The organism is Lysinibacillus sp. TE18511 (assembly GCF_054062295.1).
The window spans coordinates 115344-163506 of record NZ_JBSSFD010000007.1 but is presented as its reverse complement, the minus strand read 5'-3'; the positions used below and the strand labels follow the sequence as shown (position 1 = coordinate 163506).

Below are 48163 nucleotides of genomic sequence, written 5' to 3'. Positions count from 1 at the left end.
AGTGAAAAACCAGTGGATCCAAGTGAAAAACCAGTGGATCCAAGTGAAAAACCAGTGGATCCAAGTGAAAAACCAGTGGATCCAAGTGAAAAACCGGTAGAGCCGGGTGAAAAGCCAGTGGACCCAAGTGAAAAACCAGTGGACCCAAGTGAAAAACCAGTGGACCCAAGTGAAAAACCAGTGGACCCAAGTGAAAAACCAGTGGACCCAAGTGAAAAACCAGTAGTTCCAAGTGAAAAACCGGTGAATCCAAGTGAAAAACCAGTGGATCCAAGTGAAAAACCAGTGGATCCAAGTGAAAAACCAGTGGACCCAAGTGAAAAACCAGTGGACCCAAGTGAAAAACCAGTGGATCCAAGTGAAAAACCAGTGGACCCAAGTGAAAAACCAGTGGATCCAAGTGAAAAACCAGTGGATCCAAGTGAAAAACCGGTGGACCCAAGTGAAAAACCGGTGGACCCAAGTGAAAAACCAGTGGATCCAAGTGAAAAACCGGTAGAGCCGGGTGAAAAGCCAGTGGACCCAAGTGAAAAACCGGTAGAGCCGAGTGAAAAACCAGTAGTTCCAAGTGAAAAACCAGTGGAGCCGAGTGAAAAACCAGTAGCTCCAAGTGAAAAACCAGTGGATCCGAGTGAAAAACCAGTAGCTCCAAGTGAAAAACCAGTGGAACCGAGTGAAAAACCAGTAGTTCCAAGTGAAAAACCAGTAGTTCCAAGTGAAAAACCGGTAGTTCCAAGTGAAAAACCAGTGGAACCGAGTGAAAAACCAGTAGTTCCAAGTGAAAAACCAGTAGTTCCAAGTGAAAAACCGGTAGTTCCAAGTGAAAAACCAGTAGTTCCAAGTGAAAAACCAGTGGAACCGAGTGAAAAACCAGTAGTTCCAAGTGAAAAACCAGTGGCTCCAAGTGAAAAACCGGTAGTTCCAAGTGAAAAACCAGTGGCTCCAAGTGAAAAAGTGGTAGAGCCAAGTGAAAAACCAATGGCTCCAAGTGAAAAACCGGTAGAGCCGAGTGAAAAACCAGTGGAACAAAGTGAAAAAACGAAAGACTCTGAAGATGCAGGTAAGGTAGAAGAGGAACAAAAAATTCCAGAGAAACCAGAACAATCGGTGGAACAGAGTGAAAAACCGAAAGACTCAGGAAATGCGTCTAAGGAAGTAGAAAAGCCATCAGTAGAAAAGCATGTCAACAATGCTGTTCAAAATCAAAAAGTTGACCAAGAGGAGCAACAAACTCCAAATAAAGCTGAACGCTTACCTCAAACAGGGGAAAGTAACACAACTTTATATCAAGTACTTGGTTTAATCTTAGTAGCTTTAGCATGCTTGTTATTACGACGTAGCAGAAAAGAAATTTAAAATATAAACCCCCTGTTTTGAACGAACAGGGGGTTTGTTATGTGGAAAAAGTTCTTATTTGTGAATACTGTTTCGGGGCCAGTTTAATATGAACGGACACTAGTGAGCAGATTTAGGGCAGCGATCATCAGAGCAACCCGATTTAAATGATGTGAGGAATCGAACGATAATCCTTCAATTGTTTCCATAAATTTCTGAATTTTGAGTTAGGTAATTTAAGTAAATACTATTGGGAATACAATAAAAAAGTAGCAGAAGAGGCGTATTGATTAGCTTTTCTTTGAAAAAGTAATATAGTAGTAAAACAATTTTTACGAATATTACAAGTGAAAGGATTTAAGCTTACACGATTGTAATGTAATTGAAAGCCAATACGATAGAGTGTAATACATTATTTTGCGAGAATGTGTATAGAAGCAAGAACAAGAAGCGGAGGAATACACAATGAATGAAAAATTAGAAGGCGTATATGAGGAATATAATCGTTATATATATCATTTATGTTTAAAACTTACTCGCAATAATATTGAAGCTGAAGATTTAATGCAAGAAGTATGGGTAAAAGTTGTGCGCTATGAGGATAGCGTTGCCGAGGTGGAGCATATTAAAGCTTGGCTTACAACAATTACAATGAATACATTTAGAGATCGCTATCGTAAAAAAGTACGACGTAGTAAATACATGATGAACCAACCTGAAACATTAGACGTACCGATTTTAGATTTGGTTCCCAATAATGATATTTCGACTGAAGAAAAAATTGAAAAAGATGTTGTTACTAAATTAGTACAGGATAAAATGGAGCAATTAGATGGGATCTATCGTAAAACATTATGGTATTTTTACATAGACCAATACTCACTTGCTGAAATCTCATCTATTATGAAAGTTTCAATTGGTACTGTGAAATCTCGTTTATTCCGTGCTAAAGCTCGTTTGAAAGAAATGCTTATGGCTGATGTTTCAATCGTAGAGTCTGTGCTACCAGCATGATAACATGTATTGGTCGCACTAAACTAATTACTTAGACGGAAGTATACGTTCGACCAATCCGATAAAAGATGCATTGCAAAATTATATTGCGATGCATCTTTTTTTGAATTGTATTACCGGTAAAACGGGGAACATCGCCGGTGAAAGTGCCAGAAACGCCGGTAACCCGGAGAACATCGCCGGTAAAAGTGCCAGAAACGCCGGTAACCCGGAGAACATCGCCGGTGAAAGTGCCAGAAACGCTGATAAACCACCGAACATCGCTGATAAAAGTGCCAAAATCGCTGATAAACTACCGAACATCGCTGATAAAAGTGCCAAAATCGCTGATAAACTACCGAACATCGCTGATAAAAGTGTCAAAATCGCTGATAAACCATCGAACATCGACGGTGGAACCTCAAACTTTCACTCACTTAAATGCAGGGCTAAATGAATCTCTAAATAATGTGCTGGATTGTGTAAATCACGATTTAACAATTGTTTAATTTTCTCAAGTCGGTGGTATAGCGTATTTTGATGAATGTGTAAGGTAGAAGCTGTTTTTGAAATAGAACGATTTTGATGAATATAACAACGAAGTGTTTTAAGTAAAGTTTCATCCTTTTGCTTGTATAACGGAGCTAATATATCATGAACGAATTGTCCAAGCTCTTCTTCGCTTTGCTTGTTGAACAATCGATTAATACCTAGCTCTTCATAACAAATAATGGTTACCTCATCTTCTTTGTTTGCTTGGCGCGTAGCTTGTTGAAGTGCTTGCTGACTTTCTTCGGCGCTCTGAGCAACATTTAATAAATGATCCTGTATAGCTCCTATGCCTATTGCCACCTGTTGATGATAAAACTGAACCCAACTAATAATAGCCTGCGTTAATTGTTGTTTTATTTTGTGACGAAATGCTGTATCTCCTTGTAATACCCAAACGATCGTTTCGCGTAGTGTAAATATAAAATGCTGCCCTTTAAAATATTGCTGTACATGTTGAATAAATTGCATACTATTTTTATGAGAAAATTGTTTCAGCCTAAATTTTACGACGAATGTTGGTTTCTTAATATCGAGTCCTAATTCATCATAACGAGAATCAACTAGAGGGGCGCGTCCAGAGATAAGCTGTTGAAAAAGCTCAAAACGTTCTTTAAAATTCGTTTGTCCTGTCGCTTGTATTTGTAGTGATTTTAAAGTTAAGCTCATCGCTGCGTTTTCGATAATCATACGTTGTTGGCTCGTCAATTTCTCCAACTGCTGAATAATTAAGTAACCGAAAATTTCTCTTTCATTTCGGATTGGGAAAATATAGCCTATATCTATTAATTGTTCCTCTTGAATTGTTGCTAGCTTGTTCATTGTTTCTAACTGTAAAAATGTTTTACGATCGGCTAAATTTACAAATTGTATGTCTAATTGTAATAATTCCTTCGTCGTTTGAATGATTTTCATTTCTTGTACATTTTGCAAAGATAGTTTAATAAAGATTTGGTGAATTTCATGTTGCTTTATAAAATAAGCATTTAACCGTTCTATTTCTTCATATGCCTCCGCATTTCTTATAGCAACTGCCGCCTGCGATGCGAAGCTTTCTAGAAGTCTTAGATCACTTTGTTGAAAAGCACGTTTATTTGTATATTGATGGACAATCATCACACCGAGTTTTCTTTCGTTAAAGGTAATAGGAACAGCCATCGATGTATTACTCTCGAATCTTCCTAAATGTATGGCTTCCATTAATGCGTCTAGATTGAATTTTGTAACATTGCTCATAATCTCTAAAGTTTCTTGATAGTTATAAATGGCTGATACGCCTGTTTGGAATGTATAACCTGCCATTCCCTCGCCTAATTGGGGAGCATAATCAAAGATGCGCTCTGTCACACCCGCACTAGCTACTGTATATAAACGCTCCATTTCAGGGTTGAATAACATTAAAAATCCACGGTCAATTACTGGAATAGCTAGAATGGCAAAATCCATGATGGTCTGCAACAGCGTTTTTATTTTCAAAGTTGAATTCATTACTCCTATAAGCTGCATAATGGCTAATTTCTGCTCACGCTGCTGTATGAGGAATTTTTGATAAAAGGTCTTTTCTAGCTGCCAAACTAAAAATTGCTCATCATAACCAGTAAAGTCCCCAAAGATGATACCTTGTACAATGTACTCATTTGGCTCTGGTATGTATATCGTTGCACTAAAGCGTTGCTGTTGTTTATCCCAATGTACTCCTTTTAGATCGGGGTTAATATCACAAGGTCGACCATAAAATAAAGACCATTCCTTTGTTGCGCTATAAATATAAAAACTACAATTTTCATCGTTCAATACAATTTCTTCATGTTCCCCTAGAGACATCGTTATTTCGACTCCTTTCACTAAATTTCGGAATATATTCTAATGATCTTTTATAAACATTGTAAGATATTCTAATGATATCGTCCTTTATTTATCTTAATATTTAAATAATTTAATGAAAGGAGTGGAGTTATGAATGTCGAACTAAAAAACCGCAGTAATTTAATTTTAGGCGTTTTATTCTTTGGATGGATGGTTTCATATATTGACAGAACTGCTATCAGCTTAGCTTTAATTAATATTGGTAATGACCTATCCTTAACAGCCACTGAACTAGGATTTGTTTTAAGTGCGTTCTTCTTTGGATATGCTGTGATGCAAATTCCTGGTGGATGGCTAACGGATAAGTACGGAGCGATTAAATTATTAATTGGTGCCGTTATTTTTTGGTCAGTTTTCACTGCATTTACGGGATTGGCTTGGTCACTCACTTCACTACTCTTAATTCGGTTTTTATTTGGTATTGGAGAAGGCGGATATCCTGCTGCAAGTACAAAAGCAATCTCTATATATTTTCAGAAAGAACAACGTACAAAGGCTCAAGCGACAATGATGTCATCCAATATGATAGGTAGTGCTATCGCTCCTATTATTTGTGCTCCTCTATTATTGGTAATGGATTGGCGCAATGTATTTTTCTTAATTTCTGGTTTAGGACTTCTTTTTGTAATCGCTCTTTTGTGGAGTACGAAAAATGCACAAACATCTATATCAGAGGAGCGAAAGGAGAGCGAAGAGAAGGGCTCTTTTAGCAAAATATTAAAAAATACTTATTTAATGCGTGTACTTCTTATTTTCTTCTTTATTAATATAGCAAACTGGGGATTGAGCTCATGGATGCCAACATATTTAATGAAAGTGCATGGTCTTGATTTAAAAAATGTCGGATTCATCGCCGCTATACCAGCCATTTTCGCAGCTATTGGAATGATTATAAGTGGGCGTATCATCTCAAAGATAGGAGGGCGCTCGAAATATGGCGTGATTTTCGGAGCGGTTGTACTAGCTGCTTGTTTGTATCTCATGTCTACAGCCGCTTCTGCAGCACTAGCTATTACGTATCAATCAATCGCCTTTATATTCGTATCTTTTATGTCCTCGTTTATATTTACAACACCACACCGTGTTGTCAATCAACAAAATGTTGGGACAGCTTTTGGCGTAGTAAATTTTGGTGGTCAAGCAGCCGGGATAATTTCGCCAACAATTATGGGTTATTTAATTAATGTATCAGGTGGTTCTTTTAAAACATCATTTATATTTTTAGCCATTATGTGTGTAATCGCTGCTGTAATTGCTGTTACTCTACCAGTTAATCATCAGCAACAGACAAATATAAAATCTGTGGAGGGATACTAATTATGAAGAAGCAATTATTTGATTGGATGCAACTACATGAAGAAACATTCAGTCATATGGCGAAGCAAATTTGGGACAATCCTCAACTAGGCTATGAAGAAACATTTGCATCTGCACTGCAACAAGATTTTTTGAAAAAAGAAGGGTTTGATATTGTTACGCCGATTGGTGATGTACAAACTGCCTTTTATGCACAGTGGGGATCTGGCAGTCCAATTATTGGATTTTTAGGAGAGTTTGATGCGCTTCCAGGATTATCGCAGCAAGTCAGTTCATTATATTCGCCTGTGGAGGAAGCCGCACCAGGGCATGGCTGTGGTCACAATTTATTAGGAACGGCTGGAGTAGAAGCTGTAGTTGCCTTAAAAGAAGTGATGAAGCTTAACAATTTACAAGGAACGATTCGCTATTATGGATGCCCAGCAGAGGAATTATTATCTGGAAAATCGTATATGGCACGGGCAGGTGTTTTTGATGATTTAGATGTAGTCTATACGTGGCATCCATTCACGTTTAACATGACAGCGAACTTCTCTATGCAAGCACTCACTGCCATTGAATTTTATTTTTCAGGTCGGACAGCACATGCTGCTGGTGCGCCACATCTAGGGAGAAGCGCACTTGATGCTGTTGAATTGACGAATGTCGGAGCCAATTATTTACGGGAGCACGTGCCAGACGGTTCACGTATTCATTATCAAATTACAAATGGAGGCTTAGCACCGAATATTGTTCCAGATAAAGCAAGCGTCTATTATTTCCTACGCGGAGCAAACCGTGATGCTGTCAAAGATTTAGAACGCAGACTGATTAAAGTGGCAAAAGGGGCAGCGATGATGACAGAAACAGAAGTGCATTGGGGGATTAAGGCAGGGTGTTATGATACTTTACCGAATCTCACATTAAATGAGCAAATGTTGGCACAGTGGAATGAACTACCGCCATTATCTTTTACAGAGGATGAGCTTGCTTTTGCAAAGTCGTTACAGGCTTCATTAGATCCTTCTGTTCTTGCAGGTGCTGCCCAACAATCTTTTGTACCAAATGAAATAAGTAAGGAGGTATTGGTGGAGCAGGTATTTCATATGCCACAAACTTTTCGCCAATCCATGCAAGGTTCTAGCGATTTAGGGGACGTTTCGTGGATTGCGCCCCTTGGTCAGGTATTTACAACTTGTGCTCCATATGGGGTCCAAGTGCATACTTGGCAAGCGACTGCTGCTTTTGGATCTTCACTTGGCATGAAGGGGATGCATTATGCTGCAAAAGCAATGGCAGGAGCTGCGTTTGATTCCTTACTAAATCCTGCTGTTATTCAAAAAGCGAAAGAAGAATTTATGAATTTAAGAGCTGGGAAACAGTATGAATGTGGTATTCCGGAATAAGTAAAAGCACCAAATCTGGTTTAAAACTAAGCGTCTAGAAATAGTTGGGGTGGAGGGCAGTCACCCATAATTTGGCCAAATGAAAAACACCTTTAAAAGTTAGATGTATGTCTAACTTTTAAAGGTGTGAAAATCGGACTGTTACTCTTACCGAGTAGATTCACTGTTAAGTAATTTTGCAAAAATTTCACGTAATGTTTGTATTTCCTCAGCTGAGAGCATACCAAACATATTGTTGAGAATTTCGCTAACTTGTTGACGAGATTTTTCTAAAATGTCTTTGCCATCAGGTGTAATGATCAATTGAAATGCTCTTCGATCTGTGGCATGTTGTGTTTTTTCAATAAAGCCAGCATTAATGAGCTTACTTGTTAAAACAGTGACACCACCTGTTGTTACCTTTAACCGATCAGCTATGGCAGAAGGGCGCTTTGGTCCCTCCTGCGATAAGTAGTCTAAAATTAAAATATGGGATTTTGAAAAGCCGAGTACATTTTGATTATTCCACTCGTTTGCCCACTTACGCTCAATAGAGGAAACTACTTCAAACAACGAGGTAAGGGTTATTTGTTTTTCTTGATCCATATAAGGTCATCTCCAAAACTGTTTTAACTTTCTTGTGCCAATCTTGTCATAGCATTTAATTCAAAAGCACGAACTTTACGTGGAATAAAACGACGAATGTCCATCTCATTGTACCCAACTTGGATACGTTTTTCATCAATTAAGATAGGGCTACGTAGCATTCGTGGATGAGCTTGGATTATTGCAAACAACTCTTGAATAGAGAGCTGATCAATATCAACATTTAAATTTTTAAAATCATTTGAGTTTGTCGCAATAATTTCATCTGTTCCATCTTCTGTCATGCTTAATATTTCTTTAAATTCTGCAAGTGTAAGTGGGTGTGAAGTAATACGTTTTTCTTTATATTCGATGTTGTGATCTTTTAACCATTTTAATGCTTTTCTGGATGAAGAACAGCTCGCTTGTGAATAAATAATAACTGTCATTCTTCATTCCCCGCTTTCTTTTTTAGGATTATATTTTATAGATATCTTATTAGTAAGTTAAGTAGGTTATACATATATCTTACTAGTAAGTTATATATAAATCAATAGCTATTTGAAAAAAAATCAAATAGAAATAATATATTTTTCTATACTAAAATATACGTTCAAAAGAGCAAAAAGTTTCGTAAATTCAGCTTACAATGATGTAAGTTTATTCAATATTAATAATAGATGCTTAAAGAATTTGAGAGTTGTCCTAAAATAGGGAGAAATAGTTTGATTTAACAGCGGTAGATATAGTTGTTAATCCACTGATTATTATTATGATTAAATGTTGGGTTTTATGCATAGATAAAAAATTTTTTATTTGAGGCTAAGGAGAGAAGTGGTTTTCAAAAGCTCGGGTAGGTTGGAGAACTGCTCAGGTCCCACGATCCCCACACTCAATTCCCAGCTACTAAAAAGAGGGCAGCACCGAGTGATCCAAGAATCACATCGGTAACTGCCCACCATTAATAATATTCCTAGCTTTGTTGCCCTGAAGTAAACCAGTCTTGGACATTCCAGACCTTTGTTGCTAAACCTTCATAGAAATCAGGTTCATGGCTTACTAACACGATTGTGCCTTTAAATTCTTTCATGGCACGCTTTAGCTCATCTTTTGCATCGACATCTAAGTGATTTGTCGGTTCGTCAAATATGAGCCAGTTTGCCTCTTCCATCATTAACTTACATAAACGAACCTTTGCTTGCTCACCACCAGATAAAGAATTAAGTGGGCGAGTAATATGCTCCGTTTTTAGTCCCGCACGTGCTAATGCTGCACGTACTTGTGCTTGCTCCATAGAAGGAAAGGCATTCCATACATCATCGATTGGTGTAATTTTGTCTGCCTTTACTTCTTGTTCGAAGTAAGATGGGTAAAGATAGTCCCCACGAATAACTTTCCCATCCAGTGGGTTTATTTTGCCTAGCATCGTTTTTAATAATGTTGATTTACCGACACCATTCATACCAACTAGAGCAATTTTTTCCCCGCGTTCAATCTCAAAGGTAAGTGGGGGAAGTAACGGCTTGTCCTTATCATATCCAATGACTAAGTTTTCAGCCTCTACTACATAACGGCTTGAAGAACGTGCCTCTTTAAAGCCAAATTCAGGTTTTACAGCTGTTTCAGGACGATCGATACGCTCTAAACGGTCAAGCTGCTTGGCGCGAGATTTTGCACGACCAGTAGTAGAGTAGCGAGCTTTATTTTTCGCGATAAAATCCTCTTGTTTTTTTATGAATTCCTGTTGTTTTTCATAGGCATCAATATGCTGACGTTTATTGATTTCAGCAAGCTCTAAAAACTTTTCATATGTTGCTGTATAGCGAGTTAATTTTGAAAACTCTAGTTGGAAAATAACGTCCACCGTTTCATTCATAAACTCCGTATCATGCGAAATTAATAAGAAAGCATGTGGATAGTTCTTTAAATAGTTTTTCAACCATGTAATATGCTCTTCATCCAGATAGTTCGTTGGCTCATCCAGTAATAGTACTTTTGGTTTTTCAAGTAATAGCTTTGCTAGTAAAACTTTTGTACGTTGACCACCGGAAAGAGCAGCGACATCACGTTCCAAGCCGATTGCATCAAGACCAAGACCTCGTGCAACCTCTTCAATTTTCATATCAAGAGAATAGAAATCCCCAGCATCCAGAGCATCTTGCACCTCAGCCATTTGATCTAGTAAAACTTCTAATTCTTCAGGTGTTGCTTCAGCCATTTTGCCTGTAATTTCATTGAGCTCTTCTTCTTTTTTATATAAAGGAAGAAATGCGTCACGTAATGCATCTCGCATCGTTCGGCCAGCTGTTAATACAGTATGCTGATCTAAATAGCCGTAATGTGTTCCTGGAAGCCATTCAACCTTTCCAGCATCGTGGATTGCTTGGCCTGTAATAATGCTCATTAATGTGGACTTACCAACACCGTTTGCACCTACAAGACCAATATGATCACCTTCAACTAAACGAAAGGATACATCTTTAAAAAGTGTGCGGTCTCCGAATGAATGACCTAAATTTTCAACTGTTAATACTGCCATATATGTTCCTCCAAATTCAATCCATACATTTATGTGAAATAGTAGCCGTCTTCCTAAAGAGACAACTGTTTGTGAAGTGTTTTAATTTCGCTAAGCTTTTTCATTATTATAGTTCTGCTAATTGTTTATTTAACTCCGCTAGCGTTGCTTCCATATTTGCCAGGCGTTGCTCTGCTTTTGCTACTTGATCATTATGACCTGTAGATTCAAGCTTCTCAATGTCGCCTTGTAAATTCATATAATCCATTTTTAGCTCTCTAATTTGATATTCAATATCACTTTTTGATGGCACGGTGATTGCTCCTTTTTGTGTATATTTTGTATAACGAATGCGTATATCAATTATGCCTCGGCATAATTACGTCCAGAATCGGCTTTGTGTTTACACAAAGAACTCCTTTTCGATTCCGTGACATCCGCCGGAGGCTTTGCCTTCTTTTAGCAGATGTCCAAACACCTGCTGAAAGAAGGTAAAAGCGATGGAGGTTTTTTTCCCCCACCGCTTATTAGTTAATATCAATCGGGTACTTATGTTGCTTGAATTCACTTCTTATAATGAAAGATAAGTGAAAGTGAAAAATTCTTCTATATTGTATCATATCCACCTTCAAAGAATCACTAAGTAGAAGCGATATTGTGTCGATCGTAAGCGAAATCTAAAAGCAATGACTGTAGTGCTTCATTGTTGCTTACTAAATTGAGCTGTCGTTGTTTTTTTACAGCTCGTTCGCTTCGGGCCTCATGTAATAAAAATTCCATGACAGCGTTTTGAATTTGTGATTGCTTCATTTTGCGACCTAATCCAAGGTGAATAAAGCCGTTCTGTTCACGAGGGAAGGCATGTAATAGCTCTGCCTCAGTTTGTGCAAGAGTAATACAAGGTACACCGTAAGAGGCAATTTTATAAGGTGTATAGTTAGCATTACAAATAATAACATCTGCTTTTGGTAATAGTTTTAGGAGTGCGTTTTTATCACGAAGAATGGCAGTGTTACGACGACTAAGCACCATCATTTGCAAATCATCTGTTGCATGTCGATAGCTATCATCAATCATAACTGTAATTTGTAGTGGGATTTGTAGCTGCGTTAAGTGTCGAAGAGTACGGTAGGTTAAGTTATGCTCGTCCCCATCTTCAAAGGCAACAACAATATGAGGTGGGTTTTCAGGTATCTTACTGTCTGGTCTATCATCAAAATTTTGAAAAGCTTGTGGTAATGCGAAGTTGAAACTACCACCAATATAATGAGATGGTAAATAATCTTTAACTTCTTGATAGAGTGCTAGCAAAACACAGTCACAGGCTTGACCACCCTCACCAAAGTCATCAAAATGAATGATTGTTTTGCAGAATGGTCGTAAATTTTGTACTTGCCAACTTTCAGAGTTACGGCCATCTCTTACAATTAAATCAGGTTGAATACTTCTCATATGCTTCGGTAGCTCATCGAAATGTTCAAATAAGATTGGGGCGAGATTTTCATTCATTAAAATTTGAATCTCATCATTTGAAGGGGTTTTTACAAATATGAAAACTTGTTCATTAGCAAGTAGCTTTGCCAGCGTTGCAACCCGTTCAAAAGGATACAGCCCTTTATCAATACAGCTTTCAATAATGAAAACAATCTTTTTTTTCGGTTCCATTTGAGTTTCGTTTTGCAAATGTATCCCATCCTTTCATCTGTCTATTTAAACTATGGTGAAAAATGGTCAAGTATGTGTAAAAAATTAGGATTAGATAAATTGTGACATATTGTATACCAGATTCGTTAAACTGTATTGCTTTTAAATAGTTTTTCAAAACTCCTAAAATTAAAAGAGTAAGAGTTCCTTCATTGTCCGATAAATAAAGTAGAGCTATCGGGAATATACATACGATTGTTTTAGTTCATTACCAAAAATAAAATGTTACGTTCTTCCAGTAATGCGACTTCTGGAGCGAACAGAGTACAGAAAGGGGTACAACCAATGGGAATGCGCGCAGCGATTGTTGTAGGGGCTACTGGATTAACAGGTACCTCTCTTGTCAAACAATTATGTGAGAATGATGAATATGTTTCGGTTACAGTAATTGCACGAAGAGAACCAGCATTTACGCATCCAAAGCTAGAAGTAAAAATTTGTAATTTTGATACTTTAGAAGAAAAAGATATCGAATTGGCGCATGAGCTCTATTGTTGTTTAGGAACAACAATTAAAAAAGCTGGATCGCGTGAGGAATTTGAGAAAGTTGATTTTGAATATCCGCTAACGATAGCTTCGTTAGCAAAAAAACGAGGAATTCCACATATGCTTGTCATCACAGCGATGGGGGCGAATGAAAATTCTCCATTTTACTATAATCGAGTAAAAGGAAAGCTAGAGCATGATTTATTGGAGCTAGGTTTACAGAGACTTTCTATTATTCGCCCATCGTTATTAGTTGGGGAGAGAGAGGAATTTCGCTTAGGTGAAAAAGCAGGAGAGCAAGTTTTAAAGTTTGTAAAGCCGCTATTAGTGGGGCCACTAAAACGCTCGAGGTCTATAGAAGCCTCCCAGGTTGCAAAGGCGATGATCGTAATTGCTCTGCAGAACGGTACTAAACAGCCTGTTACTGTTTATCAATCTCAGGAATTGGCTAAGTTAGATTTTCCTGAAACGCAGGATGAGGATGTTTCGAAGGAGAAATTATTTAATTGGGATAAGCACAAATTACCAGGCTCTAACGATGAAGGAGATAAAGTAAATCGAGAAGTCGTTATAAATCGAGATAAATATAAGATAGAAGAAACTGTTGTAGATAAAGAAGTAAATTTTCATCATCGTGAGGATAAATAAAGATCCATCACCATAACGTGGGGTCGATTTCCGTTCCGACTTCTTGTGTAGACTACGTTCCGACTAAAGACTGAATTTACATGTTTAACTACTGCATTTCTTTCCGTGCCTCTTTTCATTTGTTACAATATTCTTGTAGAAGATGAAAGTGGAGGCAAAGTGAAAATGAAAATTTTACTCGTTGATGGCACAATGTTTGGTCGTAAAACTGGTGCTATTTTAGAGCAAGTGGAGCAATACATTAAAGAATTAGATGCAAGTTTCGAGTTAGAAATTATGCATTTTAGTCAATATAAGCATCAAATTGTAGACGGTTCACCGTTAAATGATGACATGAAGGAAATGATTCAAAAGTTCGAGGAAGCGGATGCGTATATTATCGCTACACCGATTTTCCAAGCATCGATTCCGGGTGTTTTAAAAAATGCATTTGACTTCTTGCATCCGAAAACAATGCGCTATAAGCCAGTATCTATCGTTGCCAATGGTGGCACATACCAGCACCATTTAGTAGTAGAAAATCAACTGAAACCAATTTTAGACTACTTCCGTGCACTTGTAACGCCGAACTATGTATATACACACACATCTCACTTCGATGCAGATAATAATATTGTCGACGAAGATGTTCATGATCGTTTACGTGAATTGGCTCGTGTTTTTGTGCAGTACTGTGAAATGAGCAAAACATTGCCAAAAGAACCGATTGATCAACATTAAGAAAATTTTATCCCTTGGACAGTGGAAGGAAATCACTGGGCAGGGGATTTTTCTTTTAACTTCTTCCAGCCGATTCCTGACGCAATTATGCCGAGGCATAATTGATGTATCCTTTTACGATGTGATAAAATTGAACTTTAGTGATTCGGAAGGGAGGGCTGCTCATGCAGGACATAGCTTTACTAGAAAAACAACGCTGTAATCTCATTTTGACAAATAAAGCGAAGGAAGCGGTAGAGGAATGCTCAGCAAATGAGCATGCCTTTTTTGCGTTACAAAAAACTTTCACTGTTTACATCGAAAAACGTAAGGCAAAAACACTTGGTGAAACGTTTTTATCGATTTATTTTAATGCGGAGCAGAATGAAAAGTTAACGGATGTCATGGCTGAGAAAACAGCCATTATGGATTGTGTGCTAAAGGTTGAAGGATTGCTAGCTACAAATCTTCGGTTTGTACATATGCGAGGCCCGATTAATACAAACCGACGCCTACCAGCAGCATTACAATTTGTCACAAGACCTAATAATGGAGCAGGGATTCCGCTTAATCTTCATACAAAAATAAGAGAGTTACCAATAGCCGAGGAGCGCACAGAATATGTAAAAAAGCGTATCGGGAGCTGGGAAGGCTATTTAAAAATTCAAGAACGTGATGCGACCGTTGATGATATTCATACCGAATTTAAGCAAAGCTATTTTAATGAAGATTTTACGCGGCTTACCATTGTCTGCCCTTATATAAAGTCAAAGGAATGGAAGAAGCTTGAAGGGTTAAGTGTGAACATTCAAGGGGTACGTGGTGAAATTGGACAAGTATTAAAGGCTAATGCAGGGAAGCAGACAGTAGAAATTGACTTGAAGCCTTTTGTGCAGGATTTAGCACGTAAAGATCAACTTAACCTTCGTTCTAAGCAAGCAAGTTTTAGTAATTTTGCGACATTGAGTCAAATTAGACGATTACGTAATGGTTTTACAAAGCTAGAAAAAGGTGAGGCCGTTAACCCTAATTTAGAGACAATACTATTTGAAAAACGCCCAACTGTTCGCACAGCAAAGCTACGAGACGATATTGATTTTCACAATAATTTAAACGAATATCAACGACGGGCCGTTTTAGGGGCATTGTCTGTTGAAGATTTGTATGTGATTCAGGGACCTCCCGGCACAGGGAAGACCACCGTTATTTCTGAAATTTGTCAGCAAAATGTCAAGGCTGGTTTAAAAACACTTGTAGCTTCTCAATCAAATCTAGCCGTGGATAATGCATTGGGCCGACTTCTTTCCAATCAAGAAATTCGAATTTTACGCTATGGTAGAACGGAAAGTATTGAAGAAGAGGGTAAAAAATTTATTGAAGAAAATGTTGCGCTTCATTGGCGTGAGCAAACTCTTGCAGCGATTGAAGAGGAAATCACAGCATTTACTGAACGTGAGCAGGAACTGAAATCTAGTTTAATCAAAGCTAAGGAAGAGCAAGAAAAGCTTAAGGAATGGCTTGAGGAACTAACAAAAGAAATAGCTGCAAAAGAACAGGCTGCAATAGACGAGCCTATTTTACAGCAGGAAATCCAAGCGTTAAAAAAAGAATTGAAGGCTGCAAAAGCTGAACAGCAGGAGTGCGAGGCGCAAAAAGAGCATTACGAAAAACAGCTGGCGCAAATCGAGCCTGCTGTAAAGACACTGGAGCAGACCATTGCTGAAAACCCATCAATAGAGCAGTTAAAGCTTACTATAGAAGAAACTTCCCGAAAGATGGAGCAATTGGAAGCAGCTGCTCAATATAAGGAGCTGCAAGAGCAAAAGCAGCAGCTGACCCTGCAGTTCAAAGATATTCAATCGAAATATGAAGAAGAAAGTAACCGGCTTCGATTAATGAAGGAAGCGGAAAAATATATCGGTAATTTAACGTCCTATGAGCGAATCCAACGATTTTTACAGCACTATCAAGTTCGCCCTTCCTATGTGCTGACACAACAAATCAATCGGTTACAGCATTTAGAGGACGCCAAGGATTTAGAAGCATGGTCAACAATTAATGGACGTCTACAAAAGGCTATCACAAAGCTTGAAGCATTAGTAGCATATGAAGAAAAGGAACGTGCCCTTGCTAAAAGTAGATTACAGCCAGTTCAATCGTTTTCGTTGCAAAATCTCACAGGTGTTTTTGCCCAGCTTAATAAAGCCTTTGAAGATGATCAAACCCCACCTGCTGAACAAATTGAGAGCTTCTTGCTCGGATTATATATGCGTCGTGATTTTGTCTGGCAAAAAGGTGTAGCTCTTAAACAACAACAAGAGCATAAAGATCAGGAGTTTGAGTCCTTACGTAAAAATATTGGTGGACTAATACATCAAGAGTGTGCAATTACAAGCTTTGACGTCCAAAGCTTACAGCGACAATTGCAGCCGTTTTTACAGCATACAGAACGACTTCAGCAGCTAGCTGAGGCATTCCAAATTGATGCTGAGCCAGAGGAATCTGTAGAGCATTTAAAAATACTTGTATCGCAATCAAAGACTTCTCTTCAAACAGCAAGTCAACAGCTTGAGGCAGTTGAACATGCTCATACACAGCTCCTACCAAAGAAAGCGGCCCTTCAAACAGCGCAGACTAGCTTACAAGAGATTGAACAGGAGCTTGCACAAGTAGAAGAACGTATAAAAGAAATTAATATAGCTGGATTGAAGAAGGAAAAGCAGCTCACAGCATGTACTAGTCTCCTGCAATCAACACCAGAGCGCACTTTCGAGGAAGTAGAGGAAGCAATTGTATCCTCCAAAACAGCGATAGAGGAATTACAGCGCAAAGAACAGCAGCTACCTCTTCGAAAAAAAATACAAGAGCAATGGCGTGACAAGCTGCAAAACGCTACGGAATATGATTTAGATGAAATTCGTAAATTATATGTGCGCCACGCTAATGTTATCGGTACAACATGCGTTGCTTCAGCGAGTAAGGAATTTATGGAGAACTACCCAACATTTGATGTTGTCATTATTGATGAAGTATCAAAGGCAACACCACCAGAGCTACTATTACCGATGCTTAAGGGTAAGAAAGTTATTTTAGTGGGCGATCATCATCAGCTACCTCCACTACTTGGAGATGACACGTTAGAGGAAACGTTAAAGGCGATGTTAGATGAAAATCCAAACTTTGATGGCGCACAGGAATTGAAAAATTTACTGCGTGAATCACTTTTTGAACGCTTATTTAATAATTTGCCGCAAACACATAAACAAATGCTGGCATTGCAATACCGTATGCATGAAAAAATTATGCATAGTATTACACCATTTTACGCAAAAGAGGAAAATGGTCTGCAATGTGGTTTACCAGATTCCGATGCAGCACGAGACCATAGCCTAGAAGGGCAATTTGTGAGCCGTGATGATCATTTAATGTGGATTGATATTCCTACCGAAAAACCTTATCTAGAGGAGCAGGTGAAGGGAGGAACGAGTCGTTATAATGAGGGTGAATTACAAACAATTCGCCGTATTTTAATAGACCTAAATGATGCTGTTATCGCAGCAAAAGAGGCAGGTCGCATGCCACAAGATGCACAAAAAAGCGTTGGAGTTATTAGCTTTTATGGGGAGCAAGTAAAGAGAATTAATCGCCTTCTTCAACAGGAATTACAGCTACCACATCTTCAGTTTAGAACAGGGACAGTCGATAAGTTCCAAGGTATGGAGATGGACGTCATATTAGTCAGTATGGTACGTAATACACCTAAAGGAGGAGACATTGGCTTTGCAAGAGATTATCGCCGCTTAAACGTTGCCTTATCTCGTGCCCGAGAGCTCTTACTACTTGTCGGAAGTGCTGAGATGTTTGCCAAACGTGCGAAACATCAAGATACACGTGACATGTACAGTAATCTGTTAGATACAGTGAAATCCTATAACGGCTTGCGTAATCATGAAGGTCAGGTGATGTAGAGTGTCAAAATTACAGCAGCGCTTAATGCGTGAACTGCAGCAAAATCGGAATATTAAAATTATCAAAACTGATGAATGGTGTATTCCGATTCGCACAGTAGAAGTGACCTATGAGCCAGTTCGTCGTTCCACTATGGATGTCTTAATGACGATGCTGTTAATAAGCATACAGGAAGCGGATTTTGCAAGTACACATGAATTAAGTGAGTTATTGCTAGTCGATCCGTTATTTATTGAGGATTTAGTATCATTAATGTCTCGAGCCAGTCTTATTGAGCAAAAGGAAAACTTCTATAGATTAACATCTAAAGGGCAGCAGCAACTGGAACGTGGTATCTTTGAAGAGGAGCTAGATGTTGAAATGGCCAACCTTTACTATAGCCCATGCCATCTTGCATTTCTTACTGTCGACGAGGATAATATGGAAGAATATGACGATCTACCAGAGCTATATCGCTATGTGGATGAAGAGGCTGAGAAGCAGGAGCATTTTGAAGAAGCGATGTTAATAGATGCATTGCAGCAAGAGGATGATGGACAAGCTGGAGCCTCTCAAAAAATCATTTCTAAAATTGTTCAAACAGACGCTAAACAAATTAATGATAGCCCATGCCTTGAATTTGTTCTTTACAATAAAGAGCAGGATATTGTCTTTGTTCGTGTCTGGAATGCGTTGTTAAATCAATGGGATTCTTATTTAGAACAACAGCTCACAGAAAAAGAACAGCTACAATGGCGTGAAAAATACCTATAAGACGAAAAAACGGACGTGTATAGCGTTCGTTTTTTTGTGCTTTTTGAGGTGGATGTCGATAAAACGGAAAAGCTGGGTGATAAATTCAAAAAGTTGAGCGATAAATAAAAAAGTTAGACGATAAAATGGAAAAATGCCTCGATAAATTTTCAAACTTGCATATATTAATACAAAAAAGGAGGGGACAGATGCTAACGATTAGTTTATGTATGATTGTCAAAAATGAAGAATGTATTATTGAAAGATGCCTAGATTCCGTTCAACATTTAGTGGATGAAATCAATATTATTGATACAGGCTCAACTGATCGTACAAAAGATATCGTCCGAAGCTATACCTCTCGAATTTTTGACTTTACATGGTGTGATGATTTTTCAAAAGCCCGTAACTTTTCCTTCCAGCAAGCAACGAAAGATTATATTTTTTGGCTCGATGCAGATGATGTGATTACAACAGAACATCAGCACAAGCTACTTCAGCTTAAGAATTCTCTCTATCCTAACGTCGATGCTGTTTCAATGGAATATTATGTAACGATGGATGCAGATGGCTGTGTAGAATCTAGTGAAAAAAGATTTCGTCTTGTCAAACGTGCACGTAATTTTCAGTGGCAGGGTGCCGTCCATGAGTATTTAGATGTTTCAGGTCAGCTCTATCATAGCGATATAGCGGTTATGCATTTGCCAAGAAAAAGTGATGTTCATCGCAATATTCGTATTTATGAGCGTTTAAAGAAAGAAGGGCACCCATTTTCAGCTAGAGATACATTTCATTATGCTAATGAGTTTAAAAATCATCAGCGATTTTTAGAAGCTATTAATCACTATAATAGTTTCCTAGATTCCACACTAGGCTCTACTGATAATAATATTCAGGCTTGCTTAAATTTAGCGGATTGCCATCAACAGCTACACGATTCAAAACAAGCAACCCAAGCTGTTTTACAATCATTATTGTATGATCGACCAAGACCTGAAACATGCTGTCGAATTGGTCATTTTTTTATGGAGCAATTGAAAAATAAAGAGGCGATTTATTGGTATTCACAAGCGTTGCAGCAACCTATAGAACAGACAATGGCTATTCACAAGCACGCTTATTCTACATGGCTTCCACATTTACAGCTAAGCTTGTTATACAATCGTTTGCGTCTCTATGAAAATGCCCATCAACATAATGAGGAAGCACGGAAATATAAGCCAAATGATCAGCGCATAGTAGACAACCGAAAATACTTGTTAAGTCAGTTAAAGAAGTAAGGCCATCATGGAAAGGGAACACTAATAAAATTTATATATATACCGTAACCAATTAACACCGATACAAAAACAACAAGCGTCATAAAAATCACATTCCGAGGTCTGAAAGTTCGAGCATCCATTCATCCATCCCCTTTCGATTTAACGAATATCCTGTCAATCCAACATATGTGTTATAGAAGCTTGAGTATGATTTCAATGTAAACATTTTTTATTTAGGTCTATAAAAAAGTAGGTGATGAAAAACAATTCGTTTTTCATCACCTACTTTTAATAGAATTAGGGCCATCACAACCAGTCAAACTTCGGGTAACGGTTGTTGTCTCATTGGTTTGACGGGTAAGATACTATATGATTTTTTGTTCTCGACAGTTGTCATTAAATTATTTATAGGCTGTTTTATACCAATCAACCGTTTGCCGTATCGCTTCATCTTGGGGGGTAATTGAAATTGGAAATTTTCCCTTGAATTTTTTCGAATCTACAACAAAATCGTATAAGTGCTGGTACATTAATTCTTTAAGCTCTTTCATATCGGAATTAAATAATCCTGCAATATTAACAATAAACTTCCCAGCAACTCTATACTTAGGTGTTGTACCAAGCTCATCTGCAACTTTTTGTACAATTGTGCGTGTAGTATTAGGTTCGTTAGTAGGGATATGCCAAATTTCGCCTAATGCATCTTCATGTTCTCCAAGCATTATAAGTCCTTTAGCAAAATCACGTATAAAAATATAGGAGTGTTTTGTATCAGGATTCCCCAAAAGATCTGCTGGCTTTCCTTCCATTAAATTTTTAATTACTTGTTGCCCTAATGCTGAAGTTTTGACACGTGGTCCATAAAAATCCGTACCGCGACCAATCGTTGCTTGAACCTTACCAGATTTATGCGCATTCATTAATTTTGTTGCTACTTCAGCCCGCACTTTTGTTTTCATACCAACTGTATTATATGAAGCATTTTCGTTAAGTGGTTTGTCATGAGGACCGTATGCATAGAGATTATCTGCGTAAACTATTTTAATCTGTTGAATTGCAGCTGCTTCGATAATATTATCCATCATTATTGGAAATAACTCTGCCCAAGATGAATAGGGAAGTCCTAGGCAATGATAAAGGACTGAAATTTTATGAGAATTACAAATATCCATTACACTTTCTAGTTTCGTAGCATCTCCTTTTATGACCTTTACAGACGGAGGAACATCCGCTTTTCCACTCGTATTCACTAAAAGTACATTTTTACCTTCTTGAATAAGCTGATCCATTATCGCTAGTCCTAGTGGACCTGTTCCAAAAATTGCATGATATTCATTTTTCATTTAGAAGTACCTCCCAAAAATAGTTTATTTATGTTTTTTACTCAAAAAATAAAACGATGTATCTTCCTCTGAACGAGAATATTTGTTTGTAAAGTTCAATAAATTTTTGCTTCAACTCTAATTGATTGACTGACAATTCTATAAAAAATAATAACTATTTCTTTCTCTAATAGCCTAATTTCATAGTAAAAACCCCAATCATTGTGTGAATTAAATTCATAATTTTCAGACTAACATGTTTGACTGCAAGGTACCATTAGCTTGAATTATCAATTTTTGTCTAATATCTAGCAAAAAATGATTTTACAATTTCAAAAGATAAAAGGAAAATGATTGCGAAAGTGAGGATGGGATGTAAAATGTTGTAAAATTAGATTTTTAACTAATCAAGTTCCTATTCTTTGTAATTTCAAATTTAATTTATTATGCAGACAAAAATAATTTTACAACTTCAAAAGATAAATGGATAATGATTATAAATGTAAAATATTTCTATAAAAGGTATTCGGTTGATAATTATTACTAAATAATATTGTAATTTACAGGTTTTTATTTTTCAATATATTTCCACTAATAGATATAAATACTTTAATAGAAAATTACAAATTAATGAAAATTTTAAATTTTTCACATAAATTTAATACAATATTTTTTGTTAATAATGTAAAATGATGTTATATTTTGTTGGTATTTTTCTAAAAACTGTAAAAGGGGAGATAGGCATGAATCAAAAAAATGAGCCAATTGCAATTATTGGAATGGGATGTAAATTCCCTGGTAATGGTAATAATCCAGATCAATTTTGGAATAACATTTTAGCGGGAAAGGATTCTATAACGGAGATACCAAAAGATAGGTGGAACATTAATCATTATTATGATCCTAATAGTAAAAAAAGAGGTAAAACTAAAGCTAAATGGGGAGGGTTTCTCGATAAAATTGCCGAGTTTGATGCGGAATTTTTTGGAATATCACCAAGAGAAGCCAGCTTATTAGACCCGCAACAACGTTTGTTATTAGAAGTGACACATGAAGCATTTGAAGATGCCGGATTACCAACTGAAAGTTTAGCAGGGAAGGACGTAGGGGTTTATATAGGAGCATTTACTCTTGATTGGAAATTATTGCAATTTACGGATAAGAATAGGTGTGGTATTGATTCACATTCTGCTACAGGTTCAATGATGACTTTATTATCGAACCGCTTATCCTATGCATTTGATTTGAAAGGACCCTCACTCTCTGTGGACACAGCATGTTCGGCATCTTTAGTAGCATTACATCTTGCTTGTCAAAGTATATTACAAAAAGAATCTTCAATGGCGATAGTCGGCGGCGTCAATGTAATGTTAAAGCCGGAATATTTTATCGCTGAATCAAAAGCAGGAATGCTTTCACCAGATGGTCGTTCAAAAACGTATGATAGTCGTGCAAATGGGTATGTTCGTGGGGAAGGTGCGGGAGTAATTATATTGAAACCCCTCTCTCAAGCAATTGCAGATGGAGATCATATTCATTCACTCATTCGTGCATCAGGAAGTAACCAAGACGGTCATACATCCAGTATTACAGTACCAAATGGTCAAGCCCAAGAAAATCTAATGAGAAATATTTATGGACAAAACGGAATTTCACCTTTTAGCATTCAGTATGTTGAAGCCCACGGAACTGGAACACCAGTTGGGGATCCAATTGAGGCTAAAGCAATTGGAAAGGTCTTTTCAAAAGGGCGTATAGATGGTGAAAAAACAATAATAGGTTCTGTCAAGACAAATATTGGACATACTGAAGCAGCGGCTGGGATTGCTGGTGTTATTAAGACTGTTATGAGTATGAAAAATAATTTGATTCCAAAACATCTTCATTTAAATAAAGTCAATCCGGATATTGATTTTGAGGAATTGGGCCTAACAGTCCCTCAAGAAAACATACCTTGGCCAGAAACAAATGGTCCCAAAAGAGCTGCAATTAATTCCTTCGGTTTTGGTGGAACTAATGCACATGTATTAATTGAAGAATATATCCCTACGCAAAATAATCATTCTGAAAATACTCAACGTGAGAAAGACGTATTAATACCATTATCTGCAAAGAACGAAAGTGCATTACATGACTTTGCAAATCAATTAAAATCATCTCTTACTAACAATCAGACATCATTGGAAAGTTTAGGATACACTTTGGGCTGTAGAAGGGATCACCACTCACAACGATTAGCGATTATTACTAATTCAATTAGAGACTTACAGAATAAACTTAATGCCTTTTTATCTGATCAAACAAATTCCTTTATATGTGAAGGGGTTGTATCTACTAAATCACCATTAGTATTTGTATTTACAGGTATGGGTCCACAATGGTGGGGAATGGGTCATGAGTTGTATCAGAAAGAGGAAATATTTAAGAATACAATTGATAAAGTCGACAAGATTTTCCTGAATTTATCTGGTTGGTCTTTACGAGATGAAATGATGAAAAGTGAAAGTGATTCGTTAATGTCACAAACTAAGCTTTCACAACCAGCAAATTTCGCCATTCAAGTGGCCCTTTATGAATTATGGAAATCAAAAGGGGTTCTACCAGCTGCAATTATTGGCCATAGTGCTGGAGAGGCTGCAGCTGCATTTGTATCAGGTATCTTAAGCCTTGAAGAAGCTGTTAAAGTTATCTATACAAGAAGTAGATTGCAACAGCTATTAACCGGAGAAGGCAAAATGTTAGCCGTCGGGATGTCTGAAGAAGCTATTAAACCTTATGTTGAAAATTATTCGGAAGTCGTATCTGTTGCTGCAATTAATAGCCCTAATTCTATAACACTTGTAGGAGATGAAATTGCTCTAGATAAAATTTCTAGATCATTAGACGCGGATAAAGTTTTCTGTAAATACCTACAAGTAGATGTACCTTATCATAGTCATTACATGGAGAGAATTAAAGAAGAATTATTATTTTCCTTAAAAGATATCCAGACTAATAAACCAGTAATCCCAATCTATTCTACTGTTGATGGGAAACTGTGTAATGAGACATATTTCGATGCAGGGTATTGGTGGAAAAATATTAGGTACCCAGTTCGATTTGCTGAAAGCTGTATAGAACTTATTAAAAATGATTTCCGCTCTTTCCTTGAAATTGGTCCTCATCCTGTTCTTACATCGTCTATTAATGAATGTTTAAAACAATGTGGAGTAGATGGGAATATTCATTCTTCTCTTAGAAGAAAAGAATCGGAAATAGATTATATTAATCAAACTTATATGCAACTGTATGTAAACGGGATTGAAATAGATTGGAAAATGTTGAATGAAGGCCATAGATATTCTACAAAAGTACCGTTGTACCCATGGCAAAAAGAGTATTATTGGGCAGAAACAGAGCAAGCGATGCGAGATAGATTAGGAAATAATGAAGCGCATCCAATTTTAGGAGAACGGATAGATGCATTAAATTATATTTGGAAAAATGAATTAAATATTAATAATTTGCCATTCATCAGTGACCATAAAATTCAAGGTACAATTGTTTTCCCAGGTGCTGGATATGTGGATATGGCTTTATCAGCTGTTAGAGAAATGTATGGGAAAGACGATGTAACATTAAGTGTCGAAAATATTCAATTCAAAAAAGCATTATTTTTAACGCACGAAAAAGATGTTGAAATGAATCTCACATACAATGACAAAAAAGGTGAGTTTCAAATCTTTAGTCACCTTTGTGAAGAAGAACAACCTTGGGAACTTAATGCTACAGGGGTCGTTTATCCAGTTTCTACAACAAGAAGGCAAATAGAAATTGAGACTTTAAAAAGCCGAATTACCGATTCGGTCAGCAAACAAGCATGTTATCAACATTTTAAAACATTAGGCTTAGAGTATGGTGAACAATTCCAAGGGATAGAACAGTTATGGAGAAATCAACATGAAAACGAATCTATGGGTCGAATTCAAATAAAACCAGAACTGTTAAAAGACGTGAACGAATATACTATTCATCCAGCTGTTCTGGATTTGTGCTTTCAAGTAATGGCTGCAGCATTGCCATTCGAGCAAACGCCTACCGTATATATGCCAGTTGAAATCGGGAAAGGTAAAGTTTATCACTCACTAACGGATCAGATGTGGATTTACGCAAAAATTAATGAAAAATCTGAAGGTAGTCTAATTGGCGATATTTATTTAGTAAATGAACAAGGCGAAGTGATTTTAGAGATTAATCAATGTAAAGCCGTTTCTTTACAAGAAGTAAATCATTCATCATCCGATCAACAAAGACTTTATGAATTACAATGGCAGGAATCAGAACTGAAGCAAGACGAGAAGAAAGTAGCTGTAGGTGAGGGATATTGGCTTATTTTCACTGATAAAGGAGGAGTAGGACATAAAATAGCTTCTTTACTGGAAAAGGTAGGGGAAAAGGTTAAACTAGTTCAACACTCTTTAGTAAACTCCCAATCTAGTACCATTATCGATGCTAGTGATCAAGAATCATATAAAAAGTTATTGGAAACATATGAATGTAAACGGATCCTTCATTTATGGAGTCTTGATTTATCAGACAATGAAGCATTAAATCTAGATATTTTAGAAAAAGCAGAGACATTAACGACAAACTCAGTTTTATTGTTGTTAAGGGCTCTCTCTGAAAGTAAAGTAACCAATAAAGAAGGACTGATTTGGTTGGTTACTAGGGGAGCGCAGAAGATTGCTGATACTGACTTGGAGATGAATTTATCCCAATCTAGTCTATGGGGAATGTCACGAGTTATAGGTCATCAAGAATTCTATCATCTTTTTGGAGGAATACTTGATTTAGATATTCATGAGAATGATGAGGATTCAAAAAATATTTTAAATGAAATCTTTTTTGAAGATACAGAGGATCAAATTGCTTATAGAAGTGGAAAAAGATATGTTGCCAGATTGGGCATGAATGATTTTAGCGATCGTCATTCAAAGCCTTTCCCTGTGCATTTTAATCCATCAGTTACTTATCTAATTACAGGGGGGCTTGGTTCTTTAGGAATTGTAACAGCGAAATGGATGATTTCGAAGGGGGCACGCCACTTTATTCTAATGGGAAGAACACAACTTCCAAATAGAGAATGTTGGGGAGAAATAGACAGTAATCACCCTCAATATACAAAAGTTAATTCCATTATTGAGTTGGAACGATTAGGGGCTACTATTCATGTGGCATCTATTGATATCACCAATAAAGCTCAATTAACTGAATATATGGATAAATTTAATAAAATGGGCCTACCAAAGGTCAAAGGTGTCATTCATTCAGCGGGTACAGCGAAGCCTCAGCTAATGAAAGACATGGGAGTAGAAGAATTTAATAGTGTTCTACGACCAAAAATATGGGGTGCATGGAATATACATGAGTATTTTGATGACAAGGAATTAGAATTTTTCATATTGTACTCTTCAGTTGCTTCACTTGTTGTCTCTCCAGGTCAAAGTAATTATTCAGCAGCTAATGCATTCCTGGATGCGCTATCTTCTTATAGGAATTCTTTTGGAAAACGTACTATTAGTGTCAATTGGGGACCTTGGAAAGAAGTAGGGATGGCTACAAAATTGGATTTAAATACTTTCTTTACTGATAGAGGTTTAAACCCAATGAATCCGGAAGAGGGCTTAAAGTGTTTAGAAATAATTTTAAGTCAATCAAAATCGCAATTGGCAGTGTTAGGTGCAGATTGGAATAAAATTGCTCAAAGAAATTATCCAGTCGAGTATACACCACTGATGATTTCTAATTTAATCGATGCTACTTCTAAAACAAAATCAATGGATTCAAAAACGACAGAGAGTATATTAACTCAAATTCAGAGTCTAGATGAAGATAGTGCTAAATTAAACGCCATTCAAGAATATTTACTAGACACTGTTTCGACTGTTTTACGGATGAGTAAAAAGAAATTAAATCTCTCTCAATCTTTAACAAGTTGGGGGTTAGACTCTATGATATCCATTGAATTAAAGAATTTTATCGAACGCGATTTAAATGTAGAAATGGCTGTTGTGGATTTATTAAAAGGAATTAATATTTTAGATCTATCCGAGCAGATTCTTATGAACATCTTTGAATCGAATCATTTGAAAGAGGATGTTGAACTTTCTGGGCTTATAAGTGAGATGGAATCGTATTCACAAACGGAATTAGAGGCAGTATTAAAAGAAATTTCAGCAACTGAAGAAGGGGAATAGATGTGATGAATAAGTTATCGGAAAATATATCTAAGTTATCAGCAGAGAAAAAAGAGTTACTTAAAAAAGAGTTACAAAAAAAACTTAATAAAGAAAAGAAAAAGATTGTTCCGGGGGAAAGAGGGAAAACCGCTTTCCCTCTATCTTCAAGTCAACAAAGGTTATTTTTCCTAGAAAATTTAGATTGTGGAAATCCTTTTTATAATATTCCTGGTTGCTTAAGATTCAAAGGCTCATTAAATCTCAAAGCTTTGGAAGAAGCGCTTAATTTAATGAACCAAAGGCATGATATTCTCCGCATGCATTTTTTGGCTAATGAGAATGGAGAAGGATACCAAAAAATTAATAATCAATTGAATCAGATCAATTTAGAGTTGAAAGATGTGCAAGGCTATTCTGATGATCAAATTCAAGGACTCATTACGGATATTCTTCAACAGCCATTTTATTTAGAACAAGGTCCATTATGGAGCACGGCTCTTTTACAAAAGGAAGAACAGGAGTTTCTACTTGTTTTATCCTTCCACCATATTATATTTGACGGTTGGTCACTAGAAAACTTCATAGAACAGCTATTAACAATTTATAAACAGGTAGAGGAAGGAAATGTAAGACAAGCTGTTGATTTAAACGAACTTCAATATACTGATTATGTTGAATGGGAAAAATCCTATATGACAGAAGAAGAAAAGGATAGGCAGTTAGCATTTTGGAAGAAGGAATTAGAAGGGTGTACAGAGTTGCTCAATCTGCCTTTAGATTATAAACGACCAAAAGAGCAGAACCATAAGGGAGACTTATACTCGTTAGAGATGTCTAGAGATATCTACAATCAGTTATCCGAAGTATGTAAAAAGAATGATACAACATTGTTTATGATAACTCTTGCAGCGTTTAATGTTCTACTTAGTCGCCATACAAATCAGGACGATATTACTGTAGGGTTTCCAATCTCATGCCGTGATCAAGCTGAGATAGAAGATTTGATTGGTTTATTTGTCAATACTTTACCGATTAGAACCAAATTATCTAGCCAATTAACTTTTACAGATTTGTTAAAGCAAGTAAAAGCTAATTCCTTACAGGTATTTGAAAATAAATATGTTTCATTTGATTCAGTAGTAGAATGTGTACGCCCGACTAGAGAATTAAGTTACAATCCAATATTTCAGGTTTTATTCTCTTATCAAAATGCCATCCCACCAATACAATTAGAAAATCTTATCGTTGATTTCGAGCATATAAATCCAGGAACATCCAAGTTCGATTTATCATTAGATATTTTTGAAGGAAGTGGGGACGTCCTACCAAAAATTGTGTTTGAGTACAATACGGATTTGTTTGAAAGAAATACCATTCATAGGATTGCGAATCAATACTTATATTTATTGGGTCAAATCTCGAAGAATCTAGAACAGAATATCTTTCATATAGATTTAATGTCAGAAAAAGAAAAAGAGGAGCTAGTTGCATTAGGGAGCGGTCCTAACAAACTTTATAATTCTTCTGAATCTGTAATGACATTGTTTGAGAAAGTCGTTCAAGAAAATCGAGGGAATATTGCTCTTTCTTACAAAGACCATTCATTAACATATGGTGAATTGGATAAAGAAGTCAACCGTTTTGCCAACTATTTAAATAGTAAGGGCGTCCAAAAGAATGATTTAGTTGGAATATCGGTTGATAAATCAATGGAAATGGTTACAAGTATTTTGGCAGTATTAAAATTAGGTGCTGCTTATGTTCCGATAGATCCTCAGTATCCAATTGAAAGGCAAGAATTTATTATAAAAGATAGCGGTATTAAGGTGCTTATTACCTCGCATAACTTAAATCCAAATGTATCGCTTAGTTTAAATGAAGTCATTGCTCTAAATAACGTGGTTAAAGATGAATTGAAAGATATGAATGAAAATTACCAAGGGGAAGAAATCAATTTAGATGACACAGCTTATATCATCTATACTTCCGGAACTACTGGGCAGCCTAAAGGGGCAATTATTTCATATGGAAATCTTCTAAATGCTTACTATGGTTGGGAAGAAGCCTATGCTTTATCAGATGGAATAAAAAGTCATTTGCAAATGGCGAGCTTTTCTTTTGATGTTTGCACAGGGGATATCGTGCGCTCGCTTCTATCTGGTGCAAAACTAGTTTTATGTCCGCCAGAGTATTTGACAGACTCAAGCGAATTGTACCAATTAATCGTAAAGGAAAAAATTGATTTTGCAGAATTTGTCCCAGCTGTTTTCCGTCATCTTATTCAGTATTGCGCAGATAGTAAACAAAAACTAGAGCAAATGAAAATTATAGTACTTGGTTCTGATATTTGGTATATGAATGAATATAAAAACTTCCAGTCGTATTTAAATACTGAAGCAAGATTAATCAACTCTTATGGCTTAACAGAAGATACAATCGATACATCTTATTTCGAATGGAATAAGGAATATTTACCTCAAGTATCTACTGTTCCAATCGGAAAACCATTAGCCAATAAACAAATGTTTATTTTAGACGCTGAGCGAAACATAGTGCCAATTGGTGTAATTGGGGAACTATACATCGGGGGGGACGGTGTAGCTAAAGGTTACAAGAATCGACATGAATTAACGAATGAAAGATTTATTAATCATTCACTAGGTAAAGAGCCCTCTTATTTATACAAAACAGGGGATTTAGCTAGATTTTTGCCTGATGGGAATATAGAACTGGTTGGTAGAATGGACAGTCAAGTGAAAATTAGAGGTTTCCGTGTGGAGCTAAATGAGGTGAGCTCTGTTCTTTTAAAGTTCGCTGATTTAAAAGATGGTATTGTAGTTGATTTTGGTGAAAACGATGAAAAGCAACTAATTGCTTATTATGTAGAAAGTGAAAAAGAAATTTCTACACAAGAATTAAGAGCTCATATGAAAATTTATGTGCCTGATTATATGGTTCCAAATCAATTTATTAAAATCGACCAAATACCACTCAACGCTAATGGAAAAGTTAATCGCAAATTGTTACCACTTCCTGATTTAGAAAAGTATATATCCTCATATATCTCGGGAAGAACCTTAGCCGAAAGTATGTTACAAGACATATGGGAACAAACATTTAAGCAGCCGCGGATTGGGGTTAATGATAATTTCTTTGAATTAGGTGGTCACTCGCTTATGGCGATGCAAATCACCAGTCAAATCCGTAAAGCGTTTCATATAAATGTTCCGCTAAAGGCAATCTTTGAAAATCCAACTATATCTAAATTAGCTAAATATATTTCAAAACTTGAGGGGAAAGATCAGAATGAGGAATATGACCTTCCGGAATATCTACCTAAAAAAGAAAATAAGTATGAGCCTTTCCCGTTAACTGATGTGCAACAAGCGTATTGGGTAGGAAGACAGGATATATTTGAGTTAGGAAATGTTACAACACATAGCTATGATGAATTAGAAGCTGAAGGTATAAGAATAGAGGCTTTTGAACAAGCATGGAATCAACTAATTAATCGACATGAAATGCTACGGACGGTTATTACAGAAGATGGGTACCAACAAACATTAAAAGAAGTTCCATATTATAAAATAAAAGTTCGGAATTTAGAGAATTTAAATGACGAGCAGTGTGCTAGTGGTTTACAAGCGGTAAAGGATGAAATGTCACATCAGCAATTATGCGTGACAGAGTGGCCAACCTTTGATCTTCGAATCACAAAGTTACCTCAAAATAAAGCTCGAATTCATTTTTCAACAGATGCTCTTTTTTGGGATGTCTGGAGCTTTGTCAATCTAGTTAGGGAGTTGGTTGTGCTATACGAAGGTAAACCTGAGATGCTTCCAGCTTTAGATTTTTCATTTAGAGATTATGTGTTTGCCGAACAAGAAATTATTAAGAATTCCCAAAAATATAAAGAAGCAAGAGAGTATTGGAACGAGAAAGTAAAGTCATTACCTCCTGCTCCTGATTTCCCGATAGCAAGAAATCCACGTTCTATTCAAAATCCAAAATTCACTCGATATCATCGAGTCCTAGAAAGAGAACGATGGGAAATATTAAAGAAAAAAGCGAGCGGCTATGGGATTACTGTTACTGCTCTATTATTAGCGATACATGCAGAGGTATTTGCTGCTTGGAGTAAGGAATCTGCCTTTTCGTTGAATTTGACGTTCCTAAGCAGGCATGCAGTTCATCCGCAAGTTACAGATATTGTAGGAGAATTCACTTCATTAACGCTATTGTCAATTGACCAGCAAATGGATACTACATTTATTGAAAGAGCTCGAAAAATTCAAAAAGATTTATGGGTAGATTTAGAACATAATTATATTTCTGGAGTTGAAGTACTTAGAGCTATGACAAGTGTCCAAGGTGAAGCGACACAAGCAAAGATGCCAGTTGTATTTACTTCGGCACTTGTGGTACCAGTACCTGATCAAGAAGATACACCGATTCCTTTTAAACCAGTAAGTGAAGATGGAATTACACAAACATCACAAGTATGGCTTGATTGTGGCGTTTGGGAGGATACTAAACGTTTAATGTGTAACTGGGATGTAGTAGAAGAGGTGTATCCTGAAGGATTTATTAAAGAAATGTTTGAGAGTTATTGGTCATTTGTCGAGAAGGTAGCTGTAGATAATGAAATCTGGGAACAAAAAGTGATTTCTTTAATCCCAAATAACCAGAAAGAATTAAGAATAATGATCAATGATACGGAACAAGATTGGGAAAAGGAACTTCTGCACGCAAGTTTTGAGAGACAAGCATTACAGAATCCTAATACAATTGCCATTGAGATGACTAATCGTTGCTTTACGTATCAGGAGTTGGATAAAAAATCAAATTCTCTTGGTAATTATTTAATCGATTTAGGAGCAAAGAAAAATCAGGTTATCGGTATAATCATGGATAAAGGTTGGGAACAGGCAGTTGGTGGACTATCTATACTTAAAGCAAATGCTGCCTATTTACCGATAAACCCAGAATTACCTAAGGAACGAATCGATTATCTAATTCAAAAGGCAGATGTTAAGATCGTTCTTACTCAGTCATGGTTGGATATTAATATAGAAGAAAACCCGTCAATACATGTAATTAATGTGGATACCTTTGATTTCCCTGCATACAGTGAGGAATCGATTCAGGTGAAAGTGAATCCTGATGATTTAGCCTATGTAATCTTTACATCTGGTTCCACTGGTGATCCAAAGGGAGTAATGATTTCTCATCAGGCAGCAATGAATACAATCTTAGATATTAATGATCGTTTTTCTATAGGTGCACAGGATAAAGCGTTAGCACTATCTAGTTTTACATTTGATCTATCTGTATATGATTTCTTTGGAATGTTAGCAACAGGTGGAACAATTGTCATTCCGGATAAGGAAAAAGTTCTAGATCCTATTCATTGGTTTGAATTAATAAATGAAAAACAAATTACTGTTTGGAATTCAGTACCACAGCTTATGTCTTTATTAGTTGAGTATGTCTATAGTAATACCTTGAATATACCTGAGACTCTTCGTTTAATCATGCTCAGTGGAGATTGGATTCCACTATCATTACCAGATCAAATAAAAGATTTATCGAAAAATACTAATCTACAAGTTATTTCATTAGGTGGTGCAACAGAAGCGTCTATTTGGTCTATTCTGTACCCTATTGAACATGTAAAGGCAGAGTGGAAGAGTATTCCTTATGGTAAACCAATGAAAAACCAGAAGATGTATGTATTGAATACATTTTTAGAGCATTGTCCTATTTGGGGATATGGAGATATTTATATCGGTGGTTTAGGGGTTGCAAAAGGTTATTGGAGGGATGAAGAGAAAACTGCAAATAGTTTCATTATTCATCCGCGAACTGGAGAACGCATTTATAAAACAGGCGATATAGGACGTTATCTACCAGATGGCAATATTGAACTACTTGGACGCGAAGATAATCAAGTAAAAATTCAAGGTCATAGGGTAGAACTAGGTGAAATTGAAACAAACTTGAATAAGCATTCAAAGATTGAAAAATGCATTATTTTAGCTAGTGATAAGGAGAATATTAAAAGCCTTATTGCATTCTATATAACCGAGTATGATATTGAAACTGAGGACTTACATTGTTTCCTTGAGAATAAAATAGCTAGTTATATGATTCCGTCTCAATTTATACGTATTGACTCAATCCCACTAACGCCTAATGGCAAAGTAGATTACAAAATATTGAATTCACTTATAAATGAGACAACTCACTCAGTGGAAGAGTGGGAGCCTCCCGTGACAGAAATGCAACAACTAGTTTCAAAATTATGGTCTGAGATTTTACAATTTGAAGCGGATGAAATAGGAATCAATCACAATTTCTTTGAAATGGGCGGCGATTCGATGCAGGCAATTCGAATGATGACTAAACTGCAAAAAGAATTGTCCACAGAACTGTCATTAAGAGATTTTTATCAAGATCCAAGCGTTCGTTCCTTAGCCAATCATATTGAACAAAAAATGAAAATAATACGTGTTTAAAATCACGCTACTGCTTTAAAACTAGCAGAATAGGAAATGAAGATTTGCATTATGCAGGTACTGCTTTTTCGTAATGGAAAGGCAGCACTTCTATTAGAGTGAAGGAGTGAGCGAATTGCAAAATAAATGGGTAGTAATAGATGATAAAAAAACAGAGGCACGCTTGAGATTATTTTGTTTCCCTTATGCTGGCGGTGGAGCTAATGTTTATAAAAGATGGAATGATTATCTGCCAGATTCTATTGAGTTAGCTTGTATAGAATTGCCAGGAAGGGGGAGACGAATCAACGAACCATCTATTCGTCAAAAGGATATTTTAGTGGGAACGTTAAAAAAAGCGATTATTCCTTATTTAGAGGAAAAACCTTTTTGTTTCTTTGGTCACAGTATGGGGGCTTTAATTGCCTATGAATTAATTCAGTCTTTAAATAAGGATGAGGGGCTGTTGCCAAAGCACTTCTTCCCTTCAGCTCATAGAGCACCGCATCTTCCTAGAAGTACCAATAAAAAGACTTACGATTTACCAGATGAAGCACTTATTCAAAGACTAAGAGAACTGGATGGAACACCGGAGATGATTCTTAATAATACAGAATTATTAAATTTAGTACTTCCTATTATGAGAGCGGATCTTCAAATTTGTGAAACATACCAATTTTCTACTGAAAATAATAGTATACCTGTTCCTATTACAGCTTTTTCAGGGCTTAATGATAAAAATGTTTCAGTAGAGTCTATGGAAGAATGGAGTTCGCTGACAAATAGAAGCTTTGAATTAATGAGAATGGAAGGGGATCATTTCTTTATTCATCAGCATGAACAACTGATTGTGCAACAAATCGCAGAGGTACTAGAATTATCAGCGGTATAACATTATGAGTACCCATTTATATCTAGTAAAAGTCTTGGATTCGATAGATGATCATCTAATCAATAGAGCGATTAGTTTTCTTCCCCCTGATACAAGAAAGAAAATAAAGTCATTTTATCATATAGAAGATAGTATTAGAAGTTTACTAGGGTATATGATGCTGAAAAAGGTTCTCCCTCAATTTGATCAGTATACCAATTCTTTAAGCTTTACAAAGTACGGAAAGCCGTTTATCCAAAATCAAGACCTTTTTCATTTTAATATTTCTCATTCAAAGCGTTGGGTTGTATTAGCAGTTTCTAAGGATGAAATTGGTGTAGATATTGAATATATAAAGCCTGTCTGTTTTGACACAATGAAAGGTGCCCTTACAGAGGAAGAATATACAAAGTTACAATCCCTTCCTAATTATGAAGCGGTAAAATGCTTTTATAAGATTTGGACAGTAAAGGAAAGCTTTTTAAAAATGATTGGTATAGGACTGAGCTTATCACCAAATCATCTACAGACAAATGTTTATGTTGAAGAACCTACAATAGTATTAGATGGAAAACAGCAAAATGTAATGATACAAACTTTTCAAATCGAAAGTAATTATCAAATATCTGTATGTGGAAAAGGGATGAATCATATACAAAAAATGGAGATATTTCATGCTGGAAAGCTACTAAGGGATTTGATTAAAGAAAAGGATCAAACGAAATAAAAGCTAAATAGGCATATCTGCCAACGGTTGAAGTTCGTCGTTTAGCCTAGTTTCTTAAAACAGGAAGGTGGTCTGTATTCTTGACAGAATCCAGTAAAATAAAAATGTTTTTTAAATGGAGCATGTTTGTATTAGGGATTAGTATCGTTATATATGCCATTATCCAATATGGGATTATCGGTTTGGTTGACTCTGGATTTTATTATGTGAAAGTGTATTATTATCAAGAAAAGCTTTCGAGTATATGGGATATGATGATACTTATCCATATTATCGGTTCTTCAATTCCGTTACTTATTGGTCCCTTTTTATTTGTTAAAAAGATTCGCAGAGATAAGTTGGCTGTCCACAGAATCATGGGATATGCATATGTGGGAGGAATTCTAATTGGAGGAATATCAGGTTTTTATACTGCCTTTTATTCAACTGGAGGGGTTGTTTCCCATATTGGTTTTATTCTCCTTTCAATTTTATGGATTTATTCAGGCCTGATGGTGACTAACTACGCTATAAAAGGTGAGAATTACTTTCATCGAGCGTGGGCGATTAGAAGTTATAGTTTAACATTTGTTGCTGTCACATTACGTTTATGGCTTGGGCTCTTTGCTCTTATATTTGGCGGTGAAGCTTATGTATCATATTATGTAGTGATCGCTTGGCTATGTTGGGTGCCAAACTTAATTATAGCTTGGATTTATACTGCTCCTATTATCAAAAAGGGAATGTGGAATAGAGAAAAAAATGGCCTTAATCCTCTTTAGAAGCATCTTTTTTGTAAGTATGTTTTTTTAGAGAACGGTAAAAGTTATGGACTGGATGGTTTATGCCACTCAGTCCATTCTTTTTTTACAAAATTATAGCTATATCAAATTTTTACTCCTTTTAAACAGCTGCTGTCTAGTGCTTTCATTGCAACACATTAGAGTTTAGATATTTAAGCACGTCATTTTCAATCATTTTTACAAAAAACAGTAAACCATAAAAAAGTTGCAGCTCTAATACTAGCTGTAAGCTTATGGAGGTTATATAGAGAGTTCAAAACAATTTCTGCATTTTAATTTGTGGTATATTAGACATTACATAGTTAGTAAAGGAGTACGAATATATGGTTAAAAGTGTAGTTATTGCTGAAAAACCTTCAGTTGCACGTGATATAGCAAATGTCTTGAAATGTAATAAAAAGGGGAACGGATTTTTAGAGGGTGACAAATATATTGTTACTTGGGCATTAGGGCATTTAGTAACATTAGCCGATCCAGAAGCCTACGATAATAAATATAAAACATGGAATTTAGAAGACCTTCCGATGTTGCCAGAACGAATGAAGCTAGTCGTGATGAAGCAAACAGGTAAGCAATTTAATGCGGTCAAATCACAGTTAACTCGTAATGATGTAAATGAAATCATTGTGGCTACTGATGCTGGGCGTGAAGGGGAATTAGTTGCTCGATGGATTATAGAAAAAACAAATGTGAAAAAGCCGATTAAACGTTTGTGGATTTCTTCTGTCACAGATAAAGCTATTAAAGAAGGATTTGCTAATTTAAAGCCGGGTAAAAACTACGAGAATTTATATGCTGCTGCTGTCGCTCGTTCTGAAGCAGATTGGTACATTGGCTTAAATGCGACACGTGCGCTAACAACAAGATTTAACGCACAGCTGAACTGTGGTCGTGTGCAAACCCCAACGGTTGCAATGATTGCCGCACGTGAAGATGAAATAAAGAACTTCAAACCACAAACGTACTATGGCATTGAAGCACAAACAGATTCGTTAAAGCTGACATGGCAAGATGCAAACGGAAATTCACGTAGCTTTAATAAAGAAAAAATAGACGTTATTGTCAAAGAATTGGGCAACCAGGATGCAAAAATTGTTGCAATTGACCGCAAGCCTAAAAAGTCATTTGCCCCAGGTCTTTATGACTTAACAGAATTACAACGTGATGCCAATAAATTATTTGGCTATTCTGCAAAAGAAACATTAAATATCATGCAGAAGCTGTATGAATCTTATAAAGTACTGACATATCCTCGTACGGATTCACGTTATTTATCGTCTGATATTGTAGGTACATTACCTGAGCGTCTAAAAGCATGTGGTATTGGCGAATATCGTACATTAACAAATAAGATCTTAACAAAGCCAATTAAAGCGAATAAATCATTTGTAGATGATAGTAAAGTATCCGATCACCATGCCATCATTCCAACTGAAGGCTATGTGAATTTATCGGCATTCAATGATAAAGAGCGTAAAATTTATGATTTAGTAGTAAAACGATTTTTAGCTGTATTATTCCCAGCGCAAGAATATGAGCAATTAACAGTTCAATCTCAAATTGGTCATGAGAAATTTATTGCCAAAGGGAAAACCGTAATAAATGCTGGGTGGAAAGAAGTGTATCAAAATCGTTTTGACGATGAAGAGTCATCGGATGATGTGAAAGAGCAAATGCTTCCTCGTTTAGAACACGGACAAGTATTAAAAACAAAGCTAATCGCTCAAACATCTGGTCAAACAAAACCACCAGCACGCTTTACAGAGGCGACATTGCTATCAGCTATGGAAAATCCTACGAAGTATATGGAAACGAATGATAAGAAGCTTGTAGATACTTTGAAATCAACAGGTGGACTAGGGACAGTTGCAACACGAGCAGATATTATTGAAAAGCTCTTTAATTCATTCTTAATTGAAAAACGTAGTGGTGGTAAAGAAATTTATATTACTTCAAAAGGTCGTCAATTGCTTGACTTAGTGCCTGAAGAATTACGTTCTCCTGCAACAACAGCCGAGTGGGAGCAAAAGCTAGAATTAATCGCTAAAGGCAAGCTTAAAAAAGAAGTATTTATTAATGAAATGAAAAAGCATACGAAAGAAATAGTATCTGAAATTAAATCAAGTGATAAAAAATACAAACATGACAATATCTCTACAAAGTCCTGTCCTGATTGTGGTAAGCCAATGCTTGAGGTAAACGGTAAAAAAGGCAAAATGCTTGTCTGCCAAGATCGTGACTGTGGTCATCGTAAAAATGTATCACGTGTTACAAATGCACGATGCCCACAATGTAAGAAAAAGCTAGAGCTACGTGGTGAAGGTGATGGCCAAATCTTCGTATGTAAATGTGGCTATCGTGAAAAATTATCTGCATTTGAAGCCCGTCGTAAAAAAGAAGGCGGCGGTAAGGTAGATAAACGTAGCGTACAAAAGTATATGAAGCAGCAAGAAAAAGAAGCGGAACCTATTAATAACGCGTTTGCGGATTTATTAAAAGGGATGAAGTTTGATGAATAGGTAAAAAATGTGCAAATCTAATTTTAGATTTGCACATTTTTATTTTAACTATGAATAAAATTTGATTTCACTGTAATCCTTTATTTTTCAATTTCCTCGATAACGATGTCGGGACAATTTATTTCGGACAGCAATTCATCTATATTTGTTATTTCAAAAGGGGAAACTACACCTTTTACATTTTTTTGTTGAGCAATTTTTGCTAAAGAAGCAGTTGCCATGGCTGTTGTATGATAATCAGAAAAGGTGGACAAGGCTAATATTTTTACCTTCTCTTTGTGATCGATTGTTCCTTTTACCTCAACCGTAAGAAAAGCATTTTCATTTTGATGAGGCTTATGTTTTACTACCTTTGATAGAACATCCTTGTACTTATGAACGTTTTCTATGAATCCAACTTGTCTTAAAAAAGATACTAGTTTATTGAAAACATTAACATTCCAAGAAGTCCAATAATTTATAGAGCCAATGCCCAACATGTCTTTTAAGATAGCTTTTTCTGAATGGTCTATACATCTTATCTCTTTTTCTTTAAGGTGATGAAGGAAATACATTTTTCTTTTATTAGTAAATCCAGAGATCACTTTGTTTTCAAACTTTACTGGTTGGGCAATTATATTTAACATATCTAAAATTCCAGAAATCCCAGCTTTAGCATTTGTATTTTGCAATAATCCGACATTAATCTCTGTCACTTCTGAAAAATTTGAAATAGCCTTTTTGACCATTAATCCTGATAATCCAGGGAAAAACCCAGACATTACAACTAAACCTACATCATGGTTTTCTGCATCTTCATTAAGCTCGTTAACTTTCTCTACAAAGTCATAAAATGGTGTGACATCTATACATAATATTTTATTTTCTATACATGCTTTTTGGATATATGGATTTTTCTGCTTCAATACGACAACTACAGTATCAATATTTTTTATTACCTGTTTTACATTTTCTTCATCATTTGCATTTAAATATTGGAATTGAGCATCCGTGTTAAAAGAGTTGGCTAATTTTTCTCCTCTTTCAGTTTTATAGTCCGTCACTATTAACCTTATTTGATGATTATATATTCTTAGTAATTCATGGCAAACTAATTGACCAAGAACGCCAGATGCTCCTACAACCATAATCTTTTTCATCATTCTACAATCACCCGTTTTATTTAATAAATATTGTAATTTGTTTTCTTTTAATTATACACGAAATAGCAAATGTGGTATAACAATCCAATCGTTTTGGATAGAAAGGCTATTGAATAGGATGGTAGCTTAAAAAGTGATGTAGAGCTTTACAAGAAATTGATCAGGATAGTTTGGTAATTATTTTATCGTTCCATCGTTATTCTAATGAACCGATTCAATTTGCCGCTGAAATTCAAGAAAAAAATTGCGAGATTATTGGTATTACTGATTGTGAAATTGCACCAATTACGCGGTATGCGACGATTACCTTTGTGAATGAACAACAAGAAATGTCTACGATTGACGCAATGCCAGCACTCATCTCATTGTTAAATACACTAATTGCGGGTATGATGGCGCAAAATCACGACTATTATGAAAATCAGCGCGTAAAATATGATAATTTCCAAAATAGCTTTTTAGCAAATCGATGGAGTTGAAAAAAATGAACCAAGTTTTACAAAACTTACAGCCAAGATTGGCTAATATATTTACACATTTACATGCGCATCCGGAAATCAGCTGGCAAGAGCATGAAACCACAAAATATATTGCTGATTTATTGCGAGAGGCACAAATGGAGCCTCATTTATTCGATGATATGACAGGACTTTATGTTGATATTGGTAAAGGGACACCAAAAGTTGGCTTTCGTACTGATATAGATGCGCTTTGGCAGGAGGTAGATGGTGTCTTTAAGGCAAATCATTCTTGTGGACATGACGGTCATATGACGATGGCTATTGGGACGGCACTACTTTTAAAGGACATGGAGCCCTTACTTTCTGGAGCGGTGCGTATACTTTTTCAGCCCGCTGAAGAAAAAGGGCAAGGGGCTAGTGCATTTGTCGAGAAGGGGTTAATTGATAGTTTAGAATACTTATTTGGTGTCCATGTGCGTCCGTTAAAAGAATTACAGGATGGAACGTATGCCCCGGCATTGTATCATGGTGCAGCAAAGCTTTTTACTGGGACTATTATTGGGGAAGAGGCGCATGGCGCACGACCTGAACTTGGCATTAATGCGATTGAGGTAGGGGCTGCGATTGTCGAAGGTCTACAAAAAATTTGGACGGACCCGAATGTCTCCGCGTCAGTCAAAATGACGCAATTTAATACAGGAGGTAACTCCGCAAATATTATTCCAGGGAAAGCAACATTTAGTATTGATGCACGGGCGCAAACAAATGAAGTAATGCAAACGATCACAGAAGGCGTTGAACGTGTAAGGGCATCGATAGAAGCAATGTATGGTGCCAAAATTTCCTTAAATGTAGATGCGCATATTGTTGCAGCATTAGTAAATGAAGAGGCATTACAGCATTTGAATTCGGCTATTATTGACGTTGTTGGTGAAAAAGCATGTGCTTTACCAGTTGTCACTCCAGGAGGAGAAGATTTTCATTTTTATACGTATGGACGTCCTAATCTTAAAGCAACAATGCTTGGCTTAGGTTGTGGTGTAACACCGGGATTACATCATCCGAAAATGACGTTTAATCGTGAGCGACTTATTACAGGTGTGAACATTATCACGAGAGCCATTTTACGAGCTTTATAAAGTGAAGGGATTTAGGGTAGAGGAGCACAGACATCTCCTGGGACATAACGAGCTGATAGTAATGAGAAAGAGAAATCGAACATCATCGATTTTTCTTTTTTTTTAATTTTTAGTAATAAAAACAAGGTGGAAATCATACAGTAAATGTGTGTTTGTTCATTTGTTTCGTGAATCATAATTCTGTTTTATGTAAAATAAATTCTCGTAAAATCCGTTTTATTGCTAGACACTAAATTTTGTAAATGCTATATTGATATTGTCATAGTATTTTTATAATTTGGAAAAATAACGATTATTAAACGATTCATCATCAAAATTTGGAGATTACACTTATTCTAATTTATGGAATGTATATAAGTTGTTTGGAGTGGAGGACTCCTCTGGGATTGGCGTCTCAGACGAGAACCTGGAGCACAAGCGGGAAAGCCCCCAGTCAGAACAAAAATCAACCTTACGTTATGATGATGCACCAATAAAGTAGAAGTTTTTTTCTGATTATAAAGAGTGATGGAGTAAAGAGCAATATGAAGGATGATAGATGCCTATGGTAAAGAAAACGTTAAAACAACGCATTGTTGACGCTTCTGTAGTGCTGTTTCAGCAGGATGGCTATCACAATGTAACTGTTGATCGCATTGTTGAATATATTGGTGCATCAAAAGGTGGATTTTATCATAATTTTAAATCGAAAGATGAACTGTTATATGAAATTCATGATGTATTTATTTCTTATGTTATTAAACAGTCACAGGAGGCATATGACAAATTCGATACACCGATTACTCGTTTATGTGCAATGCTACAAACGCTGACACAAGTATTTGATATGTATCAAGCACATATAACGGTTTTTTATGAGGAAAGTCGTTCATTGCCAGAAGAATATAGTGAAATTATTCATAAAAAACGAGATCAATATCGGGATATTTTACAAAAAGTCATAGAGGAAGGCCAACAAACGAAGGATTTCCGTACAGAACTACCTTGTACTATTGTAACGATGGCTATTGTTGGGATGATTAACTGGACATACAAATGGTTTAAACAAACGGGTCCATTGACAATGGAGGAAATTACAGCTGTATTTACGGATATGGTATTGCGTGCGATTGTCACTGAACAAGCAATGAAAGAAGCAGTTGAATTTATGGTTAAGGGGTAGCCAGCACAATGACTGGTTTGATCTTCATTCAGCAAAATGTTCTTGTAACGAAAGTGCAGCGACAGCAACAAAATGTTTTCTGTAGCGAAAGCGCAGCGACAGCAACAAAATGTTTTCTGTGCGAAAGCGCAGCGACAGCAACAAAATGTTTTCTGTGCGAAAGCGAAGCGACAGCAACAATTACGCCAAGGCGAAATTGATTAATCGTTCAAACAAACCGACTAGTCGGTATTTATTGTAACTGTCATCTGAACGAAATCTGCTATGGCAAATTTGAACTTAGGGGGATTAGGGATGAACTTTGAGCTAACGAAAGAGCAAGAGATGATTCGAGACATGGTGCGTGATTTTGCAGAAAAAGAAATTGAACCGTATGCTCGTGAGGTTGACGAGACATCGACAATGAGAATAGAAAGCTTTAAAAAAATGGCGGAACTAGGGTTATTAGGTATTCCATTCCCTGAAGAATACGGCGGTTCAGGTGGGGATACAATTTCCTACGCAATTGCTGTTGAAGAGATTGGTCGTGCATGTGGGGGCACAGGTTTGAGCTATGCAGCAGCAGTTAGCCTAGGTGCTTCACCTATTTATAACTTCGGGACAGAGGAGCAAAAGCAGGAATGGCTTGTTCCGTTAGCGAAGGGTGAAACGTTAGGTTCATTTGGCTTAACAGAGCCCAATGCAGGTTCAGATGCTGGTGGGACACTTACAACAGCCGTAATTGATGGTGATGATTACATCATTAATGGTGAAAAATGCTGGATCACAAATGCTGGCTATGCACGTCAAATTATTGTGACAGCAGTGACAGGTAAACGTGAAGATGGTAAAAAAATTATCTCATCTATCATAGTACCAACCAATACGCCTGGCGTAACGATCAACTGCAATTACGACAAAATGGGCGTACGTGGTTCCAATACATGTGAGATTGTTTTGCAAAACGTGCGTGTACCAAGAGCTAATCTTTTAGGAGATGAAAAACGCGGATTTAGTCAATTTTTAAACACTTTAGATGGAGGACGTATTTCCATTGCTGCATTATCTGTAGGGATTGCACAAGCTGCTTATGAGAAAGCGTTAAAATACGCAAAAGAACGTGAACAATTTGGTGCACCAATATCAAAGCTACAGGCTATACAATTTAAATTAGCCGATATGGCAATGGAAATAGAGCTTGCGCGTACGTTAGTACATAAGGCGGCATGGCTTAAAGATCAAAAGAAACCATTTGGGAAGGAAGCAGCAATGGCAAAATTATTTGCTTCTGAAATGGGCTTCCGTACTTGTAATCAAGCAATTCAAATTCACGGTGGTTCAGGGTATATGAAAGAATACGATGTAGAGCGTCATCTGCGTGACATTAAGTTAATGGAAATCGGTGAGGGAACATCTGAAATTCAGCGTCTCGTTATTTCTCGTCTAATTGGCTGTTAATCATAATTAAGGGGGATTTTCATGGCAGAGCTTGTGTATCAAACTATTGGTCAATTGCTAGATGAACAATCGAAAAAGTATCCACAGCGCGAAGCATTAGTGTATGCAGATAGAGATTTACGTATGACATATGAGGAGCTAAATCGTCAAAGTCGCCTAGTAGCGAGGGGATTAATGGCTCTTGGTATAGAGAAGGGTGAACATATTGCAGTGTGGACGACGAATGTTCCTGAATGGGTACAACTGCAATTTGGGACAGGAAAAATGGGTGCCCCAATCGTTACCGTAAATACTAATTACCGTGCAAGTGAGTTGGAATATTTACTAAAGCAATCCGATGCGACAACGATATTTTTAATTGAAAATTATCGCGACCATTCATTTATGAATACACTGCAAGAGTTATGTCCAGAGCTTAAACATTGTGAACCAGGTAATTTGCAATCAAAGCGACTACCTTTATTGAAAAATGTTATTTTAATTGGCGAGACGAAATATCCCGGAGTGCTTAATTGGTCGGATGTTTTATCTGCTGCTGAGCAAGTAACAGAGGAGCAATTAGATCAGAGACAGCAAGCACTTCATTATGATGATGTTATTAATATTCAATATACTTCGGGAACGACAGGTTTTCCGAAAGGGGTTATGTTAACGCATTACAACTTAGTCAATAATGCGATAAATATTGCAGAATGTATGCGATTAACTTCTGAAGATCGTTTATGCATACCTGTACCATTTTTCCACTGTTTTGGCTGTGTGATTGGAACATTAGCGATTACAACTTGTGGCGGAACGATGGTGCCTGTGCAGGAATTTTCACCTGCTGAAGTGTTGCGGACGGTTGAAAAAGAAAAATGTACCGCATTACATGGCGTGCCAACGATGTTTATCAGTGAACTTAATTTACCGAATTTTTCGTCTTTTGACCTATCGACATTACGTACAGGTGTAATGGCTGGCTCAAACTGCCCTATAGAGGTGATGAAGGCTGTTATCGACAAAATGGGTATGAAGGATATTACGATCTGCTATGGGCAAACGGAAGCTTCACCTGTTATTACACAAACGAGATCAGATGACCCGCTATCTTTAAAAGTGGAAACAGTCGGTCGTGCATTGCCGAATCTAGAAGTGAAAATTGTCATTCCTGGTACAAACGAAGAAGCTGCGCCGAATGAACAAGGGGAGCTATGTACGAGAGGTTACCACGTCATGAAAGGTTACTATAATAACCCAGAAGAAACGCTTCTTGCAATTAATGAAGACAACTGGCTGCATACTGGGGATTTAGCAACGATGGATGAGGCTGGCTATATTCGTGTAACAGGGCGTTTAAAAGATATGATCATCCGTGGCGGTGAAAATTTATATCCTCGTGAAATTGAAGAATTCCTTTATACACATCCGAAAATTTCAGATGTGCAAGTTGCTGGTGTCCCTGATCCTATCTATGGAGAGGAAGCGGCAGCTTGGATTATTTTGCGAGAAGGCGAGCAAGCAACGGAGGAAGAGATTCGCGATTATTGTCGGGATAAAATTTCAAGACATAAAATCCCACGACATATTTTCTTTATCGATAACTATCCGATGACTGCATCAGGGAAAGTTCAGAAATATAGATTACGTGAGAATTTTGTTGCCGTAGTGAAGTAAGAAAGGGGCCAGTGTTATGTTCAAGAAGGTTTTAATTGCAAATCGTGGAGAGATAGCAAGACGTATTATAAGAACATGCAAACGACTAAATGTTCAAACCGTTGCGGTGTATTCCGAGGCAGATGCTGCAAGCTTACATGTTAAGGATGCTGATGAGGCGTTCTGTATTGGGAAACCACCTGTTGCACAAAGCTATTTAAATATTGATCGTATTCTTGAAGTCGCTAAGGAAAGCGGTGCTGACGCTGTTCATCCCGGCTATGGCTTATTATCGGAAAACGCTGAGTTTGCTAAACGTTGTACAGAGGCGGGCTTAGTTTTTATTGGGCCAAGCGCCGCAGTCATTGCTTCAATGGGTAGTAAATTAGAGGCTCGTAAAACAATGAAGGCAGCGGGTGTCCCTATTGTTGAAGGTGTAGAGACACCAGTGAAAGATGTAACAGAAGCTATTGAAATTGCTTCCCGTCTAGGCTATCCGATTATGTTAAAAGCCTCTGCTGGTGGTGGGGGTATCGGCATGCAGCTAGTTGAAAATGCTGAGGAATTAGCAAAAGCATTTGAGGGAAATCAAAAGCGTGCGCAGTCATTCTTCGGTGATGGCACGATGTATATGGAACGATTTATTGCTAATCCCCACCACGTCGAGGTACAAATTATTGCGGACCATGATGGTAATGTCGTACCGCTATTTGAACGGGAGTGCTCGATTCAGCGCAGAAACCAAAAAGTAGTTGAGGAAGCACCATCTCCATTCATTTCTGAAGAAACAAGATCGCGTATGCTAGATGCGTCAGTCAAGGCAGTTCAACATATTGGGTATGTAAATGCTGGAACGATTGAGTATTTAGTAGATGAACATCAAAATTTTTATTTCTTAGAGATGAATACACGCTTACAGGTGGAGCATCCGGTGACTGAGGAAATTACGAAGCTGGATCTAGTAGAAGAACAATTGAAGATAGCAGCAAAACAACCATTAGCATTTACACGTGATAGCATCCAAAAAGATGGGCATGCGATTGAAGTACGCATATATGCTGAAAATCCTTCAACCTTTTTCCCTTCTCCGGGCACAATCACGACGCTTGAATTACCTACGGGTGACGGGATTCGCCATGAATGTGGAGTAGAGGCTGGTTCTACGGTAACGCCTTTTTATGATCCGATGATTAGCAAATTAGTCGTTTGGGGAGAAACACGTGCAATTGCATGTGAAAGGCTTATTGAAGCACTTAAAGCATATAAAGTAGAAGGAATTCAAACTAATATTCCGATGCTTTTAAAAACAGTCACTCATGAACAATTTTTAAAGGGCTATACAACAACTAAATTTGTGGATGAATATTATCTACCTCAATTAGCGGAGACAAAATAAAGACTGGGGCTGGCTGTCCATATAACTTTCGATTTGGAAGAGTATTTCAGACAGCCCTGTTACTAAATATTTGGAGGGATCACAATGGCAACAGTTAAAGCGAGCATGGCAGGAACAGTATGGAAAATCGTTGTAGCAGAGGGCGAGAAAGTGACAGCAGGACAAGATGTGGCAATTTTAGAGTCGATGAAAATGGAGATTCCCATTGCAGCAGAAGAAGATGGCGTGGTAACAAAAATCATGGCGAGCGAAGGGGATTTCATTAACGTTGATGATGATATTTTAGAAATCGAATAAGGAGGCTTCTTGATGCAGCTACCAAAGCATGTAACGTTAAAGGAAGTAGGTCCTCGTGACGGTTTGCAAAATGAAAAGACGCATATGGCAACTGCCGATAAAGTACAGCTAGTGAATTTACTTAGTCAAACTGGCTTGAATTATATCGAGGTAACGTCCTTTGTGCATCCGAAGTGGATTCCACAGCTGGCAGATGCAGTGGAGGTACTACAAGCCATTAAACGCCAAAAAGATATAACGTATGCAGCACTAGTACCGAATATGCGTGGCTTAGAACGTGCATTACAGGCAGATGTAGATGAAGTGAGCGTTTTTATGTCGGCGAGTGAAAGCCATAATAAAAACAATATTAATAAAACGATTAATGAAACATTTCCGATAGTAGAGGAAGTAGTTGTAGGGGCAAAGGCAGCGCATAAAAAAGTGCGAGGTTATATTTCAACAGTGATTGGATGCCCATATGAAGGCTACATACAACCAGAAAAGGTTTTGCGAGTAACAGAAAAATTATTAGAAATGGGCATCGATGAA

The 48163-nt window shown here is 36.9% G+C and carries 33 protein-coding genes (1 of these 33 running past the window's edge); 25 read left to right on the top strand and 8 right to left on the bottom strand.

The genetic code is table 11. The features are described 5' to 3' along the window. The 3 genes from ACVWXS_RS07945 to ACVWXS_RS07935 form a co-directional block, all read left to right on the top strand. Positions 1 to 1356, top strand: a 1356-nt coding sequence (locus ACVWXS_RS07945; protein ID WP_456957427.1) for an LPXTG cell wall anchor domain-containing protein, incomplete at its 5' end; no start/stop codon positions are given. A gap of 444 nt (positions 1357 to 1800) precedes the next feature. After that, positions 1801 to 2349, top strand: a complete 549-nt coding sequence (locus ACVWXS_RS07940) for an RNA polymerase sigma factor (RefSeq protein WP_068985177.1) — start codon at positions 1801 to 1803, stop codon at positions 2347 to 2349. A gap of 73 nt (positions 2350 to 2422) precedes the next feature. Next, a complete protein-coding gene (locus ACVWXS_RS07935; protein ID WP_456957425.1) occupies positions 2423 to 2785 on the top strand; it encodes a hypothetical protein in 363 nt (120 codons plus the stop codon). On the opposite strand, the gene ACVWXS_RS07930 is transcribed toward ACVWXS_RS07935, so the two are convergent. After that, complete coding sequence (locus ACVWXS_RS07930) at positions 2758 to 4701, bottom strand: helix-turn-helix domain-containing protein (protein WP_456957423.1); 1944 nt, start codon at positions 4699 to 4701, stop codon at positions 2758 to 2760. The two genes, ACVWXS_RS07935 and ACVWXS_RS07930, sit on opposite strands and share 28 nt — an antisense overlap. A 132-nt stretch (positions 4702 to 4833) precedes the next feature. Here ACVWXS_RS07930 and ACVWXS_RS07925 point away from each other — a divergent pair, with 132 nt between their 5' ends. After that, positions 4834 to 6060: an MFS transporter gene (locus ACVWXS_RS07925; protein WP_456957421.1), complete on the top strand. Its 1227-nt coding sequence runs from the start codon at positions 4834 to 4836 to the stop codon at positions 6058 to 6060. Between the two features lie 2 nt (positions 6061 to 6062). Then, positions 6063 to 7445: an amidohydrolase gene (locus ACVWXS_RS07920; RefSeq protein ID WP_456957419.1), complete on the top strand. Its 1383-nt coding sequence runs from the start codon at positions 6063 to 6065 to the stop codon at positions 7443 to 7445. Between the two features lie 147 nt (positions 7446 to 7592). Here the strand turns inward: ACVWXS_RS07920 and ACVWXS_RS07915 are convergent, their stop codons facing one another. The 5 genes from ACVWXS_RS07915 to ACVWXS_RS07895 form a co-directional block, all read right to left on the bottom strand. Then, entirely contained in the window at positions 7593 to 8030 is a 438-nt protein-coding gene (locus ACVWXS_RS07915) for a MarR family winged helix-turn-helix transcriptional regulator (protein ID WP_368636045.1), read from the bottom strand. A 23-nt stretch (positions 8031 to 8053) separates the two neighbouring features. After that, on the bottom strand, positions 8054 to 8458 hold the full coding sequence (spx, locus tag ACVWXS_RS07910) for a transcriptional regulator Spx (RefSeq protein ID WP_068985182.1): 405 nt from the start codon (positions 8456 to 8458) through the stop codon (positions 8054 to 8056). A gap of 524 nt (positions 8459 to 8982) precedes the next feature. Next, on the bottom strand, positions 8983 to 10548 hold the full coding sequence (locus tag ACVWXS_RS07905) for an ABC-F family ATP-binding cassette domain-containing protein (RefSeq protein ID WP_427418849.1): 1566 nt from the start codon (positions 10546 to 10548) through the stop codon (positions 8983 to 8985). 106 nt (positions 10549 to 10654) lie between these two features. Further along, complete coding sequence (locus tag ACVWXS_RS07900; protein WP_049667890.1) at positions 10655 to 10840, bottom strand: SE1832 family protein; 186 nt, start codon at positions 10838 to 10840, stop codon at positions 10655 to 10657. 326 nt (positions 10841 to 11166) lie between these two features. Next, a complete protein-coding gene (locus tag ACVWXS_RS07895) occupies positions 11167 to 12210 on the bottom strand; it encodes a PseG/SpsG family protein (RefSeq protein ID WP_368636048.1) in 1044 nt (347 codons plus the stop codon). A 306-nt stretch (positions 12211 to 12516) separates the two neighbouring features. Between ACVWXS_RS07895 and ACVWXS_RS07890 the strand changes: the two genes are divergently transcribed. The 5 genes from ACVWXS_RS07890 to ACVWXS_RS07870 all read left to right on the top strand — a co-directional run bounded on the left by ACVWXS_RS07890 (position 12517) and on the right by ACVWXS_RS07870 (position 20045). Then, positions 12517 to 13365 (top strand): NAD(P)H-binding protein, encoded by an 849-nt coding sequence (locus ACVWXS_RS07890; protein WP_456957415.1) that lies wholly within the window; start codon positions 12517 to 12519, stop codon positions 13363 to 13365. Positions 13366 to 13530: 165 nt separating this feature from the next. Then, positions 13531 to 14085 carry an NADPH-dependent FMN reductase gene (locus ACVWXS_RS07885; protein ID WP_374967615.1) on the top strand — a complete coding sequence of 185 codons (555 nt, stop codon included), beginning with the start codon at positions 13531 to 13533 and terminating at the stop codon, positions 14083 to 14085. A gap of 164 nt (positions 14086 to 14249) precedes the next feature. Next, positions 14250 to 18032: a DEAD/DEAH box helicase gene (locus ACVWXS_RS07880; protein WP_456957413.1), complete on the top strand. Its 3783-nt coding sequence runs from the start codon at positions 14250 to 14252 to the stop codon at positions 18030 to 18032. A 1-nt stretch (position 18033) separates the two neighbouring features. Next, the gene (locus tag ACVWXS_RS07875) at positions 18034 to 18786 is read left to right on the top strand and encodes a hypothetical protein (protein WP_456957411.1); all 753 of its coding nucleotides are present in this window, start codon (positions 18034 to 18036) and stop codon (positions 18784 to 18786) included. Positions 18787 to 18974: 188 nt separating this feature from the next. Further along, a complete protein-coding gene (locus ACVWXS_RS07870; RefSeq protein WP_456957409.1) occupies positions 18975 to 20045 on the top strand; it encodes a glycosyltransferase in 1071 nt (356 codons plus the stop codon). Between the two features lie 383 nt (positions 20046 to 20428). Here the strand turns inward: ACVWXS_RS07870 and ACVWXS_RS07865 are convergent, their stop codons facing one another. Further along, positions 20429 to 21370: an NAD-dependent epimerase/dehydratase family protein gene (locus ACVWXS_RS07865; protein WP_456957407.1), complete on the bottom strand. Its 942-nt coding sequence runs from the start codon at positions 21368 to 21370 to the stop codon at positions 20429 to 20431. Between the two features lie 722 nt (positions 21371 to 22092). Here ACVWXS_RS07865 and ACVWXS_RS07860 point away from each other — a divergent pair. The 6 genes from ACVWXS_RS07860 to ACVWXS_RS07835 all read left to right on the top strand — a co-directional run bounded on the left by ACVWXS_RS07860 (position 22093) and on the right by ACVWXS_RS07835 (position 38963). Beyond that, the gene (locus ACVWXS_RS07860) at positions 22093 to 27585 is read left to right on the top strand and encodes a type I polyketide synthase (RefSeq protein WP_456957405.1); all 5493 of its coding nucleotides are present in this window, start codon (positions 22093 to 22095) and stop codon (positions 27583 to 27585) included. Between the two features lie 5 nt (positions 27586 to 27590). Next, a complete protein-coding gene (locus ACVWXS_RS07855) occupies positions 27591 to 34085 on the top strand; it encodes an amino acid adenylation domain-containing protein (RefSeq protein WP_456957403.1) in 6495 nt (2164 codons plus the stop codon). Positions 34086 to 34200: 115 nt separating this feature from the next. After that, the gene (locus ACVWXS_RS07850) at positions 34201 to 34956 is read left to right on the top strand and encodes a thioesterase II family protein (RefSeq protein WP_456957401.1); all 756 of its coding nucleotides are present in this window, start codon (positions 34201 to 34203) and stop codon (positions 34954 to 34956) included. 4 nt (positions 34957 to 34960) lie between these two features. Next, on the top strand, positions 34961 to 35662 hold the full coding sequence (locus ACVWXS_RS07845; RefSeq protein WP_368636059.1) for a 4'-phosphopantetheinyl transferase family protein: 702 nt from the start codon (positions 34961 to 34963) through the stop codon (positions 35660 to 35662). A gap of 80 nt (positions 35663 to 35742) precedes the next feature. Then, entirely contained in the window at positions 35743 to 36423 is a 681-nt protein-coding gene (locus ACVWXS_RS07840) for a DUF2306 domain-containing protein (protein ID WP_368636060.1), read from the top strand. A gap of 344 nt (positions 36424 to 36767) precedes the next feature. Beyond that, positions 36768 to 38963: a DNA topoisomerase III gene (locus tag ACVWXS_RS07835; RefSeq protein WP_456957399.1), complete on the top strand. Its 2196-nt coding sequence runs from the start codon at positions 36768 to 36770 to the stop codon at positions 38961 to 38963. An 80-nt stretch (positions 38964 to 39043) separates the two neighbouring features. On the opposite strand, the gene ACVWXS_RS07830 is transcribed toward ACVWXS_RS07835, so the two are convergent. After that, on the bottom strand, positions 39044 to 40105 hold the full coding sequence (locus tag ACVWXS_RS07830; RefSeq protein ID WP_456957397.1) for a saccharopine dehydrogenase family protein: 1062 nt from the start codon (positions 40103 to 40105) through the stop codon (positions 39044 to 39046). A gap of 155 nt (positions 40106 to 40260) precedes the next feature. Between ACVWXS_RS07830 and ACVWXS_RS07825 the strand changes: the two genes are divergently transcribed. The 9 genes from ACVWXS_RS07825 to ACVWXS_RS07785 all read left to right on the top strand — a co-directional run. Continuing rightward, a complete protein-coding gene (locus ACVWXS_RS07825; RefSeq protein WP_456957435.1) occupies positions 40261 to 40584 on the top strand; it encodes an SIS domain-containing protein in 324 nt (107 codons plus the stop codon). 5 nt (positions 40585 to 40589) lie between these two features. After that, positions 40590 to 41705, top strand: a complete 1116-nt coding sequence (locus ACVWXS_RS07820; RefSeq protein ID WP_456957395.1) for a M20 peptidase aminoacylase family protein — start codon at positions 40590 to 40592, stop codon at positions 41703 to 41705. 544 nt (positions 41706 to 42249) lie between these two features. Next, positions 42250 to 42867: a TetR/AcrR family transcriptional regulator gene (locus tag ACVWXS_RS07815; RefSeq protein WP_456957393.1), complete on the top strand. Its 618-nt coding sequence runs from the start codon at positions 42250 to 42252 to the stop codon at positions 42865 to 42867. An 8-nt stretch (positions 42868 to 42875) separates the two neighbouring features. After that, positions 42876 to 43067: a hypothetical protein gene (locus ACVWXS_RS07810; RefSeq protein WP_456957391.1), complete on the top strand. Its 192-nt coding sequence runs from the start codon at positions 42876 to 42878 to the stop codon at positions 43065 to 43067. 94 nt (positions 43068 to 43161) lie between these two features. Continuing rightward, complete coding sequence (locus tag ACVWXS_RS07805) at positions 43162 to 44304, top strand: acyl-CoA dehydrogenase (RefSeq protein WP_456957389.1); 1143 nt, start codon at positions 43162 to 43164, stop codon at positions 44302 to 44304. Positions 44305 to 44325: 21 nt separating this feature from the next. Then, positions 44326 to 45960, top strand: a complete 1635-nt coding sequence (locus ACVWXS_RS07800; RefSeq protein WP_374963990.1) for an AMP-binding protein — start codon at positions 44326 to 44328, stop codon at positions 45958 to 45960. 16 nt (positions 45961 to 45976) lie between these two features. Beyond that, positions 45977 to 47335, top strand: coding sequence for an acetyl-CoA carboxylase biotin carboxylase subunit (locus ACVWXS_RS07795; protein ID WP_374963989.1), 1359 nt, complete (start codon positions 45977 to 45979; stop codon positions 47333 to 47335). A gap of 84 nt (positions 47336 to 47419) precedes the next feature. Continuing rightward, entirely contained in the window at positions 47420 to 47632 is a 213-nt protein-coding gene (locus ACVWXS_RS07790; protein WP_068985196.1) for an acetyl-CoA carboxylase biotin carboxyl carrier protein subunit, read from the top strand. A 12-nt stretch (positions 47633 to 47644) separates the two neighbouring features. Continuing rightward, positions 47645 to 48163 carry the 5' portion of a hydroxymethylglutaryl-CoA lyase gene (locus ACVWXS_RS07785; protein WP_402983012.1) on the top strand. Its footprint extends 399 nt past the window's final position, so the window shows 519 of its 918 coding nt (coding positions 1-519); the start codon lies at positions 47645 to 47647; the stop codon falls past the right edge of the window.

What these genes read in the sequence shown, in the direction of transcription:
- ACVWXS_RS07940 (WP_068985177.1), top strand. Translation starts at nt 1,801, where the DNA reads ATGAATGAAAAATTAGAAGGCGTATATGAGGAATATAATCGTTATATA.
- ACVWXS_RS07930 (WP_456957423.1), bottom strand. Translation starts at nt 4,701, where the DNA reads ATGTCTCTAGGGGAACATGAAGAAATTGTATTGAACGATGAAAATTGT.
- ACVWXS_RS07925 (WP_456957421.1), top strand. Translation starts at nt 4,834, where the DNA reads ATGAATGTCGAACTAAAAAACCGCAGTAATTTAATTTTAGGCGTTTTA.
- ACVWXS_RS07920 (WP_456957419.1), top strand. Translation starts at nt 6,063, where the DNA reads ATGAAGAAGCAATTATTTGATTGGATGCAACTACATGAAGAAACATTC.
- ACVWXS_RS07915 (WP_368636045.1), bottom strand. Translation starts at nt 8,030, where the DNA reads ATGGATCAAGAAAAACAAATAACCCTTACCTCGTTGTTTGAAGTAGTT.
- spx (WP_068985182.1), bottom strand. Translation starts at nt 8,458, where the DNA reads ATGACAGTTATTATTTATTCACAAGCGAGCTGTTCTTCATCCAGAAAA.
- ACVWXS_RS07905 (WP_427418849.1), bottom strand. Translation starts at nt 10,548, where the DNA reads ATGGCAGTATTAACAGTTGAAAATTTAGGTCATTCATTCGGAGACCGC.
- ACVWXS_RS07890 (WP_456957415.1), top strand. Translation starts at nt 12,517, where the DNA reads ATGGGAATGCGCGCAGCGATTGTTGTAGGGGCTACTGGATTAACAGGT.
- ACVWXS_RS07885 (WP_374967615.1), top strand. Translation starts at nt 13,531, where the DNA reads ATGAAAATTTTACTCGTTGATGGCACAATGTTTGGTCGTAAAACTGGT.
- ACVWXS_RS07880 (WP_456957413.1), top strand. Translation starts at nt 14,250, where the DNA reads ATGCAGGACATAGCTTTACTAGAAAAACAACGCTGTAATCTCATTTTG.
- ACVWXS_RS07870 (WP_456957409.1), top strand. Translation starts at nt 18,975, where the DNA reads ATGCTAACGATTAGTTTATGTATGATTGTCAAAAATGAAGAATGTATT.
- ACVWXS_RS07865 (WP_456957407.1), bottom strand. Translation starts at nt 21,370, where the DNA reads ATGAAAAATGAATATCATGCAATTTTTGGAACAGGTCCACTAGGACTA.
- ACVWXS_RS07860 (WP_456957405.1), top strand. Translation starts at nt 22,093, where the DNA reads ATGAATCAAAAAAATGAGCCAATTGCAATTATTGGAATGGGATGTAAA.
- ACVWXS_RS07855 (WP_456957403.1), top strand. Translation starts at nt 27,591, where the DNA reads ATGAATAAGTTATCGGAAAATATATCTAAGTTATCAGCAGAGAAAAAA.
- ACVWXS_RS07845 (WP_368636059.1), top strand. Translation starts at nt 34,961, where the DNA reads ATGAGTACCCATTTATATCTAGTAAAAGTCTTGGATTCGATAGATGAT.
- ACVWXS_RS07835 (WP_456957399.1), top strand. Translation starts at nt 36,768, where the DNA reads ATGGTTAAAAGTGTAGTTATTGCTGAAAAACCTTCAGTTGCACGTGAT.
- ACVWXS_RS07830 (WP_456957397.1), bottom strand. Translation starts at nt 40,105, where the DNA reads ATGATGAAAAAGATTATGGTTGTAGGAGCATCTGGCGTTCTTGGTCAA.
- ACVWXS_RS07820 (WP_456957395.1), top strand. Translation starts at nt 40,590, where the DNA reads ATGAACCAAGTTTTACAAAACTTACAGCCAAGATTGGCTAATATATTT.
- ACVWXS_RS07815 (WP_456957393.1), top strand. Translation starts at nt 42,250, where the DNA reads ATGGTAAAGAAAACGTTAAAACAACGCATTGTTGACGCTTCTGTAGTG.
- ACVWXS_RS07810 (WP_456957391.1), top strand. Translation starts at nt 42,876, where the DNA reads ATGACTGGTTTGATCTTCATTCAGCAAAATGTTCTTGTAACGAAAGTG.
- ACVWXS_RS07805 (WP_456957389.1), top strand. Translation starts at nt 43,162, where the DNA reads ATGAACTTTGAGCTAACGAAAGAGCAAGAGATGATTCGAGACATGGTG.
- ACVWXS_RS07800 (WP_374963990.1), top strand. Translation starts at nt 44,326, where the DNA reads ATGGCAGAGCTTGTGTATCAAACTATTGGTCAATTGCTAGATGAACAA.
- ACVWXS_RS07795 (WP_374963989.1), top strand. Translation starts at nt 45,977, where the DNA reads ATGTTCAAGAAGGTTTTAATTGCAAATCGTGGAGAGATAGCAAGACGT.
- ACVWXS_RS07790 (WP_068985196.1), top strand. Translation starts at nt 47,420, where the DNA reads ATGGCAACAGTTAAAGCGAGCATGGCAGGAACAGTATGGAAAATCGTT.